The sequence below is a fragment of the Nonomuraea sp. NPDC052634 genome (genome assembly GCF_040678535.1).
In the GTDB taxonomy this organism is placed as follows: Bacteria; Actinomycetota; Actinomycetes; order Streptosporangiales; family Streptosporangiaceae; genus Nonomuraea; species Nonomuraea fastidiosa.
Genome location: NZ_JBFATY010000005.1, coordinates 396,776 through 451,036, shown reverse-complemented (window position 1 = coordinate 451,036; position 54,261 = coordinate 396,776). Strand labels below are relative to the sequence as shown.

Here is a 54,261-nt window from a genome sequence, read left to right as displayed (position 1 = left end):
AACGGCGGTCAGCGGCTGCTCCTCGTACCCGATGAGCGGCTCGTGGTGGCGATGACGGCGGGGGAGTACGACCGCGCGCACACCAGCGCGGAGGCCGCCCTGGACGCCGTGCTCGGCCGATAGACCGGCCGCCGCTCTCCGCGCGACCCGCCGGGTCAGAGCGGCAGGTGGGCGGTGGCGGTGCGGAAGGCGGTGACGGCCGCTCTGATGGCCGGGTGCTCGCCGTTCCCGCGTCTGAAGGCCGCGAGCGTGCGGCGGCCGAGCGGCAGAGGGGTGAGCCGGACGCCCTCCGGCGGCGCGGTGGCCGCGAGGTGCGGCACGAGCGCGACCCCCTGACCCGCGGCGGCGAAGGCGAGCACGGTGTCGAAGTCGTCGATGTGATGCCGGACGATCGGCTCGAACCCGGCCGCCTGGCAGGCCCTGATCGCCATCAGGTGACAGAGCGTGCCGGGCTTGCCGGTGATCCAGGGGTCGTCGCGGGCGGCGGCGATCGACGGCCGGTCGGTGAGGTACATCGGCTCGCTGAACAGCGGCTCCGTCTCGATGGACGCGTCGGTGACGGGCGGGACGAAGTCGTACTCGTGCACGAGCGCCACGTCCAGCTCCCCGGCCCGCAGCGCGGCCGAGACGTCGGCGGGGTCGATCTCCGACACCATCGGCTCAAGGCCCGGGTGCGAGCCGGTCAGGTCGGCGAGCGCGGGCGGCAGCAGCACACGGGCCGCCGTGGGGAACGCGCCGATGCGCAGCGGACCCAGGGGCCCGCCGCGGGCGGCGGCGAGCGCGGCGGAGGCGCGTTCGAGCTGCTCAAGCACGGCCTGCGCATGCTCGACCAGCAGGTGACCCGCGGGCGTCAGCGTCACCGTGCGCCCGGTGCGCTCGAGCAGCGGCACCCCCGCCTCCCGTTCGAGCGCGCTGAGCTGCTGGGAGACGGCCGACGGCGTGAACGTGACCGCCTCGGCGACGGCGGCGATCGTGCCGCGCCTGGCCAGCTCGCGGAGAAGGTGCAGCTTGCGAGGATCGAGCATAAGTTCAGCTTAAGCTCGAACGAAGAAATCCGTGCTGGACCTAACGTATGGCGGGGCGGCACGCTCGAAGCATGCTGACCGGAATCCACGTACCGCTGATCACTCCCTTCGACGCCGCCGGCGCGGTGGCCGTGGACGCCATCGAGAAGCTCGGCCGCCACGTGCTCGACGAGGGCGCGTCCGGGCTGGTCGCGCTCGGCACCACCGGTGAGGTCGCGGCGCTCGACCAGGACGAGCGGGCGCGGGTGATCGAGGCGTGCGCGCGGGTCTGCGCCGAGCGGGAGGTCCCGCTGACGGTGGGCGTCACCGGCAACGACACCCGCGGCACGGCGGCGGCCCTGCGCGTGCTGCCCTCCGGGGTGAGCGCGGCGCTGGTGACCGTGCCGTACTTCCTGCGGCCCGGCGAGCGCGGCGTCATCGCGCACTTCGAGGCGCTGGCCGAGGAGTCGCCGGTGCCGCTGGTGATCTACCACATCCCGTACCGGACCGGGCAGGCCGTGAGCGCGGCCACGCTGCGGCGGCTCGCCGCGCACCCGAACATCGCGGGGGTGAAGTACGCGACGGGCGGCGTCGATCAGGACGCCGTCGATCTGCTGGGCGACGTGCCCGAGGGCTTCGCCGTGCTGGGCGGCGACGACGCGGTCATCTCGCCGATGCTGGCGCTCGGCGCGGTGGGCGGCATCCTGGCCTCCGCGCACCTGGAGACCAGGAGCTTCGCCGACCTGGTGACCGCCTGGCACACCCGGGACGTGGCACGGGCCCGCGACCTCGGGCGGCGGCTGGCCCGGCTGTCGGCGGCGCTGTTCGCCGAGCCCAACCCGACCGTCATCAAGGGCGTGCTGCACGCCCGCGGGCTCATCCCGACGCCGGACGTCCGCCTCCCGCTCGTGCCCGCAAGCCAGGAGGCGGTCACCCGCGCCGCCTCCATCCGGCTCTGACCACCTCAGCCAGGGGGCGGCACAGGCTTTCCCTCCGGTTCTGGCCGCCTCCCACCAGGGGGAGGACATCCGGCGCTTCCCCCGGTTCGGGGGCGGCGGTCCTGCCACGCCGCCCCCGAACGCCGTACAGAGGTGAGGCCGTTCCGCCTGCCTGGCCGCGCGAAGCGCGAGGCCCCTCAGCGGTTCGAGCGCTCGATCGCCGAGCCGACCTCGCCCACACGGTCGGCGAGCAGGCCGAGCGCGCCGACCGCGCGCACCATCGGGTCGTCCTCGGCCCCGCCCAGCGCCTTGTCCCGCAGGTACGCGGCCTTGACCGCCGCCCAACGCTCCGCCTGAGCGGGGGTCAGCCGGCCGCGCAGCTCGGCCAGCTTGAGCAGGTTGGCCTCGGCGTCGGCGGTCAGCGTCTGCGCCTCGCCCAGATAGTGATCGTCGATCAGCGCTTCCAGCTCGGCATCGTTCATCGCGGGCACGATGCGCTCGGCCATCTTGTTCATGTTCCGGTACGACCCCTGCAGCCGATACGGCGGCTCCGTACGCGCCGAGTCCGCCTGGGCCGCCGAGGCGATGTAGGCCCGGTTGTTGGCCAGCACCACCTCCTGGACCCGGATCAGCTTGCCCAGCACGTCCAGGATCCGTTCCAGCTCGGGCTTGGTGTACGGGTGCTTGAGCTGGTCCGGCTGGACGGTGGTGTCGCCCTTGGCCAGGCGTACCAGCAGCTCGACGTCGGACCGGTCGCGGCCGGAGAGCGGCGTGAGCACCGGGTTGGAGGTCAGCGCGTTGTCGATGTAGCTGAGCGCGAACAGCTCCTCCCGCCCGGTCAGCACGTCGCCCAGGTTCCACACGTCGGCCCGGTTGGCGAGCATGTCGGGGATCTGGAAGCGCTTGCCCGACTCGGTGTACGGGTTGCCGGCCATGACCACCGCGAACCGCTTGCCGCGCAGGTCGTACGTCTTCGTGCGCCCGTTCCAGACGCCCTCGATGCGGCGCTGGGCGTCGCACAGCGAGATGAACTTCTGCAGCAGCTCGGGCGAGGTGTGCTGGATGTCGTCCAGGTAGAGCAGGGTGTTGTTGCCCGTCTCCAAGGCGAACGAGATCTTCTCGACCTCCTGCCTGGCCGTGGCGTCGGGCGCGTCGGCCGGGTCGAGCGAGGTCACCTCGTGGCCCAGCGCGGGGCCGTTGACCTTGACGAAGACCAGGCCGAGGCGGCTGGCCACGTACTCCATCAGCGTGGTCTTGCCGTAGCCGGGCGGCGAGATGAGCAGCAGCAGGCCGTTCTGGTCCGTACGTTTGCCCGCCCCGGCCGCCCCGAGCTGCTTGGCCAGGTTGTCGCCGATGAGCGGCAGGTAGACCTCGTCGAGCAGCCGGTTGCGGACGAAGGCGCTCATCACCTTCGGCTTGTACTCGTCGAGGCGCAGGCGGCGGCGCTCGGCCTCGACCAGCTCGCTCCTGCGCCGCTGGTAGGCGCGGAAGGCCGGCACCCGCTCGGCCGCGAACCGCCGCACGCGCGGCAGGATCTCGTCCAGCCGCAGGTCGAGCGAGCGGTCCTTGATGCGCGGGTGGGTGCCGAGCAGGCCGTGCACGGTCTCGGCCGTGGTGGCGCTGGAGTCGTGGCGGGGCAGGTCGCACAGCAGCACCGCGACCGCCTCGGGCAGCTCGGGCCCCTTGCGGTACGCGCTCAGCCAGGCGTCGGCGAGCTGGAGGCGTTCCGGCAGCGGAAGCGTCTTCAGATCGTCGTCGAACTCGCGGCTCTTGGCCGGGCCGAGCGCGTCACGGAACCCTTCGAGCAGGTCCCGCGCCGCCTTCCCGGTGACGAAGCCGGCGGGAGTGCCGCCCAGCTCCTCCACCAGGTACTCGCCCGCGAGCGGCGCGAGCCCGGACGGCCAGGAGGGGGCCGTCTGCTCGATGAAGCGGGCGATCGCCGCGCCCAGCTCCCCGGCCAGCTCGGCGACCGCCGCCGAGGGGCCGAACAGCTCCCTGGCGCGCACCAGCGACGCGGCCCGGGTGGCCAATGTTTTACGTGAAACCTCGTCCGTCCCGAAGGCCCAGAAGAGCTGCGCCGCCGCCCGTACGTCCGCCGGATAGCGCAGCAGCCCCGCCCCGTCGCGGAGCCGGACCAGCGTGTCGAGGATGAGCGTGGCGTCGTGGTCGTGGACGCCGCGCTCGTATCCCTCGTCGTAGCGCGACTCGGCGGCGCGCCTGACGACGTCGGCGAGCGGCGCGCCCGGCGTGACCTCGTCGAGCAGGGAGACCGCGAGGTACTCCGCCCGGTACACCTCCGGCGTCTCCGACACCAGCGTCTGCTCCCAGAACGGCCGGGTGTCGGCGAACGAGTCGGGCACCGGCGCCCGGTAGTCGGTGCCGGTGATCGCGAAGTGCATCGAGCCGTCGTGCGGCACGAGCGTCAGGTCGATCGGCTGGGTGTTGACCGCGAAGCGGTGGTGGCCGAGCCGCAGCGTCTCGCCGCCGTCGTCGTACAGGTCGAGGCGGTCGCGCAGGGCCCGGCCCGCCTCCTGCTGCGCGGCCTTGACCCGGCCCTCCAGCTCCTCGGCCCGTACGGCGTCGCCCAGCTCGCGCAGCTCGGCTGCGGCCGAGCGGACCTTGGCCACCATCGGGTCGGTGGCGAAGTAGGTGTTGACCTCGTCCAGCGAAGCGAGCGAGCCGAGCCGCCTGCTGACGCCCGACAGCACCCGCTCGGCGGAGGCGAAGACCCGGTCGGCGCGCCTGGCCAGCTCGTCGAGCTGGGTCTGCTTGCGCGCGGAGAACGCCTCGTAGACGTCCTCGCGCTTGGCGGCGAGCTGCGCGGCGAAGTCGTCGAACTCGCCGAAGCGCGTCTCCAGGTTCTCGATCTGCAGCATCAGCCGGCCGAGCTGCTCGTCGCACTTGGCGGGCGTGTCGGCCATCGCGAGCGCGCCGGTGACGGCCTGCCCGAGCAGCGCGAACTCGGCGGCGAACGCGGCCCTGCCCTCCGCGCCGAGCAGCTCGCGACGGCGGCCGTCGAGCACGGCCCTGGCCCGGTTCACGCCGCCGAGCACCTCGGCGATGCGGCTCAGGATCGAGGTGCGCACGGTCGCGTCGGCGATGTCCAGCGACCCGACGACCTCGGTGACGACCTCAAGCCCCTCGGCCTGCTCGGCGAGCCGGTCGGCGACGGGCGCGGCCTCGGCGGCGGTCTCGATGGCGGCGGCCTCGGCGGCCAGGCGTTCCACGGCGGCGTGGTACTCGGTGAAGGCGTCCTCACCGGACAGGAACGCGACGGCCCGCCGACCGGTGTCGTCCACCGCCTCGGCGACGGCCTCCGACAGCCGGTCGAGCGCGGCCAGGTCGATGTAACGGGTCTCGCGCAGCGTCACCAGGTGGCCCTGGGCGCGGCGCAGCGTGGCCAGCAGCGTCACCCAGGCGTCGGCGGTGGCCGGGTCGTCGGCCTGCGCGCGGCGGACGAGCCGGCCGGTCTCCTCCTCGGCCGCGGCCAGCGTGCGCGCGGCCTCGCGGGTGAGCTGCTCGACGTTCTCGTACTCGTCGAGCACCTGCTCGGCGGTGGCGCGGACGTCGGTGAGCGGCCCGAGCAGGCCGTGCTCGCCCAGCCAGTGGTAGGAGTCGAACGCCCGTGTGCAGGCCGCGATCAGCCCCTCGAACGTGCCGGCCGACGGCGCCATCTCCTCGACCATCCGCGCCACCGACAGGCAGTCGGAGATGCCGCGCACCAGCTCGGCGTTGCCGATGCGCTCCAGGGGGCCGGTGCCGGCGGGCTGGGCGGCGGCGTACGTGTCGGACACGTACGGCGTCTGCCACACCTGCATGGGGTGCACCCGCGTCGGCTCGTCGGAGGTGGCGCGGAAGACCACCATCGTGCCGTCGTCGAACAGCGAGTACCCGTGGCAGACGATGGGGGTGGCCACCTCCTTCCTGATCACGTTGTACGGCAGCAGCAGCGAGCGCCCGTCGCCCCTGGCGTGGAAGACGTACAGGACGTCCTCGCCGTTGGGTGAGCGCACCACGCGCTCGAACTCCAGGTCCGTGACGTCGGTGTCGAACGTCTTGCTGACCCCGGTGGCCAGGTAGTAGCCGCCGGGGAAGATCAGCCCCTGGTCCTCGGGCAGCCGCTGGCACGCCTGCCCGATGCCGTCGAGCCGCTCGACGGCCTTGGTGCGGGTGTTGAACACCAGGTAGCGCCAGTCGGGCTCCTTGTACGGCCGGATCCGCATGAGGATGAGCGGCCCGACGCGGGCGTACTCGACGTCGGCGTCGCCGAGGCTCTGCAGCGGCTCGGCCACGGGCTCGGCGTAGATGCCCGCCCCGGTCTCCGTGTTGTCCTCGATCTTGATGGTGAGGTCGCCGCCGACGGTCTCGACGAACACCTCGCCCTCGATCGAGATGTGCGGGTGGCGGCCGAGCACGTGGTCGTCGCGGGTGGTGGCGATCCACTCGAAGTCGTGGGACGGCGGGAACACGTGGTCCCGCTCGCCCCGGTTGTCCAGGTACTTCGGTACTCCGTGCTCGTCGACCGCCCAGCGCAGCACCCGCGTGTCGCCGGGTCCGGTCATGAACACCGCGAGCAGCTTGCCCTCGACCCGCCTGAGCTGCTGCAGCCGGGTCTCCTTGTAGTACCGGTACAGCTCGGCGAAGTCCTTCTTGAACGCCGGGTCCTCCAGCGCCGCCAGCCGGTCGGTGTCGAAGCGGAAGGCGTCGCCGTCCCTGGAGAAGCGGTGCACGGCGAACACGTCGGACACCGTCGTCTCCGGCTTGAGCCCGATGAACACGTTGTAGCCGAAGAGCATCACGTCGCCCAGGGAGACGATGTCCCTGGGGACGCAGTTGTGCTCCGTACGGATGCGCTCGGTGCCGAGCAGGCGCAGCTCCGTGCCGCCGAACACCTTCAGCCGCTCGTCGTTGAGCCTGGCCGCCGCCTCGGCGAGCGCCTTGGCCTGAGCCTGGAGGCGGTTCCTCAGCACCTCGTAGGTGCCCGCCTCCAGGCTCGTTTCGAGCGAGCTCACTTGGCGCCGGCCGGCACGGACACCGGCGAGGCGGCCGCCACCGAGACCGGCGAGTCCGCCACGCCCAGCCTGCGGGCGGTCTCCAGCAGCTCATGCAGGGCCGACGACTGCGGGCCACCGTTCTGGATGAGCCGCATGAGCAGGGCCGAGACGGTGACGTTCTTGAGGTCTTCCGTGCTCACGCCGCCGATCACGTTCGCCAGGTCCTGCGCGAAGCTCGCCTCGCCGTTGACGTACGGCGCGGCGATGGCGTCGGCCAGCTTGGAGTGGTTCACGAACCCGTCCACGGCCTTGCCCGCGGTGATCGAGCCGACCACCTTGTCGAAGAACATCGTGTCGCCGCCGACGATGTCGATGTTGGCCTTGGACAGCCCGGCCGCGAGCACGCTGGCCTGCGACTCGGCGACCTGCCGGGTGACGTCGATGTGCTTGAGCCGGATCTCCTTGTCGGCCTCCAGCCGCAGGCGGTACTCCTCGTGGGCGCGGCTCGCCTCGTCCAGCGCGGCCATCGCGGCGGCCTTCTCGGTCAGACCCTCGGCCTCGGCCTTCAGCTTCTCGCCCACGGCAGCGGCGGCGGCATGCGCCATCGCCTGCTCGCCCTCGGCCTGGGCCTTGAGCCGCTCGCCCTCGACCAGCGCCATCGCCCTGGCGCCCTCGGCCTCGGCGGCCAGCCGCTCCTTCAGCGCCAGCGCCTCGGCGCGGCCCACCTTCTCGATGGCCTCGGCGTCGCGCTCCTTGACCTGCACCTCGGCCAGGCCCGCCGCGGCGGCCTCGGCCTGCAGGCCCTCGGCCAGCCGGATCTTGGCGCGCGCCTCCAGGTCGGCGGCCTGCTGCCGGGCCTCGGCGAGCACCAGCTCCTCGCGGGCCTTGAACTTGGACGCGGCCTCGGCGGCTTCTGCGGCCTTGATGTCCTTGACCAGGTTCTCCTGGGCCTCGGCCTCGGCGGCGATGATGACCTGCTGGCGGGTGCGCTCGGCCTCCTCGACCACGCGCAGCCGCTTGATGGCCTCCTCCTGCTCGGCCACGGTCTTGTCCACCGCGATGCGCTCGCGCATGACCTCGGCGATCGAGCGCTTCTCGGTCTCGATCTCCTTGTCCTTGGCGATGCGCGACAGCTCGGTCTCCCGCTCGCGGGCGATGACCTCCAGCATGCGGTCCTTCTCGATGCGCTCGGACTCGATGGCGATGACCCGCTCGCGGTTCTTCTCGGCGACGGCGATCTCGCGGGCGCGGTTCTCGTTCGCGATGCCGAGCTGCTCGTCGGTCTTCAGGTGCGCGGTCTGGGCGCGCAGCCGCTCCTCGGCCTGGACGCGGGCGATCTCCGCCTCCTCGCGGGCCTTGACGGTCTCGATCTCCCTGCGCTGCTTCATCTCCGCGTCGGCCTGGCGGCGCTCCAGCTCCAGGATCGCCTCGCGGGCGTCCACGTTCTGGCGGGTGATCTCCTTCTCCTCGTTGCGCTGGTACTCGTTGGTCCGCACGTGCTCGATCGCCGTCAGCTCGGTGATCTTGCGGATGCCCTGCGCGTCGAGGATGTTGTTCTTGTCGAGCTGGTGCAGCGCGGTCTGCTCCAGGTAGTCGATCGCGGCGTCCTCAAGGCTGTAGCCGTTGAGGTCGGTGCCGATCAGCCGGACGATCTCGTCGCGGAACTCGTCGCGCTTGGTGTAGAGGTCGACGAAGTCGAGCTGCTTGCCCGCGGTCTTCAGCGCCTCGGAGAACTTCGCGTTGAACAGCTCCTGCAGCGTGGACTCGTCGCTGGCGCGGGCGGTGCCGATGGCCTGCGCGACCTTGATCACGTCTTCGGCGGTCTTGTTCACGCGTACGAAGAATGTGATCTTGATGTCGGCTCTGATGTTGTCGCGGCAGATCAGGCCCTCGCGGCCGGTGCGTTCGATCTCGATGGTCTTGACCGAAATGTCCATGACCTCGGCCTTATGGATGACCGGAAGGACCACCGCGCCGGTGAACGTCACATCGACCTTATTGATCTTCGACACGATGAGTGCCTTGCCCTGCTCGACCTTGCGGAAAAGGCGGCCGATCACGAGCAGCAGGCCGATCACGATGACGAGGATGACGGCGAGGAAAACGCCGAAACCGGTGGAGATGACGTCCATCAGTGCTCACTTTCGTACGGCATGACCAAGAAGAACTCGCCGTCTTTGTCGTAGTCGAAGATCAGTGCGTGCTCGCCGCGGGACAGGCGGTCGGCGCCGGTCGTGCGCACCTGCACGACCGCGGAAGAGCCGTCGGCGGCGGTGACGTCGGCCTGGCCGAAGTCCGGAGTGGCGGTGCCGGTGCGGATCACGCACATCTGGCCCACGAAGTCGCTGCGCGAGCGCGTCTCCCCTTGCGGGAAGAGCGCTCGCAAGGGTTTCAGCAGCGTACGTATGGCGAGCCAGGCCACGGCCAAGGCGGCGAAGGGAACGGCCACGAGCAGGCCGCCGCTCGTCACCGTGGCGCCGATCAAGCACAGCAGCCAGGCGAGCGCGACGAAGAGCGACAGCGCGACACCGGCGGGAACGCCCCCGAATCCCAGCCATGCGGCGTCGTCTTCAAGCTCGAAGAGACCGGTGATGACGGCCAGCCAATAGGCGATGACCACCACGAGAAGGAAAGTGAAAATGACAGTCGGAAAAGCCAGCGAGATGTGGATGAAGTCGGTCATGCAGCCTCGGTATCGCCCCGTCCCCCGTGTGTGTCCAGTCGGACTATATCTACATAAAGTACGAGTAAAGGGAAAAGTTCCCCACTCGAGATCGGGTTGACCTCAAGCGCTCTTGAGGTTGCAGCCTGGTCGGCATGAGCGAGGTCATGAGGGCGGCCGCCTTCAGCGAACCAGGCGGCCCGGAAGTGCTGAAGGTCATGGAGCTGCCCGCCCCGCAGGCGGGGCCGGGCGAGGTCAGGGTGCGTGTGCGGGCCGCCGGAGTGCAGCCGTTCGACACGGCCGTCCGGCAGGGGTTCCTGCCCGCGTACATGGAGTACGTTCCTTATCCGCGCATCCCCGGCAACGAGTTCGCCGGCGTGATCGACCAGGTGGGGACCGGGGTGACCGGCCTGTCGGCGGGTGACGAGGTGCTCGGGTTCAGCGCGTTGCGTTCTTACGCCGAGTACGTCGTGGTGCCGGCCGCCAACGTCGCCGCCAAGCCCGCCGAGGTGCCGTGGGAGGTGGCCGGCGGGCTCACCGCGGGCGTGCAGACGGCCGAGCTGGCGCTCGACGACATCGGGTTGGGCGCGGGAGACACGCTGCTGGTGCACGCCGCCGCCGGGGCCGTGGGCACCGCCGCCGTGCAGATCGCCAGGCGGCGCGGCGCCACCGTCATCGGCACCGCCCGCGAGGCCAACCACGACTACCTGCGCTCGCTGGGGGCCATCCCCGTCACGTACGGCGACGGCCTCGCCGACCGGGTGCGCGCGCTCGCGCCCGGCGGGGTGTCCGCCGCACTCGACGGGGCCGGCGGGCACGCTCTGGACGTCTCCCTAGAGCTGGTCGCCGACCGGCAGCGCATCGTCACGCTGGCCGAACACGGCAAGGCCGACGCGCTGGGGGTGCGGCTGGTGCGCGGCGAACGCTCAGCCGAGCGGCTCGGCCGGTACGCGCGCCTGTACGCGGCCGGGGAGTTCGCCTGGCCGGTGCGGCGGACGTACCGGCTGGAGGAGGCCGCGGAGGCGCACCGCGAGGTGGAGGGCCGCCACGGCGCCGGCAAGGTCGTCCTGACCATCTGACGCCCTCCCACGACTGCTCGCGAACCCGTGAGGCGGGTCTCGGACCGGCGGTCGGCGGGGCGGTTTCGGCCGGGTGCCTGCTTCTGGTCGCTCGCCGGTCACCAACGGGTGTGCACGGCTTCGGCGATCGTGAGCTGGACGTCGTCCAGTTCGCGCGCGCCTTCGCGGACCAGCCAGAGGCAGTTCTGCAGCACCCGGCCGAGCGTCCAGCCGGCCGCCCTGCGGCGGTCGAGGCCGAGCCCGTCGGTCATCAGGTCGAAGCGCCGCAGCACCGCCCGGCGCGCGTCGCCGGTGGCCACGGCCTCGTCCCAGCGGTTCCACAGGGCGGGCAGCAGCTCGAAGCCGGGGTCGCCGGCCAGCGGCTTCGGGTCGATGGCGAGCCACGGCTCCCGCTCGGCCGCCAGCACGTTCGCGTAGTGCAGGTCCCAGTGCAGGAGCCGGTCGCGGTGGCCGCCCGCCAGCTCGGGGATCAGCTCGGCGACCGCGGCGGCGCAACGACGCAGCCAGTGGCGGTCGCGCTCGCGCGGCAGCTCCGCCACGGCCCTGTCCGCCTCCGCGAGCATTCGCCGCGCGATGTCCTCCAGCCGCCGCAGCCCGTGGGGTGCGGGGTTCGCCACGCCCGCGCCGCTTCCAGAACCGGCCTCGTCGCCCTCGGACGGGGGAGGCGGGTCCGTGGGCATGGTGCTGCCGGACGCGGGCCGGCCGGGTACCGGGTGGCTGGGTGCGGGCTGGCCGGGCGCGGGACGGCCGGGTGCGGGGCGGCCTGGGCCGGGCGCGGGACGGCTGGGTGCGGGCTGTGGGGCGGGGTGGGCGGAGAGGCGGCGAAGGAGGGCGGTCAGGACCTCGAGGGCGGCCATGACGTCGGGGACGGCCTCCAGCGACCGGTCCGCCTCCAGGCGTTCGAGCAGCAGGGTGCCGGTGGCGGGGTCAGCGTCGAGCAGGCGTACGGAGCCGTCGCCCGCCCACGTGCGCAGCGCCAGCCCTTCGTGCGCGGTCTCCTCGGTGACAGGCTGGAGCTTGAGCGCCGCCCGCGTGCCGTCGGCCCGCACCACGGGCAGCACGAGCGCCACGATGCCGTGGCTCGGCTCACCGTCGGGCCGCAGCTCCCACTCGTCCAGGAAGCGCTCGGCGAGCGCGGGCAGCGCGGCGACCCAGGCCGGCCCCGCGTCCTCCGCGTGGCGCAGGTGAGAGGCGGTCAGGGCCGGGGGCACCGTGATCCTCATGGCCCCAGTCTGCCAAGAAGTCCGTCACGGCTGCGCGGCCTGCGCTCCTGTCTGCCAAGAAGCACGGGACGCCGCCTGGGCCGTGCCCTGGCGGCGCCAAAGCACCAGGGTCAGTAGTGCCAGGGGAAGGGGGACCAGTCGGGCCGGCGCTTCTCCAGGAACGCGTCGCGGCCTTCGGCCGCCTCCTCCGTCATGTACGCCAGCCGCGTCGCCTCACCGGCGAACACCTGCTGCCCCACGAGCCCGTCGTCGACGGCGTTGAAGGCGAACTTGAGCATGCGCTGCGCGGTCGGCGACTTGCCGTTGATCTTGCGGGCCCACTCCAGCGCGGTCGTCTCCAGCTCGGCGTGCGGCACGACGGCGTTGACCATGCCCATGCGGTGGGCGTCGGCCGCGGTGTAGGTCTCGCCGAGGAAGAAGATCTCGCGGGCGAACTTCTGCCCGACCTGCCGCGCCAGGTACGCCGAGCCGAACCCGCCGTCGAAGCTCGCCACGTCGGCGTCGGTCTGCTTGAAGCGGGCGTGTTCGGCGCTGGCGATGGTGAGGTCGGCGACGACGTGCAGGCTGTGCCCGCCGCCGGCGGCCCATCCGGGCACGACGCAGATGACGACCTTCGGCATGAACCTGATGAGCCGCTGCACTTCAAGGATGTGCAGGCGGCCGGTGGAGGGGGTGCCGTCGGCGTACTGGTAGCCGTCCTTGCCTCTGATGCGCTGGTCGCCGCCGGAGCAGAAGGCCCAGCCGCCGTCCTTGGGCGAGGGGCCGTTGCCGGTGAGCAGCACGCAGCCGACGTCGGTGGTCTGCCGGGCGTGGTCGAGCGCGCGGTAGAGCTCGTCGACGGTCTGCGGCCTGAAGGCGTTGCGGACCTCGGGGCGGTTGAACGCGACGCGCACGGTGCCCTGATCGACGGCCCGGTGGTAGGTGATGTCGGTGAAGTCGAATCCCTCGACCGGCTGCCACGCCTTGGGATCGAACAGCTCGGAGACCATGGCCGAGAGCCTAACCGATCTGCTTTTGCGCCCATTCGGCCCACTCCTGCTGGCTGCGGGCGAGGCGGTGGCCGTATTCGAGGACGAGGCGGCCGTACACGGAGAGGTTGTCGGTGCCGTTCTCGACGAGGCCGCGGATGCTCTCGATCTGTTCGAGCTGCTTGCGCGCGAGTTCGGCCTGGCCGCTCAGGTACGCCTTGGCCTCTTCGGGTGAGACGCGCCCGAGGAAGAAGACGCGCAGCAGCATGTCGCTGCGCAGCACCCGCGCCGGCGGGACCTCGGTGAGCCAGTGGCGCAGCTCGGCGAGACCCTTCTCGGTGATCGTGTACTCCTTGCGCCCGCGCGGGCCCTCGGCCGTGACGTCCACCAGGCCCGCTTCCGCCAGCTTGCCGAGCTCGGAGTAGAGCTGGCTCTGCGTGGCCGGCCAGACGTTGGCGAGCGACAGGTCGAACAGCTTCATCAGGTCGTATCCGCTCGCGGAACCCTCGGAGAGCAGCCCCAGCACGGCATGTCGAAGACTCATATTCCTATGTTGACATATCGGACTTGGAAGTTCTACTTTCGACATGTCACTCTTGGAACGTCATCGGGAGCATCACCCATGCGCGGACTGCTCGGTTTCCTGCCCTGGATCGTCTACGCGTTCGTCGCGACCGGCGACGAGTGGCGCTGGGGCGCCATCACCGGCCTCGTCATCGCCGTCGTCCTCGTGGTCATCGACCGGCGATCGGGCAAGGCATGGGATGAGATGGTGATCGAAAGCAGCGCGGTGGTCTTCTTCGCCTGCCTCACCGCGCTCTCGCTTGCGGACCCGCACTCCCCCCTCACGCCGTACGGGCCCGCGCTGGTCAATGTCTGGCTGGCCGGCACCGCCTGGGGCTCGCTGGCCATCCGCAAGCCGTTCACTTTGGGCATCGCGCGTACGAGGGCGCCCAGAGAGGTGTGGGACCACCCGCGCTTCTACCGGCTCAACGCGGTGCTCACCGCGGTCTGGGCGGTGGCCTTCACCGCCGCCGCCATCGCCCTGACCCTGGTGCTGCGCGCCTCCCTTCACGCGACGGCGCTGGTCATCGCCATCAAGGTGCTGTCGTTCGTGGTGCCCGCCGCCTTCACCGCGTGGTACCCCGGCCACGTGCGGCGGGCGTACGCCGAGTGATGCCTGCTAGGTGACCTCGGCGCGCAGCTCCGCAAGCAGCTCGCCCTGATCGGCCAGCATGTCGGTGAGGATGCGCCGCGCGGCGTTGAGCAGATCGGCGAGCTCGGGCGTGGCCAGCGTGTAGACCACCGTGCTGCCCTCGCGGATCGCGCTGACGATGCCGGCTCTGCGCAGGACCGCGAGCTGCTGCGACAGGCTTGAGGCCTCGATGTCGATCTGCGCCAGCAGATCCCTGACGGGTAGCGGCCCGTTCTGGAGTAGCTCCAACACTCGGATGCGAGCGGGGTGGCCGAGCGTCCGGAAGAAGTCGGCCTTGGCCTGGTAGACCTCCACGTGCATATTGCCAGACTAATCCAGCGCAGTTGCATAATTCTTCAAGTCGCTATGTTGTTGGATAGCATGACAGCGGGGACTAGGGAGGCGCCATGGGCCGAGGAAGAGCCAAGGCGAAGCAGACGAAGGTCGCTCGCCAGCTGAAGTACGCGCACCACAACATCGACTACGACCGGCTTCGCGAGGAGCTGGGCGCCGACACGCGACGCGAGGAGATCTACCCGCCTACGACGTCGGAGCAGGAGCCCGAGCGCGGGCGCTGACCGGGGCCGGCCTCGCGGGGCGCCGGGGCCCCCACGCTCCGGCGGGCCCCATGAGGGCCCCGTCCACCGGTCAGGTGGCGCAGGTGTCGTGCGTGGCGTCGAAGCCCTTGAGCGCTTCCGCGTCGTTCGCCCGCAGGGGCTTGAGCCCCTGCCAGTCGTCACCGATGACCAGCACCAGCCTGCTGGTACGCGCCGCCGCCAGCTCGCGCGGCCGGCTCTTCAGCAGGTCTTTCGTGAGCGTCGGCACTCGTGTCGCGCCGTTGGGCCCGTAGAGCACGGTGGTCGCCTGCTGCGGCTTGCGGGCGGTGTCGCCGATCTTGGCGATGTGATACCCGCGCTGTTCGAGTGCGGCGGCCACCTCGGTGGCCAGGCCCGTGCGCCAGGTGCCGTTGCGCAGCTCCACCTGGACCTTCGAGCGGGCCACCTTCTCCTGGCCGCCCTTGACGCCTTCGACGCTCTCGTCCTTGGCGACGATCTGGAACAACTTCCGCGCCTGGGGCTGCACCCACTCCACCCGGCCAGGGTGGGTCAATGAGTAGTGCCACGGCGTGGTGATGAAGCGGATCTTGCCGACGTCGATGCCTTGGAGGCTGGTGGCGAGATCCTTCATGACGCCGATGGTCAGGCCGCGGTCGGTGGTGACCGCCTTGGTGCCGGCGTCGAGGACGGAGAGCAGCCTGGCGGGGTTGCTGAGCGTGTCGCCGCTCAGCACCTTCTTCACCATCGACGCGATGAACATCTGCTGCCGCTGGATGCGCCCGATGTCGGAGCCGTCGCCGAGGCTGTAGCGGGCGCGCACGTAGCCGAGCGCCTTCTCGCCGTTGAGGGTCTGGCGGCCCGCGGGCAGGCGCAGCAGCGCCTTCTTGTCGTCGATCGGCTCGGGCAGGCACACCTCCACGCCGCCGACGGCGTCGACGATGCCCTTGAAGCCGGTGAAGTCGACCTTCACGAAGTGGTCGATGTGGATGTGGGTGAGCGACTCGATCGTCTTCCACGTGCAGCCGATGCCGCCGGAGTTGAACGACTCGTTGATCATGCCGATGTGCGCCCGCTGACCGGGGAAGGAGCCGGTGGCCCGGCAGTCGGGGAGCTGCACGAGCGAGTCGCGCGGGAAGCTGATCACCATCGCGTTGTCGCGCCGCGACGACACGTGGACCAGCATGATCGTGTCGGTGCGTTCGCCCGCGACGCGGCCGTACTTCGCGTTCTTGCCGTCGCGCTGGTCGGAGCCGACGACCAGGAGGTTCATCGCGGTCGTGGCGACCTTCGGCGGGCGGGTGGCGCCGAGGTCGTCGGCGGTGATGTCGGTGTGCTTGACGTTGCCGGTCAGCCGGGCGAACACGCCCACGGCGACGCCGACGACGAGGAGCACGACGACCACGGAGATGATGATCACCCAGCGCAGCCAGTGGCGGCGCGGCGGGAGGCGGTGGCCGGACGGCGGCGCGTCGGCAAGAGCCCTGCTCACGTGACTTCCCCCTACGACCGGGGCCGAGGGTGGCGCCCGTGGCCAAGAGCCTCGCCGTACAGATCTCGGCCGGTGAACAGAGCCAGAGTGTACTCAGTCGGGCACGCTCATGCGCAGGGAAACGGTGCCTCGCAGGTCGAGCCAGGCCGTGCCGGGGCCGCGTACCAGCCTGAGCATCACTTCGTCGCAGCCGGGGCAGCGGCCGACCAGCCCCGGGTCGGGGCCGTAGACGCGCAGCGAGGCGATCGGCCCTTCCAGGCCGCAGCTCGCGCAGCGGCCGGTGGCGGAGACCGCGTCCACCGCGAAGATCTCGCCGAGCGGGCCGGCCAGCGCGTTGCCGTCGAGGTGTTCCGCCGTCATGTCAGCCTCCGGTGGGACCGAATCGTTCGGTTCTGATGCGCTCGGGGGCGTGGCCGAGCGCGAGCAGCAGGTCGGCCGCCGTCTCCACGAACCCGGTCGGCCCGCACACGAAGCAGTCGGGCTCGAACGCGGCCGGCCAGCCGCCCTCGGCCAGGTCGTCCAGCATGATGCGGCGTGGCGGCCGGGACGAGCCGTCGGGGGCCGAGCGGGTGTAGAGGTAGGTGACGTCGAGCCCGGGGTCGGGGGTGCGCAGCTCGTCGGCGTAGTAGCGGCGGCCGGGCTCGCGCAGCGAGTACACCAGGCGGAACGGCACGCGGCTGCCCGCCTGCCGGCGCGCCCTGATCATCGCCATCAGCGGCACCACGCCCGCCCCGCCGCCGACCAGCAGCACCGGCGGCTTGCTGTCGGTACGCCAGACGAACCAGCCGCCCACCGGGCCGCGCACCTCGATCTGGTCCCCGACCTCCATGACCTCGGCCAGGTACGGCGACACCTCGCCGTCGGGCACGCTCTCCACCGTCAGCTCGATGACGTCGCCGTCGGCCGGTGCGGCCAGCGAGTAGCTGCGCTGGGCGGTGTAGCCGTCCTCGGCCGTCAGGCGCACGTCCACGTGCTGGCCCGCCAGGTGCCCTGGCCAGCCGGGCACCCGCAGGCGCAGCGTGCGCGCTGTGGGGGTCTCCTGCCTGGCGGCGACCAGTTCGGCCGGCCGCCAGGTGAGCCTGCGGCGCATCAGTCGCCCTCGTAGCGCTGCTCGCGCCAGGGGTTGCCGTAGTTGTGGTAGCCCGCGGTCTCCCAGAAGCCCGGCCAGTCCTCGTTGAGCAGGCGGATGCCGCGTACCCACTTGGCGGACTTCCAGAAGTACAGGTGCGGCACGAGCAGCCGGGCGGGCCCGCCGTGCTGGGGCGCCAGCTCCTCGCCGCCGTAGTGGTGCACGATCCACGCCTTGCCGTCGAGCAGGTCGTCGACCGGCAGGTTCGTGGTGTAGCCGCCGTAGGAGTAGACGAGGGCGTATTCGGCGGCCGACTCGACGTCCTCGAAGAGCACGTCCAGCGACACGCCCTGCCACTCGGTGTCCAGTTTCGACCACCGGGTGACGCAGTGGATGTCCGCGGTGGGCGTCTCCTGGGGGAGCGCCATGAACTCCGCCCAGGTCCAGCGGTGGGTCCGCCCGTCCTCGGTGTCGATGGCGAACTCCCACCGGTCGAGCGGGATCCGCGGTGTCGGGCCCGCCGACAGCACCGGGAAGTCCTCGACAAGGTACTGGCCCGGCGGCAGCCGATCGCTGTCGTTCCTGCGTCTGCCGGTGAAACCGCGCGAAATGATGGCCACGTCGCCTCCCTCGTCATTTCACCACGAACTACCCCGATAGCCACTGCCGACTCGCCCGTTCGTTCATGGCGGCGGGTCGGGCAGGCGGTCGGAGCGCGGCCAGACGTACGGGAGGTCGTCCGGCTCGTGGTCGCCGAAGACCGGGCGGTAGAAGCCGGGGTCCTTGCGCAGCAGCGCCGAGCGGTGGCTGAGGTGCAGCGCCTCGTCGCCGAGCCAGGGCGGCAGCTCGCCGGCCGCCGCGAGCTCGCTCTGATCGCGTACGCCCGGCCTGCCCAGATGTGCGGCCAGCTCCGTGGTCATCGTGCCCGCGCACGTGTCGGGGCGGTCCAGGGAGCACCAGCGCACGCACACCTCAAGGCCGTAGCGGACGAGGGCCTCCTCGTAACCGGCCCACATCTTGACGACGGGGTGGTGCCGCCAGCCGTACCCGGGGACGGTGAGGGCGCGCAGCACCTGGAGCGCCTCGACGCGCTGCTTGCCGAGACGGAGCGGGTCGAGGACCGCCGCCGATGCCGCGAAATCCGGATAAGGCAGGAATGTTTGCATCGGTCCGTCCCCCCGCTGACGTGCTCCTTCTCGCGGATCGTATAGACCGGCCGCCGCCCGGCGCTCACAATCAGGCCATGGGAGACGCCTATGTCGGCGCTCGGACGCCGCGACGGGAAGACGCCAGGCTACTGACAGGAAAGGGACGATACGTCGGCACGGTGCGCCTGCCCGGCACGCTCCACGCGTACGTGCTGCGCAGCCCCATCGCCCACGGCCGGTTCCTCGGCTGCGACGCCAAGGCGGTCAGGGCCGTCGAGGGGGTGATCGACGTCATCACCCCAGAAGAGGCCGCCGGCCTGCGCCTGCCCTGCGTCAGCGTGTCGCCGGGGCAGCGGCTCACCTCCTATCCGGTGCTCGACGACACGATCAGGTACGCGGGCCAGCCGCTCGCCGTCGTCGTCGCCCGCACGCCCGAGGCCGCGAGGGACGCGGCCGACCTGCTGGATCCGCACCTCGACGAGCTGCCCGCCGTCGTCGGCGTCGAACGCGCCATCGCCGAGGACGCGCCCGCGATCTATCCGGAGCTCGGCGGGAACGTGGCCGCCGACTTCACCGTGGGCGACGCGGACTGCGCGGCCGTCATCGACGGGGCCGAGCACGTGGTCGAGATGACGTTCAGGATGGGCAGGGTCTCGCCGTACCCGATGGAGCCGCGCGGCGTGGTGGCCTCCTACGACGGCGATGAGCTGACCGTCCACTGCTCGTCGCAGGCGCCCCACCACGTACGCGAGCACCTGGCCGACGCGTTCGGCATGGCACACGACCGGATCAGGGTGATCAGCCGCGACATCGGCGGCGGGTTCGGCGGCAAGGAGCACGTCTACCCCGACGAGGCGCTGATCTGCCTGGCCGCGATGCGCACCGGCCGCCCGGTGGCCTGGACGGAGCAGCCAGGCGACCGGGTGGTGGCCACGCTGCCCGCCCGGCAGGCCGTGCACCGGGCGCGGCTCGCGCTCGACGGCGACGGGCGCTTCCTCGCCATGGACGTGGACGTGCTCGGCGACCTCGGCGCCCACCCGTCGAACGTGGGCTGCTCGACGTTCGCGGTGACCGCCACGCTGCTGCCGGGCCCGTACCGGTTCGACCGGTTCGCCGTGCGGGTGCGCGGTGTCGTCACGACGACCACGCCCACCGGCTCCTACCGCGGCTTCGGCCAGCCCGAGGCCACCCTGACCAGGGAGCGGCTCATCGACGAGGCGGCGCGCAGGCTCGGCATCGACCGGATCGAGCTGCGGCTGCGCAACATGTACCGGCCGGAGGAGCTGCCCTGCACGACCCGGGTGTTCCAGGCGTACGACTCCGGCGACTACCCGCGCGCCCTGCGCACGCTCAAGGACATGGTCCGCCCGGTCGCCAAGGACGACGGGCGCAGGCGCGGCATCGGCTACTCCTGCCACGTCGAGTCCACCGGCATGGGGCCGTCGATGGACATGAAGGCGATCGGCATGCTGGCCGGCGGCTACGAGAGCGCCGTGCTGCGCATGGAGCAGGACGCCTCCGTGGTCGTCTCATCCGGTGTCGTCTCCATCGGCCAGGGCATCGAGACGACGCTCGCCCAGCTCGCCGCCGACCGTATGGGCGTGCCCATCGAGTCCGTACGCGTGGTGCTCGGCGACACGGCATCGACCCCGTACTCGTCGATCGGGTCGGTCGCCAGCCGCTCGCTGCCGGTCGGCGGCGGCGCGCTCACGCAGGCGGCCGACCGGCTGCGCGGCAAGCTGCTCGCCATCGCCGCGCACCGCCTGGAGGCGGCGGCCGAGGACCTGGAGATCGCCGACGGCTCGGTGCGGGTGAAGGGCGACCCGCGGGCATCGGTGCCGCTGAAGGAGCTGGCCACCTCGGCGTGGCGCGGCTGGGACCTGCCCGACGGCATGCAGCCCGGCCTGGAGGAGCGGGTCAGCTACGACCCGCCCGGCTACACGTTCGCGTACGGGGCGCACGCGGCGGCCGTGGCCGTCGATCCGGAGACCGGGGCCGTCGAGGTCGAGGGCTACTGGGTGGTCAACGACTCCGGCGTGCTGGTCAACCCCACCGTCGTCGAAGGGCAGCTGCGCGGCGCCGTGGCCCAGGGCATCGGGCAGGCGCTCACCGAGGAGATCGTCTACACCGACGAGGGCCAGCCGATCACCGAGTACCTGCTGCCGACCACGCGCGAGGTGCCCGACATCGAGATCACGATGCTGGAGACGCCCTCGCCGGTGACGCCGGGCGGCATGAAGGGCGCCGGAGAGGCGGGGACGATCGGGCCGCCCGCGGCCATCGCCAACGCGGTCGCCGACGCGCTCCCCGAGATCGCCGGGTCGGTCACGCAGGTGCCGCTCACCCCGCAGACCGTCTGGTCCCTGCTTCAGGACGCTCGCGGTACGTCCGAGTAGTGGGCGCGCGCCCGGGGGATGCGCTGCCGGCCCCGGGCGCGGCCTGGAATGTTAGCCGGGGCCGGGCACGGATGTCAGATCGGGGCCTGGCTTTGAGACGTCAGGCCAGGTCAGGCGTCGGTTGACAGACCGCGGCCGGGGTCGTGTGTCCCGTCCGGCCGAGCATGGATGTCAGGCCGGGGCCGGGGTCGTGTGTCCGGTCGGGCCGGGCTCAGGTGTCAGGCCGGGGCCGGGCCGCCGGTGAGGTCCTCCAGGGCCTTGCCCGACTCCGACAGCGCCTGCTCCAGCGCCTGCCGGCCGGCGGGCTTGTGCTCGGCCTCGGGCCGCTTGCGGCGCTTGGCGGCGTCGTTCTTGGGTGCGTTGCGGTCTGCACTGCTCATGCGGGTGTCCGTACCCGGCCGCGTACGGCCGTGCGCGGCGGCGGGCGAAACCCTGCCGAATTCTCCCCGAATCTTTGACCCGTTCGGGCCTTTCGTGCGTACAGGTTTCGACGGCCGTGTACGTCGACCCCTAGGCAGGTCCTCTTGTTGAGCGAAACGCGCCGCCCTTCAGCACCGGAAGGACCGGAAGGACCGGAAGCGCACAGACCGGAAAGACCGGAAAGAGACGCCATGACCAGGCTGCGATCGACTCGCCGGAGCCGTAAGCAGTACGCCTGGCCGCTGCCCGAGGACGCACGGACGGCAGGCCACGCCCGGGCTCTCATGCGAGAACGACTGACGGAACTCGCCCTCCCACCCGACCTGGTTGACGACGCCGTGCTCATGGTGAGCGAGCTGGTCACCAACGCCCTCATGTACGGAGACGACCCGTACGAGCTGCTGCTGCACGTGGACGCCAAGGAGATCATGTGCGCCGTCGTGGACGGCAGCCCGCTGCTGCCCGCCCAGGCCCCGCACGACCTCGCCGCCGAGCACGGTCGCGGCCTGCGCATCGTGGCCCGCCTCTCCGACGGCTTCTACGGCTGCCACCCCCAGCGTTACGCCACCCGGCCCGACCTGGTCGGCAAGGCCACCTGGTTCGCGATCCCGCGCGAGGGCACGGCGGGCAACGTCGTGCCGCTCAGAGCGGGCCTTTGACCCGCCTGCGTGATAATCGGGGGGTGTCGCGGCCTTCGAGGCGTTCGTTACTGCGGTTCGGCGGCGTGGCCGTGGCCGGGACGATCGGGGCGCTCGCGCCCGCGCGGGCGGCGTACACGCCGGACACCGCGTTCGTGCTGCTGCGCCGCCGCCGGCGGGAGGTGACGGCGGGGCCGCCCCACGACCCGGAGGCCCGCCCCTACCGCGCGCTGGGCCGGGCCGCCGCCCGCCACCTCGCCACCATGGACCCCCGCTCGTCCTCGCTCTGGGGTCCCCGGCGTGTGGCCGCGCTGTGGGGGGTGACGGCAGGGGCGGCAGCGGATGAGGGCGCGGGTGTGTGGCAGGAACTCGCATGATCCGTGACCAGGGCGCGCCTTACCATCGCGGGAGGGGCTGACGAGCGGAGCGTCCGATGGAGCCGTTGACCTTCGAAAGCCGTGATCTCGGCCAGACCGAGGAGTTCCTCAGCAGGGCGTACGCCAAGATGCGCATCGGATCCGACGTGGCCAGCCCGCGCACCCGCGTCTCGCGCCGCGTCATGGGGGCGGTGATCGCCGACCGCCTGGAGTTCGACTACGACATGAGCTACGCGGTGAACCCGCTCGGCAGGGTCTGCCTGCTCCTCGTCGAGTCGGGCAGCATCGTCAACCGGGTCGCGGGCGAAGACGAGGACGTCTTCGTGCCGGGCGACGCGGTGCTGCTCAGCCCCCCTGACCGGCCCTACAGCGGGCGGCTCCGCCGCGCCGGCTACAGCATCGTCATGTTCGACACCGGGCTGCTCCAGCAGGTGGCGGCCACGCTGCCCGGCCGCCGGGCCGAGCAGATCCGCCTGCTCGGGCACCGTCCCGTCTCGGCCTCGGCCGTGCGGCACCTGCGCCGCACGATCGCGTACGTACGCGACGACGTCCTGTCGGACCCCGACCTGGCCGCGGAGCCGCTCGTCGCCGCCGGTGCCGGGCAGTTACTCGCCGCCACCGTGCTCGCCGCCCTGCCCAGCAACGCCGCCCTGCCCGGCGACGAGGCCGCCGCCGATCGCCGCGACGCCCACACCCAGACGCTGCGCCGCGCCGTCGCGTTCATCGAGGAGCACGCCGACGCGCCGCTCGGCATCGCGGAGATCGCCGCCGCCGCCCGCGTCAGCCCGCGCGCCCTCCAGTACGCCTTCCGCCGCCACCTGAACACCACCCCGCTCGGCTACCTGCGCCGCGTGCGCCTCGCCAGGGCCCACGACGAGCTGCGCGCCGGCGACCCCGCCACCCTCACCGTCGCCGCGGTCGCCGCCCGCTGGGGCTTCTTCCACCCCGGCCGCTTCGCCTCCTCGTACCGGGCCGCGTACGGCTGCGCGCCCAGCGAGACCCTGAACGCCTGAGCTTTCGCTCCGTGACCCGCCCCGCTTCGCTCCATGTGCTGACCGGCCCCTGACTAGGGACGAAAGTGGACCGAAGACGCACCGCGCCGAGCACGCACGCCGACCACCACGGAGCTTGAGCTGGAACGCAACCCGCCCCGACACCATCGACCCCGGCCCGCCGCCTCGCCCCATGCCGCACCGCCATGTCGTCGCCCCTGAGCTACACCCGCCGCGACCTGCCCGGCGGCCTTCTCATCGCCGTGCGGGGCGAACTCGACTCCACCAACGAGCGCGGCCTTGAGTCGTACGTCCACGAGCACCTCCGCCCCGGCGACGACCTGATCCTGGACGTGGGCGGCGTGACCTTCATCGACAGCCATGGGCTCTACCTGCTGCTCCGGCTCGACGCCGCCGTCCGCGACCAGGGCGGCGCGCTCCGCTTGGCCGCCGTCCAGGCCGCGCCCGCGCGGGTGCTGCGCATCAGCGGCGTCGGCCAGGCGCTCGACATCCGCCCCGACGTTCAGGCGGCCGTCCAGGGCATGCGCGGCGAGCACGCGAACGGCCCCGCCGCCCGTGCCGACCGCCGCTCGACATGACATCTGTCATCCGGCTTCCATGATTGCGGCCTCTACCGTGCTGATCGGCCGCGCGGCCACGATGGTGACATGACGAAGGGCGACAAGACCTCCCCCAACTGGACGCTCGGACTGGCCACCGGCCTGACCATCGGCGTCGCCTTCGGCGCCACCGTTGACAACCCCTGGCTGGCGATCGCGATGTCGCTGTTCTTCTCGGTCGCGTTCGCACACGCCCTGGCCAGACCCGAGAGCGATTCCTGAGGACGTACGACGGGCCCCGGGGCCGAGGCGCTGAGACCACGCGCACAGGCGGCCGGCGGCTCAGGCGGTCCGCGGGCGCCGGTCTCCCACGGTGGTCCGTGGGCGTCGGAACAGGCGGCCAGCGGGCGTCGGCCTCCTGCGGTGGCCGTTCCCGGGGGCCAGGAATGCCCTCATAGCAGGTAATTTCTCGGGAAGGCCGCCCTGTCCCGGCACCGGGTGCGGGCGGCGGGCGGCCTAGCGTCGGCGACATGAAGATCGACGTGGTGCTGCCGTGCCTGAACGAGGCGGCGGCCCTCTCGTGGGTGCTCGGGCGCATGCCGGACGGCTTCCACCCGATCGTGGTGGACAACGGCTCGACCGACGGGTCCGCGCGGATCGCCGCCGAGCTGGGTGCGACGGTGGTGACCGAGCCCAGGCGCGGGTTCGGGGCCGCCTGCCACGCCGGGCTTGAGGCGGCGGCCTCCGACGTCGTGTGCTTCATGGACGCCGACGCCTCGCTCGACCCCGCCCAGCTACCCCGGGTGTCCGATCCGGTCACGGCGGGGGAGCGCGACCTGATGCTGGGCCGCCGCATCCTGGCGCCCGGCGCCTCCTGGCCACTGCACGCCCGGCTCGGCAACGCCGTGCTCGCCGGGGTGCTGCGCCGCCGTACCGGGGTTCCGCTGCGCGACCTGGGGCCGATGCGGGCGGCGCGGCGCGTACCGCTGCTCGGACTGGGACTGATCGACCGGCGCTTCGGCTACCCGCTGGAGATGGTGCTGCGCGCCGGGGCGGCGGGCTGGCGCATCGGCGAGATCGACGTCGACTACCTGCCGCGCCGGGGCAAATCCAAGGTGACCGGCACGGTACGCGGCACGCTGCGCGCGGTCGGCGACATGCGCCGCGTCATGACCCGCCAAGGCCGGGCCGCGTGACCGCCCCGCCGCTCCCCGCCGCACCCGGCGGGCAGGTGATCGTGATCGCCAAGGAGCCCGTTCCAGGCAGGGTGAAGACCCGGCTTGTGCCGCCGCTCACCCCCGAGGAGGCCGCCGCGCTGGCAGGCGCCGCGCTGGAGGACACGTTGCGGACCGTCGCCGAGGTGCCCGCCGCGGGGCGGGTGCTGGCGCTCGACGGCGCGCCGGGGCCGTGGCTGCCCGCCGGGTTCACCGTGCTGCCGCAGCGCGGGGACGGGCTGGACGAGCGGCTGGCGGCGGCGTTCGAGGACGCGCACCGGCTGCGGCCCGGCCCCATGGTGCTCATCGGCATGGACACCCCGCAGGTCGCTCCGGGCATGCTGGCCGACGCGCTGGCCCGGCTCGGCCGGTACGACGCGGTGTTCGGCCCCGCGACCGACGGCGGCTTCTGGCTGCTCGGGCTGCGCATCCCCGCCACCGCGCTGCTGCTCGGCGTACCGATGTCGGACCCCAGCACGGGCGAGATCCAGCTGCGCAGGCTGAAGGAGGCCGGGATGAGCGTCGCGCTGATGCCGTGCCTGACCGATGTGGACACCATGGCGGACGCGATCGAGGTGGCGAGGCTGGCCCCGGGCTCCCGCTACGCCGCCGCCCTCGCGGGAACGGGAGCACGACGATGACGGCGATCCTGGTGACCGGCTCGGCCGGGTTCATCGGCGGTCACGTGGTGGCGGCGCTGGAGGCGCGCGGCCACGAGGTGATCGGCTTCGACCTGCGTACGGGCGACGACGTGCGCGACGCCGCCAGGCTCGATCAGGTGCTGCCCGGCGTCGGCGCGGTCGTCCACCAGGCGGCCAAGGTGGGGCTCGGCGTGGACGTCGCCGACCTGCCCGACTACGCCTCGATCAACGTGTACGGCACGGCGGTCCTGCTCGCCGCGATGGCCAGGCACGGCGTGGAGCGGCTGGTGCTGGCCTCGTCGATGGTGGTCTACGGGGAGGGCGCCTACGACTGCGCCAGGCACGGCCGGGTACGCCCGGGCCCGCGCTCGGCCGACGATCTGGCGCGGGGGCTCTTCGAGCCGCGCTGCCCGGAGTGCGGCGATCAGGTGGTGCTCGCCGAGATCGGCGAGGACGCCCCGCTGGACCCGCGCAACGCGTACGCGACGACCAAGCTCGCCCAGGAGCACCTGGCCGCCAACTGGGCCCGCGAGACCGGCGGCACGGCGGTGGCCTTGCGGTACCACAACGTGTACGGGCCGGGGATGCCGCGCGACACGCCGTACTCGGGGGTGGCGGCGATCTTCCGGTCGGCGCTGGAGGCGGGTCGCGCGCCGCGCGTCTTCGAGGACGGCGGGCAGACGCGCGACTTCGTGCACGTACGGGACGTCGCCGACGCCAACGCCCTCGCGCTGGCCGCAGGGACGCCCGGCACGCTGGCCGCATACAACGTCGCGAGCGGCACCCCGCACACCGTCGGCGACCTGGCCGAGGCGCTCGCGGCCGAACGCGGCGGGCCCGCCCCGGTCGTCACCGGCGAGTACCGGCTGGGCGATGTCCGCCACATCGTGGCCAGCTCGCGCCGTGCGGCGGCCGAGCTGGGCTTCCAGGCGCGCATCGGCTTCGCGGAAGGCATCAAGGAGTTCGCCACCGCCTCCTTGGCCTGACCACCATGCTAACCCCCACCCCGCCGCGCGACGGAAACCGTCCGAAGCCGCCCGTCCACCGGCCGGGCCGGGTGTCCGGGTGTGCTGCCGTCGCGTGGGTGCTGCTGGCCGGCCTGGTCGGCGCGCTGGTGCTGACGGTCACGGCGGGGTCGCTCACCGGGGACTTCTCGGCGCTGATCCGCTGGTACGCGGTGTCGTGGGTGCTGTTCGGCGCCGCCGTGTGGGCGCTACGGCGGGTGCCGTACAGGCAGGCGGTGTTCCTGCTGCTCGCGGGAGCCGTCGCGGTGCCGGCGACCGGGCTGCTCGCGCCCCCGACGACCAGTACCGACTCCTATCGATACGTCTGGGACGGCCGGGTGCAGGCGGCGGGGGTCTCCCCGTACGAGCACGCCCCCGGCGATCCCGCGCTGGCGGGGCTGCGCGACCCCTGGCTGTTCCCGACCGGCGCGGCCTGCCATCACCCGTACCGGTACCCCGTCCACGACCCCGAGGGGTGCACGCGTATCAACCGCCCGGCCGTGCACACGATCTACCCGCCGCTGGCGGAGGCGTACTTCCTGGTCGTGCACCTGCTCTCGCCCGAAGAGAGCCGATACAAGCCGCTCCAGGTGGGTGGCGCGCTGCTGGCGCTGGCGACGTCGCTGGTGCTGCTGCGGGCGCTACGCCGCAGCAGGCGTGGCCCGGTCCTGGCGGCCTGCTGGGCGTGGTGCCCGGCGGTGCCGCTGGAAGCGGTCAGCAACGCCCACGCCGACGTCCTGGCCGTGCTGCTCGCCGTCCTCGGCCTGACGGTCGTCGCCCGGCGCAGGGCGGGCGGCGGGGCGCTGCTCGGCGCGGCGATCGCGGTCAAGTTCCTGCCCGCGCTCGCGGTGCCGGGCGCGCTGTCCGGCCTGCTCTCTCGCCGAGCGCCTATGCGGGATGCGGCGGCGGTGCTCGGGGCCGCCGCGCTGGTCGTCGGGATCGCCTATCTGCCGTACGCGCTCGCGACCGGCGCTGGCTCCGTGCTCGGCTACCTGTTCGGCTACCTCGACGAGGAGGGGTACGCCGCGTCCGGCGGCGGACGGTACGCGCTGCTGCGCCTGGCCGTGCCGGACGCGGCGGCCGGGCCGGTGGCGCTCGCGGCCGTCGCGGTCACGGCGCTGTTCGTGCTCCGCCGCGGCGACCCCGAACGGCCGTGGCGCGGGGCGCTGACGGTGACCGGGGCGGCGTTCCTTGCGTTCACGCCGGGCTACCCCTGGTACGCCCTGCTGCTGGTGGCGCTGGTCGCGCTCGACGGGCGGTGGGAGTGGCTGGGCGTCCCGGTCGCGAGCACGGCCGCGTACCTCGGGGTCGATGACGGTACGGCGGCGTACGCGGTGGCGGCGGGTGTGGCGTTGGCGGGGGCCGCCGTGCGTGCGGCCGGCAGGCGGTCATGAAGCAGCAGGTGGTCAGGACAGGGCCGCGAACCAGCGGCGTGCCACGCTCCACTGCTCCACGTGCGGAAACCCGCACCGCGTAGCAAGAGGCTCGATGTCGTCGGCGGAGACGGTGGCCCAGCTGAACCATTCACCGGTACGGCCGTCGTGGCGCAGCCGTACCCGGTCGATGGAGCTCTTGGTGCCGGGCGGGCACAGCTCGGTCAGTACGGTCCCGCCGGGCTTGACGAGTTGCCGCAGGCGGCGCAGCAGCGCGACGGGGTCGCCGCCGATGCCGATGTTGCCGTCGGTCAGCAGGGCTTCGGCCCAGCGTCCTGCACCCGGGATCGGGTCGAAGACGCAGCGTTGCAGGGCCAGGCCGCCGGCTCGCAGGGTGAGCTCGACGGCGAGCGGGGTGACGTCGATACCGAGCGCGAAGATGCCGCGCCGGGTGAGCGCCACGGTCAACCGGCCGGGCCCCGAGCCGACGTCGAGGGTGGGGCCGCCGCAGCGGGCCAGGATGCACTCGTCGCCTTCGATGGGCCGCAGCCACCGCTGGGCGGCGAGCGGCGTGACGCGGCCGTCGGCGTATTCGACCTCGACGTATCCGCCGCGCAGGCCCTGCTCGTAAAGGGCGCCGATCATGCCGGCACGCCCTTTCCACGGCCTCGCCGGCCGGCTGGTAGGGGTGCGCCGCTCGGTGATCCGGCAGTTCCGCGGTTCTCGCCCGTGGTCACGGTCTCGCGGTCTCGCCCGGCGGCCGGTAGCAGCCGACCGCTCAACGATCCGGCCGTCCCGCGGCCCGCCGCCGCACCACGTAGAGCAGCCCGGAGGCGGCGAAGAGCACCAGGGTGACGAGCAGCCACCGCATCAGGTAGGGGGCGGTGCTCAGCCCGGCGGCCGAGCGGTAGTTCGCCTCTGCCCCGCCCAGGATGAGCGGGAACCACACCAGCAGAAGCAGCAGCGACAGCGCGGCGGGCACCCGTACGTGGTTGATCCAGCGGCGGCCGCGCAGCACGCCGTCGGCGGCCGTGTAGAGCGGCCACATCACGAGGTCGTGCAGGACGATGGCGCCGACGAACCAGACGGCGAAGCCCAGCAGGATGCCCGCATCCACCACCCGCGTCAAGGCATAGCCCGCCACGGCGAAGCAGGCCGCGAGCCCCAGGAGGTGCCAGGGGCGCGCGCCGTACGCGCGCCGCCACAGGCCCGGCCCGCTCACCGCTGCTCCCGGAAGAAGTCGAGCCTGTGCACCCACTTGGTGGTGTGCACGCCGGGCAGGTTCGGCGCCATGATCCGGGCGGGGAAGCCGTGGTCGAGCGACAGGTCGGCGCCGTTGACCCGCAGCGCGAGCAGCGAGCGCGGGTCGGCCACCTGCCGGGCGTTGAGCGATGCCGCGCCGAAGTAGCCCACCCGCTGCACAGACGTGGCCGTGACCCCGACCGTGCCCGGCGCGTAGCCGGCCAGCGCGGCGAGGTCGGCCAGCCGTACGCCCGTCCACTCCTGCTCGGTGGACCAGCCCTCCACGCAGGCGATGGGCAGCGCGTACGTGTGCAGCGGCATCGCCAGCAGCTCGGCCCTGGTCAGCACCACCGTCCTGGGCCCGGCGACGGTCAGCCGCCACGCGTCACCGGTGTCGGCCGCGGTCACGCCGAGGCTGGCCGCCGTCTTGTTGATCTGGAAGTCGTTCGGGCCAGGACCGTAGTCGCGGCCGCGCGGGGCGAGCAGCGCGGTACGGCGCAGTGGCCCGTCCAGCGTCTGCCCCACCGACAGCCCGAACATCAGCGCCGAGCCGCCGCCGACGAAGGCGAGCAGGCCGCGCCGCGACATCGTGGGCGCGGCCGGGTGTGTGGCCACCAGACCGTCGGGGTCGGGCGGCTCAGGCCGCGTGCCGTCCAGTCCGGTACGCAGCTCGCGCAGGAAGTCCCTGGACCGCAGCGTCCGCACGGCCTTGGGCAGCTTCAGCGCGACGTGCACGGCGAGCGCCGCCAGGAAGATCCAGGCGCCGTAGAAGTGCGCCGGATAGAACGAGAACGGGAAGACGTAGAAGAGCTGGATGTTCAGGATCCCGGTGACGAACTGGAAGACCGCCCCGCCCACCAGCAGCACCAGGCTGAGCCGCTCCACGGCCTGCGCGACCGACCGCGCAGGCGGCCAGTCGAACAGCTTCGGGATCACCGACCAGAGCTTGGCCAGCAGCACCGGCACCAGCGTCAGCCCCAGAATGACGTGGGCGCCCTGGGTGACCCGGTAGAGCCAGGCGGGGTCCGCCGGCCACTCGAAGAGGTAGAAGCCCAGCAGCCCCTTGCCCGGCGTGGTGTCGTTGCCCGGCAGGCGGGGCTCGTACGCGGCGTACGACAGCAACCCGGTGATCGCGACGACGGCCAGGCCGACCAGCAGCACCATGCCGAAGACCGCTGTGAGCCACGGGCCGCGCAGCGGGCTGCGCCAGAAGCCGGGGCGGAACGGCCCGGGAGGGCCCGCCCGCCACCACCGCTCGAGCGTCTTTTTCCCGAAGGCGGGTCCAGGCGGCTTGTCAGGCACTGGTACCCCCCGGAAAAGCGTCGTCGCCTCGTGCTGGTGTCCTTACCGCGAGTAGCGTCTGTGATGCCCGGCCTCGGTAAACATTGCGGCAGGCTGTCCCTTTCACACCTTCCTGGTGACACGCTTGTTGACATAGTGCAACGTTCTGATTGCACACCGTAGACGGCTCGCGGAGTGCCGGACCCCGCCGGGTGGCCGTCTGAAAGCCTGCAACTGCCGGGCAACCCCGAGACGAACCGGCCGGAGGGCGACATGAACGAGGCCACCGCGCGTCTGCTGTTCGCGGCCGTGGAGCGGCTGGAGGCGGACATCGCGGCCCTGGAGTGCCCGGCCATGGTCGCCATCGAGGGCAGGGGCAGGCTGCTGCTGAGCGCCTACGACTACCTGCGCGACGTCCGTGCGGCGCAGGCGTTCGAGGTCATGGCGGCCGAGCGGGCGCTCGCGCTCGGTGCGGACCGCTGGGTGCTGACCGTGCCGCAGGTGTGGCTGTTCCAGCCGCCCGGCACGATCGCCGTCCGCCCGCTCGGCGGCGGCCCGCTGCGCGAGGGCGAGCATGAGGCCATCACGTGGATGAGCTTCGACCGCGCCGACGGCATCGACTACGGCAGGGTCGCGTACGTACGCCGCCCCAAGGGCGAGCCCGTCTTCGACGACCCGGAGATGTTCGACGTCGGGGTCACCCCCACCGGCACGATGCCCGGGTTCACGCTGCTCCAGCGCTATTTGGCGGCCGGATGAACCTGTCTTCGCGCGCTATCCGGCGGCCTGCCGGCCCCTGCTCCCAGTCCTAGGTAGAACGTTCGGTCTTGACGGTGCAGCACCCTTAGGTGCATGATGCAAAAGATAGAACGTTCGGTCTACCTCTGAAGGAACGTCATGAGCGAGACTCTGTACACCGGCATCGCCACCTCCACCGGCGACGGCAGGGCGGGAGGGCAGGCGAGGACCAGCGACGGCCTGCTCGACGTTTCCCTGGCCATCCCGAAGGAGATGGGCGGCCCCGGCGGCGCCACCAACCCCGAGCAGCTCTTCGCGGCCGGCTGGGCCTCCTGCTTCCACTCGGCGCTCAAGGCCGTCGCCGCCCAGCGCAAGACGCCCGTCACCGACTCGGCCGTCATCGCCGAGGTGCAGGTGCACCCCACCCCGGAGGGCGGATTCACGCTCAGCGCCGCCCTGCACGCCGAGCTGTCCGGCGTCTCACAGGAGGCGGCCGACGAGCTCGTCGAGGCCGCCCACGCCATCTGCCCTTACTCCAACGCCACGCGCGGCAACATCCCGGTCACGGTGGACGCGACCGTCGCATGAAGCCGACGGCCGGGCCGTCCATGGACCCTCGGCCCGGCCGCATCCCGCGCTGAAACACCATCTGAAAGGAACACCGTGACCACCGTCGACACCCCCACCACCCGCGGGATCGCGCAGGCGCTGCGCAGGCTCTACTTCGTGCGGTTCGCGTTCCAGCTCATCTGGGCCGGCCTGATCTTCGCCACCGCCGCGCAGCTCGGGCCGCTCGGCATCGCGCTCGTCGTCATCTACCCGCTGTTCGACGTCGCGGCGGCCATCGTGGACGCCCGCTCGTCCAAGGCCGGGGGCACTCCTTACGGCCTGTACGCCAACATCGCCATCAGCACCCTGGCCGCCATCGGCCTGGCCGTCGCGAGCGGCAACGGCGTCCCCGGCATCCTCGTCGTGTGGGGCGCCTGGGCCATCGTCGCCGGGCTCGTCCAGCTCGTCGTGGCCGTCGTACGGCGCAAGATGGGCGGCCAGTGGGCCATGATCCTCAGCGGCGGCATCTCCGTCCTGGCCGGCGGCTCGTTCATCATGGGCGCCTCCGCCCCGAACCCGATGCTGACCAACATCGCCGGCTACGCCGTGCTCGGCGGCATCTTCTTCCTCATCTCCGCCCTGCGGCTCGGCCGCGCCGCCAAGGGGGCGTGACGTGGACGCGTACGACGTCATCGTCATCGGCGCGGGACCCGTCGTACCCCACGGTCAGCGAGGTGTGGCTGCGGTTGCTCGAAGCCTATGGCCGCTGAACGTCCTCGCCCCGGCTCGGTGGAGGAGCCGGGGCAAGGACGCGGGGTGAGGATGCGGCTTGCTGCGGAACGAGCCGGGGCCAGGGCCGGGCGCCAGGACCAGCGCCAGGGCGCGGGTCAGGAGGCGGGCTGCGGCGCGACCCCGACCTCCCAGAGCCGGGCGAAGTTCGCCGCGTACGCCGCGACCACGCCCCGCTCGGAGAGCTCGACCATCGCCTCGTCGTTACGTCGCAGCGAGGTGGCGTTGAAGTTGTGGCTGCCGGTCATCACCCACCCCGTGCCCGAACCGGGCCCGGTCGAGTCGGTGACCACCATGTACTTCGAGTGGATCCGCCCGGCGGGCGTCGAGCCGTCCAGCGCCCGCCGCTCGATGCCGGCGGCGTCCAGCGCGGCCTTCACCGAGTCGTCGGCGAGGCCGTGCACCACGCGCACCTGGCAGCCCGCGGCCTTCAGCTTCGCCAGCTCGTCGACGATGGCGAGGCGGGTGCCGTCCCACTCGGACTGGCCGATCTCGACCCGGGTGCGTCCCTTGCTCTTGCAGCCGACCTCGGCGAGCCGCTGCGCGATCGGGTCGCGGTCGGCCACCGGGTAGAACTGCGCGGTGATCTTGCCCGCGGGCCCGCCGGCGACGACCGTGGTGTCGTAGTCGGGGTTCTGCACCTCGGCGGCGAGGTCGTCGAAGTACTTCGCGTAGCCCTGGAACAGCTCGCGGTTGCCGGGCAGCACGACCAGGTTGTTCCAGTAGCTGGTGGAGTTGACGTCGGTGATGTTGTTGGACGCCTGGACGACGACGTCGCGCTTGCCGCCGGTCTCCGAGAACAGCGTGAACTTGTTGTGCATGCCCTTGGTGCCCTGGCAGGAGGAGGTGTTCCCCTCCGGGCTCAGGTGGCTGCACACGTGCACCCACGACGTGGCCGACTTGTCGGTGCCGAGCGTGCCGATGAGCTGCTGGGCTGCGGGGTTGTCGATCTGGTAGCCGTCGATGACCATGCGCACCTCGACGCCGCGGCGGTAGGCGTCGAGCAGCACGGCCACGTAGTCGGCCCCGGCGTCGCCCGAGATGACGAACTCGGCGATCTCGATCGACGACCCGGAGGGAGCCTGCTTGATCAGCGAGCAGAGGCGCTCGACGACCGCGGTGGGGGTGCCCGCGACGGGGTCGTTGAAGGCGGCGCCGGTCTCGACCGGCACGGTCTCGGCGTTGCGGCAGGCGCTGCGGGCCGGCTCGGGCAGCGCGGCCTGCGCCGCCGGGCTGAGCAGCAACTGCCCGGACAGGGTCACCGCGGCGGCGAGCCCGGCGACCAGGGCGGGGTGCGGGGAACGGTTACGAGGCATGGAGTCTCTCCAATGCTGGGGGGTGGCTGGACGGGCGCAGGCGGGGTCGGCCCACGGACACCTGGGAGGATTCCGCCGGAACTCAGCCGACGGACGTCTGGGAGAAGTCCGGCGGTAGTCAATCGACGGACGTCTGGGAGAAGTCGGGCGGGAGTCGGCCGACGGGCGTCTGGGAGAAGTCGGGCGGGAGTCGGCCGACGGGCGTCTGGGAGAGATCCGGTGGGTCAGCCCACGGACACCTTCGAGAAGTCCGGACGTCCGCTGGCCGGCATCTCCAGTCCCTTGACGTCGTCGCGGACCGCGTAGTTGTTCTTGAGGTCCACCGGGTAGAGGCCGACCGCGTCATCCCAAATGATCTTGGCGGCCTGGGCGTACAGGTCCTTACGCTCGTTCTGGTCCAGCGACTCGCGGGCCTTGACGAGGATCTTGTCGAGGTCCTTGTTGCAGTAGCCCATCCGCTTGGCGTCGCAGTTGTAGAGGCGGTTGATCGTGAAGTCGGCGTCGCCGGTGCCGGTGGCGTTGGTCTGCAGGTTCATGTCCCAGTTGAGGGAGTTGAGGTCCTTCAGCCAGGTCGCCCGCTCCTTCTCCTGCGGCTGCACCTTGATGCCGACCTTCTCCCACGCCGAGATGAACGCCTGCGCCATGGGCCGGATGTTCGGCCCGCCCTCCAGCGGCCACTGGATCGTGGTGGTGATGCCCTGCGGGTAGCCGGCCTCGGCCAGCAGCTTCTTCGCCCGCTCAGGGTCGTACGCGTACGGCTCAAGCTGGGTCGCCCCGAAGACCGCCTGCGTGACCGGCGCCTGGCCGACCGTGCCGAGGTCGCCGAACAGGTCGCCGACGATGCTCTTGACGTCGATGGCGTGCAGCATGGCCTGGCGCACCTTGACGTCGTCGAACGGCTTGTTGTTCTGGTTGAACCACAGGAAGTAGTAGTTGTAGCTGGGGCCGGTGCCGTAGACGATGCCCGGCACGTCCTTCACCTCGGCCACCTGGTCCGGCGGGATCGAGGCCAGCACGTCCACCTCGTCGTTGTTGAGCGCGGTGATGCGGGCGGAGACCTCGGGCATGTTGAGGATCTCCAGCTTGTCCACCTTGGCCTTGTCGCCCCAGTACTGGTCGTTGCGGGTCAGCACCACCTTGTCGTCGGGGCTGAACGACTCGAACATGAACGGCCCGGTGCCGATCGGCTTCTGCCAGTACGCGTCGTCGTTGACCTTGTCGCCCTTGCCGATGAAGACCAGCGACAGCGTGCTCGGCAGCGTGCCGAGCGGCGACGAGGTGCGGAACGTCACTGTGTGGTCGTCGGTGGCCTCGATCTCCTCGATGCCGGTGAGCAGCGGGGCGAGCGACCCCTTGAGGCCGATCAGCCGCTCCACCGACCCCTTGACGTCCTTGGCGGTGAACGGCGTCCCGTCGGTGAACGTCACGCCCTCGCGCAGGTGGAACACCCAGGTCTTGTCGTCGGGGCTCTCCCACGACGTGGCCAGCTTCGGCTGCGGCTGACCGTCCACCATGACGGTGAGCGTCTCAAGGCTCTGCTGGACGGTGGTCTGCACCGCCTCCTCGGCCGGGTACTGCTGTACGTCCAGCGAGACGGGGAAGAGCTGCGGCGCGTAGCGCAGCACCTTCTCCCCGCCGCCGGAGTCACCGGATCCGCCGGAGCCGCCGCAGGCCGTGAGGCCCAGCACCAGAGCGGCTGCGACGAGACAGCCCATGGCCCGGGATCGTGAGATCATGCCTCTCTCCTTCATTCGTTCTTGCTGGTGCCGCGGCTGCTCACGCCGTCGCGGGGGGGGTGTCAAAGTGAAGGTCGCCGCCACGGGCTTGTGATCGGACGGCGCGTTCCCCGCCGAGAAGAACTCGACGACCTCGCTGGCCCGGGTGACGACGGGGCCGCGGGAGAAGATCCAGTCGATGGCCTTCGACGGCGACATGAGCGGGGAGAGACGCGTTCCGCGTTCGGCGGTGAACGGCAGCGGCGACACGGGGTGGGTGACCGGCGAGGTGCGCCCGAGCGCGGTGAACGAGTCGAGGAAGCCGCCGTTGCCGAGCGCCCACAGCGGCTGCCCGATGTCGTTGATGTCCACCGTGAACAGGCAGGCCGCGTCACCGGCGATCTCGTTCAGCGCCTCCACCACCCGCTCGGCCTGCCCGGCGCGCAGGTTGCGGCGGTCGGCCCGCTCCTGCGGGTGGCCCGGCCAGGTCAGGTGCGCGGTGGAGAACACCAGCGGCTGCGCGCCGCCGGTCCTCGGCCGCAGCCGCACCCAGAACAGCCCGGCGTGCTCGGCGAGGATGCCGACGTCGCGGAAGCCGTACTCGACGAGCTCGAACAGCTCCTCACGCCACCACAGGTTGCTCTGCGTGCCCCACCCGGGAAAGTCGTCGTGCACGCGCGCGTGCCCCGGCAGCATCTCGTCCACCACGGCGCGCGAGCGGGGGCGCAGCTCCTGCGTGGCCAGCAGGTCGGGCGGCCGGGTGGCGAACAGGTCGCGGATCGCCGGTTCTCGCTGCTCCAGGTGCGCGTCGCCCCACAGGTTGTAGGTCATCGCAACGAAGGTGAACGATCCGGTCAGCATGCTGAGAGGTCCTTCCGATTCAGTCGGTACGCGTGGCGTCCGCCGCCCACGCGGTCGGCGCGTTGTACTCGACCACCGCGTTGCCCCGCTCGCCCCGGTAGTCGATCACCGTTACGGAGGTGTTCACCGGCGGGGAGAAGGCGAGGTGGCCTGGCTCGGGCAGGCCGAGCGCGGCGGCCGCGGCCACCCGGATCGGCCCGCCGTGGCAGAACACCATGACGCTCTTGCCGGGACCCGCCTGCTCTGCGATGTCGACGAGCGCGGCCCACACGCGCCTGCGCATGTCGGTGAACGTCTCGCCGCCGCCGCGCCGCGGATCGCCGCCCCGCGCGGCCTCGGCGAGCACGTCGGGGTACGCCGCGGCGATCTCCGTGAACGTGCGGCCGACCCAGTCGCCGATGTCGGCCTCGCGCAGCCGGGGATCCCGCTCGGCCGCGCCGCCGGCGAGGCGCAGGAACGCCTGCGCGGTGTCCCAGGCGCGCGGCAGGTCGCTGGAGACGACCAGGTCGGGCCTGCCGAAGCGGGCCTTGAGCACTTTCGCCGCCGTCTCGGCCTGCTCGATCCCGGTGGCGGTGAGCCCCGAGTCGGCCTGTCCCTGGTAGCGCTCCTCGACGTTCCACAGCGACTCGCCGTGCCGGACGAGGATCAGCCTGGTCGCGCCGCTCATCGGGCACCCGCCGGGGTCGCGGGCAGCTCGGGGAAGTGGCAGGCCGAGACGTGCTCGCCCAGCCGGTTGGTGAGCGCCGGCTCCTCCGTGGCGCAGCGGTCCTGCGCCTTCCAGCACCGCGTACGGAAGCGGCACCCGGACGGCGGCGACACCGGCGACGGGATGTCGCCCTTGAGGATGATCTGCTCGCGCGGTGGCCCCGCCCACGGCCGGGTCACCGGCACCGCCGACAGCAGCGCCTGCGTGTACGGGTGCTCGGGCGCCTCGAAGATCTGCTCCGTGGTGCCCTGCTCCACCACCTTGCCGAGGTACATCACCGCGACCTCGTCGCTGATGTGCCGCACCACCGACAGGTCGTGGGCGATGAACAGGTAGCTCAGCCCCATCTCCTCCTGCAGGTCGACGAGCAGGTTGAGCACCTGCGCCTGCACCGAGACGTCCAGCGCCGACACCGCCTCGTCGCAGATCACCAGGCGGGGCCGCAGCGCGAGCGCCCGCGCGATGCCGACCCGCTGGCGCTGGCCGCCGGAGAACTGGTGCGGGTAGCGGTCGGCGTGGTCGGGGTTCAGCCCGACCCTGGCCAGCAGCTCCCGCGCCTCGGACGCCCACTTCTCGCGGGGCAGCACACCGGGGTTGACCAGCCACGCCTCGCTGATGATCTGCTCGACCGTGAGCCGGGGGTTCAGCGACGCGTACGGATCCTGGAAGATCATCTGGATCTGCCTGCGCACCTGCCGCAGCTCGTCGCCCGGCAGCTTCAGCAGGTCCTGGCCGTCGAAGAGCACCTGGCCCGACTCGGCGGGCGCGAGCCCGATGATCGTGCGCGCCAGCGTCGTCTTGCCCGAGCCCGACTCGCCGACCAGGCCGAGCGTGCGGCCCTTGGGCAGGTCGAACGAGACGCCCGACACCGCGTGCACGGCGCCGATCTTGCGGCGCAGCAGCGCGGAGCGTACGGGGAAGCTGGTGTGCAGGTCTTTGACCGACAGCAGAGGCTCAGCCGGTGACGACATCGGTGACGACCTCCTTCGCGTGGTGGCAGGCGGCCCGGTGAGAGGCGGGACGCTCGGGCAGCGGCAGCAGCTCGGGACGTTCGGCGGCGCAGACGTCGGTGGCGTACCGGCAGCGGGGGCGGAACGGGCAGCCCGACGGCAGCCGGGTGAGGTCGGGCGGCGACCCCTTGATGGGCGTCAGGCGCTCGCGCGGGCCGTTCAGCTCGGGGATCGAGGCCATCAGGCCCTGCGTGTACGGATGCCCGGTGCGCTCGTAGACCTCCCGCAGGTCGCCGGTCTCCACCACCCGCCCGGCGTACATGAGCTGCACCCGGTCGGCGACGCCGGCCACCACGCCGAGGTCGTGGCTGATGAGGATCATCGCCATCCTGTGCTCGGCCTTCAGCTCGGCGAGCAGCGCCATGACCTGCGCCTGGACGGTGACGTCGAGAGCGGTGGTGGGCTCGTCGGCGATGAGCACGCGCGGCTTCAGCGCGATCGCCATCGCGATCATCACGCGCTGCCGCATGCCGCCGGAGAACTGGTGCGGGTAGTCGTCCACCCTGCGGTCGGCGGCCGGGATGCCCACCCGGTCCATCAGCTCGATCGCCTTGCGCCGCGCCTCGGCGCGGGACAGGCCCTGGCGGCGACGGAACAGCTCGCCGATCTGCGCGCCGACGCGGAAGACCGGGTTGAGCGAGCTCAGCGGGTCCTGGAACACCATGGCCAGGTCGGTGCCGTTGAGCTTGCGGGTCTCCGAGCGCGGCAGCGCCAGCAGGTCGCGGCCCTTGTACAGGATGCGGCCTCCGGCGATCTGGCCGGCGGGGCGCGGCACGAGACCCATCAACGCCTGGGCGGTGACGCTCTTGCCGCTGCCGGTCTCGCCCAGGATGGCCAGCGTCTCGCCCTCGGCGAGGTCGAAGCTGACCTTGTCGACGGCGGTGATCGTGCCCGCCCGGGTGCGGAAGCGTACGGTCAGGTCCTGCACCGACAGCAATGGGTCGGCCATCACATGCTCCTCAGCCGCGGGTCGAACCGGTCGCGCAGGGCGTCGCCGAGCACACCGAAGCTGATCACCAGGGCGGCGAGGGCGATGCCGGGGATCGTGGAGATCCACCACGCGTTGGACAGGTAGTCCCGGCCGTTGGCGATGGTCATGCCCCAGCTCGGCGTGCTGGCCGGGGTGCCGAGGCCGAGGAAGCTCAGTGACGCCTCGGCCAGGATCACGTGGCCGAGCTCCACGGTCGCGACCACCAGGATCGGCGCGATCATGGACGGCAGGATGCTGCGCGTCAGCAGGTGCCAGGTGCGCGCGCCGAGCGTGCGGGTGGCGTCGACGAAGTCCCTGTTCTTCAGCCCGAGCACCTGGCTTCTTGTCACCCGGGCGAACGTCACCCAGTTGGAGATGGACAACACGATCACGACGTTCACCACGCTCGGCCCGAGTATCGCCGCGATGAAGATGGCGAGCAGGATCGACGGGAACGTGAGCTGGATGTCGGCCAGCCGCATGAGCACCATGTCCAGCCAGCCGCCGAAATAGCCCGCGGCGATGCCGGCGGCCACGCCGATGAGCCCGGCCAGCACCAGCGTCGCCACGCCGACGGTGATCGACACCCGCGCGCCCTGCATCATCTGGGCGAGGATGTCCTGGCCGACCTGGTCGGTGCCGAAGACGGCGACCTGCCCGTTCGCCAGCGTGGTGCCCGGCGGTTTCAGCCGGGAGCCGAGGTCGGTGGCCACCGCGTCGTACTTCAGCAGGATCGGGCCGAAGATGGCGGCGAGCACGTAGAGGCCGATCACCGACAGCGAGACGATGATGCGCAGCCGCCCGATCTTCACCCGGGTCTTGCTCTGCTTCGGTTCGCCGCCGGCCGGCTCGGCCGGGTCCATCACGGTCACCGCCTCGCCTGGCAGCACCTGGTCCATTGGCCTGTCCATGGTCACCGTCCCAGCCGGATGCGCGGGTCGAGGTAGCCGTACAGGACGTCCACGATCAGGTTGATCAGGACGAACCCGCCGGCGATCAGCAGGATCGCGGCCTGCACGACGTTGTAGTCGCGGGCCGAGATGGAGTCGATGAGCAGCCGCCCGACGCCGGGCCAGGAGAACACCGTCTCGACGATCACCGCGCCGCCGAGCAGCTTGCCGAACTCCAGGCCGGCCACGGTCACGATCGGGATGATCGCGTTGCGGATGGCGTGCAGGAAGATGACCACTCGCTCCGGCAGGCCCTTGGCCCGCGCGGTCTGGATGTAGTTCTCGTGCACGACGTCGAGCAGGCCGCTGCGGGTCAGCCGGATCTGGATCGCGATCAGCGGCAGCGCGAGCGTGACGCCCGGCATGATCAGCCGGTCGAACCCGCCGTGGCCGCCGCTTGCGAAGATGTGCAGCTGCCGTGCGAAGACCAGGATGAACATGATGCCGATCCAGAACGACGGCATCGACTGCGCGAGCAGCGCGAACACCGAGACGATGCGGTCGGCCAGGCGGTTGACCCGCAGCGCGCCGACCACGCCGAGCGCGATGCCCAGCACCAGGCCGATCACCATCGCGACGACGGCGAGCTGCAGGGTGAGCGGGAACCGGTCGAGCACCAGGCCCATCGCGTCGGCGTGGTAGCGGTAGGAGTCGCCGAAGTCGAACCGCACCACGTCGGCCAAGTAGATCCCGTACTGCACGAGCAGCGGCTGGTTGAGCCCCATCTGCTCGCGCAGCTGCTCGATCTCGTCGGGGGTGGCGTCGGAGCCGAGGATGAGCAGGGCCGGGTCGCCGGGAACCAACCGCAGCACCAGGAACACGATGGTCACGGCGCCCCACAGCACGAACGCGGCGAACAGCGAGCGCCGGATGAGGTACGCGGTCATGGCCGGCCCGCTCGCTGTCGGTGGGCTTCCCGTTTCAGCATCGACAGGCAACTCCAGATAGAGCCATGACGCCGTCGGCGCATGGCGGGATTTTCGGGGGCTTGAGGGGATCGGCCGGCGGGCGGCCGGCCGATCTTGAGAGAGGGACGAATACGGGGGGAGGGGGCGGCGGGGCACCGGCCGGCGGTGTGGCCGGAGTGTTTCCTGCCGGGAACATTAACGTTAATGCGATTGCTGGCTGATGCTAGGATGGCCGGCCCCGACCGTCAAGGGTCCGTCCCCCGTCTTCTGCCGCTCCAGCGCTCGCGTACGGCCTCTGGCGATGCATACTACCTGCGCAAACGTGCGGTGGTAACAGTTCGTCACCGCTACGCTGTGAGGGTCTCGGGCCACGTGGGGTGGCCACCCAAGGGTTGACCGCCGCGCAACATTAACGTTAACGTCCTACTGCGACCGCATGACTCACTCCGGTCGATCGGTCGGGCGTAGGCATTCGCGACTCTTTTGTGCCAAGACCTTTTCAGGAGCATTCGGCGATGACCACGACGGAGCGGCCCGACCTGGCCGCAGAACTTCGTACTGCCATTTTGTCGGCAGACCCGAGACTGTCGAAGTTTTCCCCGCTTCGACGCATTCTCGCGTACGACGACTTCAATTCGGGGACCCACGGCTGGACCGAGTTGCTGGGCAACTACAACGGCAACGGCGACCTGTCCACCGTGGACGACCACATGCGGGACTTCCGGCCCCCGCAGCTGTCCAACTGCACGTTCTTCGACATCGGCAGCCACGGCGCGATGACCGGCTCGTACGCGCTGAAGCTGGCCACCCGGCCGTACACGGGGCACACCGCCACCGCCATCAGGCGGCTCACCATGAGCGGGCGCGGCCTGCTGCAAATCGAGGCGTACTTCACGTACAAGGCCGAGGCCACCATCGACGGCAGCGCGAGCGACGAGTTCGGCGACGTCACCTGGGACGGCAACCTGCACCCGTCGGAGGCGCAGTTCGGCTGCTTCACCGTGGCCACCGACCTGTGCGGCGACGGCGGCCTGCGCTATCACACGGTGGCCCGCTACATGAACACGTCGCTGGACAACAAGCTCAAGCGCCAGTGGATGTATCCGATCGTGCCGGAGCCGACGCCGCGCGAGCACCTCGAAGGAAAGATCAAGCTGGAGTACGGCGCCGACTTCACCGCGCCCAACCCCGAAGACTGGCATCCGTTCGGTGAACCGCAGGAGCTCTGCTACAACGAGGTGCCGACGAAGGTCAACTGGCATTACCTGCGCTGGGTCATCGACACCGAAGCACGACGTAACGTCGAGTTGCAGGTCAACGATCGCATCATGGACATGTCGGACGTTCCGGTGCCGCCGTACAAGGAGCGCTACGACTCCCTGGAGAACCTGCTGAATTTCTACTTCTCAGTACGGACCCACTCGACGGTCCGCAACTTCCTCTTCCTTGACTCGGTACTCATTTCCACGGAGTGGTGACGTAATGCGGCAGGTGCAGACGGCGGTCCTCGAACGGGACACGACGTTCGATTCCGACTTCGCCACGGAGCCGTACGAAGTGGCCTGGGCCGGCGAGGCGCGGTTCTTCATCCACACGCTCGCCACCTCCGGCCAGGACACCGAGGTGCGGCTGGTCACCCAGATCTCGCCGGACGGCCTGACCTGGTGCGACCTCGACGGCAAGGAACATGTCATCAACGGACCCGGTTTGGTGACATGGCCGGTAGATCATTTCGGACAATGGTTGCGGTTGCGCGGCACGGTGACGGGCACCGACCCGTCCGCCAAACTGCGCATCTATCTCACGGTCAAGAGCTGAGAGCGACCGCGGAAACCGACCAGAGGGGGCATGCGAATGGCTGGGGCTCGACGTCATACCTTGCGGGACATCGCCGCGACGTTGAACCTTTCCGTCAACACCGTCTCGCGTGCCCTCTCCGGCAAGGACGGCATAGGTGAGGAGACCAGGGCCCGGGTACGGGCCGAGGCCGAGCGGGTCGGCTACGTCCCCAACTCCATGGCGCGCTCGCTCGTCCTGGGCTCGGCGATGACCTTCGGCCTCGCCATCACCAACCCGTCCAACCCCTTCTACGCGCAGCTCATCTCCACCATCGAGACCCGCGCCCGCTCCCACGGCTACTCGCTGCTGCTCACGGTCACCGAGGAGTCGGAAGAGCACGAGATGCGCGCCGCCGAGTCGCTGCTGCGCTCGTCGGTGAGCGGCTCGATCGTCGTGCCCGTGCAGTCCGGGACCGAGGCGTGGCGGCGGCTCGGCTCCGTGGGCGTGCCGACCGTGCTGATCAACCGTGATCTGCCCGACCTCGGCTACCGCTTCGTCGGCACCGACAACGAGCTCGGCGGCTACCGCGCCACCTCCCACGCGATCGAACGCGGCGCCCGCTCGATCGTGGTGCTGGAAGAAGATCTGCCGATCACCACGATCGACCACCGCATCGCCGGCTTCCGCCGCGCCATGGCCGAGGCCGGGCTGCCGGTGCCGCGCGGCAGCATCATGCGGGTCCCCACCCGCCGCCACGAGCAGGCCGCGCTGCCGTGGCAGCCGCAGCAGGCGTACCAGGTGGCCCGCCGCATGCTGCGCAGGACCCGGCTGCCCGACGCGGTCGTGGCCGGCAACGACTACTTCGCACTCGGCCTCTACCGGGCGCTGGAAGAGCACGGGCTGAAGGTGCCCGACGACATGATGGTGATCGGGTTCGGCGACCACCCGTTCTCCGCCTTCCTGTCGCCGCCGCTGACCACGGTGCGGCTGCCCGCAGAGGAGATCGGCACCATCGCGGTGGACCTGCTGCTCGAGGAGATCTCGGGTACGCCCATCGCCCGCCCGCTCAAGCAGCTCATCGCCCCCACGCTGGTGGAACGCGGCTCGACCCAGCGGAGCTGACGGCCGTCTCGGGCCGGTGAGGCGCTGCGCTCGCTGGGGACGTCAGGCGGCGCTGGGAGCCGTCCTCGCTCAGCGAGGCTCAGGCAGTCCAGCTCGATGACGCCCAGTCGGGGGTGGACGAGCCGCTTGCGGTCGGAACGGCGCGGAGATCGTCGCCGACCGCACCGTCCCGCTGGCGGATGCCGCGTCGGCGTACGATCACGTCGCCCGGGGCCACGCGAAGGGCAAGGTCATCGTCCGGCCGTAACGCGGGAGCCGAGGCTGGTGCTGCTCGCCGTTCTGCTCACTGTGCTCGGTCTGTACGGCCTGCGCCGCCGCGACCTGGGCGCATCCTGAGCGCGACGATCACCGCGAGGACGGCGATCGCGGCCATGGCCAGGAAGGCATCGGAGTAGGCGGCGGCCGCGTCCCCGGCGTGCAGCGGGTTGAGCGCGTCCGCACCGGCCTGCTGCCGCGCCGTCACCAGCACGCCGAGAACGGCGGGACCCGCGCCCGCGCCGAGGAACTGGGCTCCCTGCAGGATCCCGAGGCCGGCTCCGGCCTGCTCGGGCGGCAGCGCCCGCGCGGCCGCGCTGATCATCGGGGTCAGCACGAAGAAGAAGCCGACGCTGAGCCCGAGTATCCCGACCCCGGCGGGCACCATCACCACGGCCCCCGCACCCGGCTGGAGACCCTTCACATCGACCACGAGCAGCGGCCATCGTCGATCCCGGAGAATTTGATCATGAAGCTTCCCTTACCGCCGCGAACGCTCTCAGCCGCCCTCCTGGTCGTCGTCGCAGCTTGCTCGACCGAGCCGGCGCCTCCTCAAGAGCGCCGGGTGACGAGCGCGAAGGACCTCGTCCTCCCGCTGGACGCCTACGACCTGAACGCGGTCGAGCGTTCGGTCGTCCAAACCGCGCGTTACCACCTGATCGAGCGCTGCCTGTCGCGCTACGGCCTGCCGTTCAAACCCCACGACACCCGGCCGGTCACCTATCCCAAGAACGCCTCCTACCTCGGCTGGCTCGGCGCGAAGCAGGTCGGCACGTACGGCTACAGCGGCCCGCGCGGTCAGCTCGCGGAGGTCGCGGCGGCCGTGGACGGAATCCGCGGCTACCTGATCCCGCCGAGCCAGGACGCGGTGCAGACCGGAACGGTGAAGAGATTCCGCGGCAAGCCCGTGCCGCCCGAGGGGTGCGACGGGGAGGCGCAGCGCAGGCTCAACGGCGACGCCCCGGGCCCCGACGGCGTCGCGCCCGCCAAGCCGCACATCTACAAGCAGCTCTACGTCTACATGGACGACGCAGCGGAGATCGCGTACCAGGACGAACGCATCAAGGCCGCGAACGCCGCGTGGAGCGCCTGCATGCGCGAGGCCGGCCACCGCTACGCCATGCCCGCCGAAGCGGAGGCGGACCCGCGCTGGGCGAGCAGGCGTGACACCGAGCCGCCGACGAAGGACGAGCTCAGCACGGCCGTCGCCGACGAGCGCTGCCGCCTTCAGGTGAATTACAGCGGCGCCCGGCTCGCCGCGTACGCCGACGCCCAGCGGGCGGTCATCGCGCGGCACAAGCAGGAGGTCGAACGCCTGGCGACCCTCCAGCGCACCCGGTACGCCAATGCCCAGAAGGTGCTGGACTCCGCGTGACGCGGGTCAGGCGTACTGCAGGTCGGCCTTGACGATGCGCCCGCCGCCGACGGTGAAGTCGTAGTGGGCGCGCCAGCCGTCCGAGCCCGCCGGAGCCCAGTACACGAGCAGCTTCTGACCGTCGGCCCGCTGCTCGGCGACCTCGATGACCCGCAGCGACCCGCCGATCACCTCGCGGTCGGCCCATGCGCGGATGGCGTCGTGGCCCTTGATGCTGCGGGAGACGTCCACGATCTCGCCGTCCGGCGCGAAGGACGCGACGAGGGCGGCCAGGTCCTTGGCGTTAACGGCGTCCACGTACGCCTGCGCCTCCGGCACCACCTGCCCAGAGGCGGACGTGGCGACGGTGGGGGATGGCTCGATGGCCGCGCCGGCACCGCAGGCGGCGACCATCAGAAGAGGTACGCAAACCAGCAGCACCGCCCACCACCTGAGTGCCGGAAAAGAGGGTATCGGTCGGGCGATCATGGCCCCGATGATGCGACCGCACACTCGCACACGTCCAAGACCTGTAGCCATAACCAAGAGCTATGGCGTCGGGCACTTGCGGCCACAGCCGCCTGCGGGCCGGATAACCCGAGGACACGAGCTGCGCCCTTCTGCCGGGGAGATCCGGTCCGGTTCATCCTGCATCCCTTGGCGATCTCTCCGCAGCAGCGGTGGCCTCTTCATCGGCCTCGGGGCGGGAGTTATCGTGAAGGCGGTGCAAAGCCAGGTGTGGCGGTGACAGCCCGCCGGTTTCTCCCGTCGGAGGAACGATCCGGTGTGATTCCGGAGCCATGCGGTGATACCCCGCCCCCTTCTCGGACTCCGATGATCGGGTCCCTGACGCCATCGGGCCGCGAGCGCGGCCGGACACCAGCGTGAAAGGGGAAGGGCATGTTCACCGGCAGAATCCACGAGATCGGCGTGATCGAGTCCGTCGGCGCGAACGACGTCGTCATCAGGGCGCCCAAGTGCGCGGGACGGCTGGCGCCCGGCGGGTCGCTGAGCGTGGCGGGGATCCGCCTGACCGCCGAGCACGTCGAGGGCGAGCTGATCAGGATGTCGGTCAGCACCGAGACCCGCCGCCGCACGACGTTCGACGAGATGCCGGAGCCCGGGCGGCGGGTGAACCTGGAGACGCCGCTGACCGTCGGCGACCCGCTGGACGGGCATCTGGTGCAGGGGCACGTCGACGGCGTCGGCAAGGTCGTACGCGCCGACGAGGATCCCGGGCTGGGGCGGCGGCTGTGGATCCGGCCGCCGGACCGGTTCATGGCCAAGGTCATGGCGAAGGGCTCGATCGCGGTGGACGGCGTGAGCCTGACCGTGGCCGAGGTCGTCAAGGACCGCTTCTCGGTGGCGCTGATCCCGTCCACGCTCGCCGGGACGACGCTGGCCGAGCTGTCCGTGGGCGACCGGGTCAACCTGGAGTCGGACATGGTGGGCAGGCTGGCGGCCGCGCCCGCCACGGCGAGCGCGCACGTCGCCAAGGCGGTCGCCGCGCTGGGCTGGGCCGGGCACCTGTCGGGCCGGGTCGGGGTGGAGAAGGCGGTACGCCAGATCGCCGCGGGCGGCGCGGTCATGGTGTGGGACCCCGCCCGCGAGGCCGAGGGCGACGTGATCTTCGCGGGGGCGGGCCTGCGCCCGGCGGCGTTCACGTTCCTGCTGACCGAGGTGTACGGCTACCCGTGCGTGCCCTGCGCGCCGGAGGTGCTGGAACGGCTGGAGATCCCGGCGCTGGACGGCCCGGGTGACCGCCACGGCACGGCCTTCCACGCGCCGGTGGACCTGGCCGCCTCCACCGGCACCGGGGTCAGCGCCGCCGAGCGCGCCGCGACCGTACGGCAGCTCGCCCGCCCCGACGCCACGCCCGCCGACTTCGTCACGCCGGGCCACGTCATCCCGATCGCGTCCAGGCCGGGCCTGCTGCGCGAGCGCGCCGGGCACACCGAGTCGACCGTCGCCCTGTGCCTGGCCGCGGGCCTGCCGCCGGTGGGCGTGTGCTGCGAGGTGATGCGCCCGGACGGCGTCATGGCCGGGGCGGCGGACCTGGAGGCGTCCGCGCTGCGCTGGGGCCTGCCGCTCGTCGACATCGACGACCTCCGCACGTGGCTGTGAGGCGGTCCGCGAGGCAAGGCGGTGGCCAAATCCTGTTGGGGTGGAGCGGGCGTTCGGAACGCAAGCCCCGATTCCCGCCCGGATGGATCACCAAGAACCGCTAAGTGAGGACTGCACCTAGGGGAGTGGCTCACCTACTTGTCCCAGGTCGGCGTGGCTATACCGAGAAGAGTCACATACGACCAGGGGAAGCAAGGGGGCCACTCCCGTGGAGGCGAACGACATCGACGCCGTGCCCGGTTTCCGGGCCGCGCTGGCGGTGGCGGACTCCGTCCTGTACGAGGGCTACCTGCTCTATCCCTATCGCCGTTCATCGCCGAAGAACCAGGTCAGGTGGCAGTTCGGCGTGCTGCTGCCGGAGTCGTGGGCGAGGGCGCACGACCTTGAGGGCGGCGGTGTGGCGGGTTCGGCGGAGTCGTGGTGGCAGCAGACGGAGTGCCTGCTCGTCGCGCCCGCCGGCGCCACCGTACGGGGCCGGCTCCGGTTCCTGCAGCTGCGCCGCCGCACGCCCGAGGAGCGGCTGCCGGGCGGCGGCCACCGGGCGGCCGACCGGGTCGGCGACGTGCTGGGCTTCGACGAGGGGGTGCCGCGCGAGCTCGACGTCGCGGCGTCCGTGGCGGAGCTGCTGGCCGGCGAGAAGCTGCTCAACCTCAAGATTCCGGGCTCGGAGACGGTCAGCCCGCTGCCCGGCGGCGAAGGGCGTACGCGGTGGCGCGAGTGGCCGCTGAGCACCCGGGTGACGCTCTCGCTGACGCCGTGCAAGGTGACCGCGGACGCGCCGCTGCGCGCGGGGGAGAGCCTGTTCAAGCTCCGCGTACGCACCGAGAACGCCACCCTGGGCCCGCCGCGGGACGCGCCCAGGGACGAGGCGCTGCCGCACGCCCTGATCGCCTGCCACACGCTGCTCACCGTGCCGGGCGGCCGGTTCGTCTCGCTGCTCGACCCGCCCGGCTGGGCGTGCGAGGCGGCCGGCAAGTGCGTGAACGCGCAGACGTACCCGGTGCTGAGCGGCGAGCAGGTGGTGCTGTCGTCGCCGATCCTGCTCTACGACAACCCGCGCGTCGCCCCGGAGAGCCCCGGCGACCTGCACGACGCGACCGAGATCGACGAGATCCTGTCGCTGCGCACGCTGACGCTCACCGACGCCGAGAAGCGGGAGGCGCGCGCCACCGACCCGCGCGCCGCCGCCATCATCGACCGGGTCGAGGCGATGACCCCGGAGGACCTGGCCCGCCTGCACGGCACGATCAGGGACCCGCAGAGCCCCGCGCCCTCGTGGCACCCGGAGGCGCACAGCGACACCGTCGAAGTGGCGGGCAAGATCGTGCGCAGGGGCAGCAGGGTGCGGCTGCGGCCCAGGCTGCGCGGCTCTGATCCGCAGGACATGTTCCTCGACGGCAGGACCGCCCTGGTGGAGGCGGTGCTGCAGGACGTCGATGGCGCCCCCCACCTCGCGGTGACGCTGGAGGACGACCCGGCGGCCGAGCTGAACCAGTGGTACGGCCGCTACCGCTACTTCTCGCCCGACGAGACCGAGCCGCTGGACGGTGAGCCCGCATGAACCGGGTGCTGGTGGCCGGGATCGGCAACGTCTTCCTTGGCGACGACGGGTTCGGCGTCGAGGTGGTCCGGCGCATGGACCCCATGGCCGTGCCGGCGTCGGTACGGGTGGCCGACTACGGCATCCGCGGCGTCCACCTGGCCTACGAGCTGCTCGGCGGCGCGTACGACACGCTGATCATGGTGGACGCGGTCGAGATCGACGGACCGCCCGGCACCGTGGCCGTCCTGGAGATCGACGACGAGCCCGTCCCCGAAACGTCGCCGCCCGTGAACGGGCACGGCATGCATCCCCAGGCGGTGCTCGACCTGCTCGCCAGGCTGGGCGGCCGGGTGCCCAGAGTGCTGCTGGTGGGCTGCCGCCCCCAGACCATCGACGAGGTCATGGGCCTGTCGGAGCCCGTCGCCGCCGCCGTCGAAGGCGCGGTCGCGGCGGTGACGGCACTGGCGTGTGACGAAGCCCACCGACGAGCCGACCCACCAGCCGACCCACCAGCCGACCCAGAAGCCGACCCAGCAGCCGACCCAGCAGCCGACAGGGAGCGCGCCGATGCATGAGACGGGAATGTGCGACGAGATCGTCCAGGCGCTGCTGCGCAGGGCGGAGGGACGGCGGGTGGCCGCGGCACGCGTCCGCGTCTCGTTCGCCGGGCACCGCGCCGACCCGGAGGTGGTCGAGCAGGGCTTCCGCGTGGCCGCGGCCGGTACGCCGGCCGAGGACGCGCGGATCGAGCTGATCACCGAGCCGCCCGCGGTGAGCTGCGGCGGCTGCGGCGCGCGTACGCCCGCGACCGACGCGCTCGCGCTCGTCGCCTGCCCGCGCTGCGGCGGCGTGGACGTCGAGCTCGCGGCCGACGCCGGGGTCGTCGTCGAGTCGATCACCTACCAGCAGGACGCCAGCGAGGTGCGCGCATGACACAGACGCAGCAGCAGGGCGGCACGACCGCCGGCTACGACGAGATGCACATCCTGTGGATATCCGAGGGCATGAGCTGCGACGGTGACACCGTCTCGATCACCGCGGCGACGCAGCCCGCGATCGAGGACGTGGTCAACGGCAACATTCCCGGCCTGCCCAAGGTCCACCTGCACAACAAGGTGCTGTCGCCGAGCCTCGGCGGCGAGGACTACCTGGCGCCGTTCAGGGCCGCCGCGCGCGGCGAGCTGGAGCCGTTCATCCTCGTCATCGAGGGCTCGGTGCCCAACGAGAAGATCAACGGCGACGGCTACTGGACGTCGTTCGGCAACGACCCGGAGACCGGCCAGCCGCTCACCCTGAACACCTGGATCGACCGGCTCGCCCCGCGCGCGTGGGCGGTGGTCGCCATCGGCACCTGCGCCACGTACGGCGGCATCCACGCGATGGCCGGCAACCCGACGGGCTGCATGGGCCTGGCCGACTACCTCGGCTGGGACTTCCGCTCGACCGGCGGGCTGCCGATCGTGAACGTCCCCGGCTGCCCGGTTCAGCCGGACAACTTCATGGAGACCCTGACCTGGGTGCTCTACCACGCCGCGGGCAGCGCGCCGCCGCCCCCGCTCGACGAGATGCTGCGGCCCCAGTGGCTGTTCGGCAAGACCGTCCACGAGGGCTGCGACCGGGCCGCCTACTACGAGCAGGCCGACTTCGCCCGCGACTACAACTCGCCCAAGTGCCAGGTGAAGATCGGCTGCTGGGGCCCGGTGGTCAACTGCAACGTGCCCAAGCGCGGGTGGATGCGGGGGATCGGCGGCTGCCCGAACGTGGGCGGCATCTGCATCGCCTGCACCATGCCGGGCTTCCCGGACAAGTTCATGCCGTTCATGGACGAGCCGCCCGGCGGCCACCTGTCGTCGGTCCTGATCAAGCCGTACGGGGCGTTCGTCCGCAGGATGCGCGGCCTCACCAACCACACCGTCAACAGAGAGCCCCGGTGGCGGCACAACCGTGAGGCGCTGACCAGCGGATACAACCCGCGCTGGCGCCCGTAGAGCCGCCGGCGAGCACGAGGAAGGAAAGCACGGCCGATGGCCATCGAGCAGCAGGAGAAAGCAGCGCACAAGCCGGGGACGCTCGTCGACATGTCCTGGGACCCGATCACCAGGATCATCGGCAACCTCGGCATCTACACCAAGATCGACTTCGAGAACCAGCGCGTGGTGGAGTGCCACAGCACGTCCTCGCTGTTCCGCGGCTACTCGGTGTTCATGAAGGGCAAGGACCCGCGGGACGCCGGGTTCATCACCAGCCGCATCTGCGGCATCTGCGGCGACAACCACACGACGTGCTCGGTCTACGCGCAGAACATGGCGTACGGGATCAAGACCCCGAAACTCGCCGAGTGGATCATCAACCTCGGCGAGGCCGCCGAGTACATGTTCGACCACACGCTCTTCCAGGACAACCTGGTCTTCGTCGACTTCTGCGAGGCGATGGTCAAGGGCACCAACCCGAGCGTGCTGCAGCGGGCCGAGACCACCGACGCGCCGAACGCCGGCATCCACGGCAGGCGCACGATCGCCGACATCATGCGGGCGTTCAACCCGTTCGAGGGCGAGGCGTACAAGGAGGCGCTGACCGTCAGCCGCGTCACGCGCGAGATGTTCTGCCTGATGGAGGGCAGGCACGTGCACCCGTCGACGGTCTATCCGGGCGGCGTCGGCACGATGCCGTCGCCGTCGGTCTTCACCGACTACCTGTCGCGGCTGATGAACATCATCGACTTCATCAAGAAGGCCGTGGCGCTCAACGACGACGTCTTCGACTTCTTCTACCAGGCGCTGCCCGGCTACGAGGAGGTCGGCCGGCGCCGGGTGCTGCTCGGCTGCTGGGGCGCCTTCCAGGACCCCGACGTGGTCGACTACCGCTACGAGACGATGAACGAGTGGGGCAAGGCGATGTACGTCACCCCCGGCATCGTCGTGGACGGCGAGCTCATCACGACCAACCTCGTCGACATCAACCTCGGCATCCGCATCCTGCTCGGCAGCTCCTACTACGAGGACTGGGTGAACGAGGAGCCGTTCGTCACCCACGACCCGCTCGGCAACCCGGTGGACATGCGCCACCCGTGGAACCAGACCACGCTGCCCGCCCCGCAGAAGCGGGACTTCGACGGCAAGTACAGCTGGGTGATGAGCCCGCGCTGGTTCGACCAGCGCACCGGCGACCACCTGGCGCTGGACACCGGCGGCGGGCCGTTCGCGCGGCTCTACACCACCGCGCTGGCCGGGCTGGTGGACACGCCGTATGTGAAGTCGACCGGCTCCAGCGTGCAGATCAACCTGCCGAAGGGGCCCGAGCTGCCCGAGGTCACGCTGGAGTGGCGGATCCCGCAGTGGTCCAACGCCATCGAGCGCAACCGCGCCCGCGTCTATTTCGTCGCGTACGCCGCCGCCATGGCCGTGTACTTCATCGAGCGGGCGATGCAGCGGGTGCGCAGCGGCGACACCAAGGTGTTCCAGGACTTCGACGTGCCGGACCAGGCCATCGGCGTGGGCTTCCACGAGGCGGTGCGCGGCGTGCTCTCGCACCACCTGGTGATCGAGAAGGGCAAGATCGCCAACTATCACCCGTACCCGCCGACGCCGTGGAACGGCAGCCCGCGCGACCACTACGGCACGCCGGGCCCGTACGAGGACGCCGTCCAGGACATGCCGATCTTCGAGGAGAACGGGCCCGAGAACTTCAAGGGCGTGGACATCATGCGGGCGGTGCGCAGCTTCGACCCGTGCCTGCCCTGCGGTGTCCACATGTACCTCGGCAAGGGGCGTACGGTGCGCAAGCTGCACTCGCCGATGTTCGGCGGCGGGCATGACTGAGCAGCGGCCGGAGAGGCTGGACGAGCGGGCCGTCGCCGGGCGGCTGGAGCTGCTCGAGGAGCTGCTGAACGAGCTGGAGTCGGCCCAGGGGCCCACCGCCGAGCTGGCGCTCGACGCGATCGCCACGCTCGCCGGGGTGTACGGGGAGGCGCTCGCCCGCGTCGTGGACCGGGTCACCGCGGCCTCGCCCGAGCTGGGCGCGTCGCTGGCTGATGACGTGCTGCTCGCGCACCTGTTCGTGCTGCACGGGGTGACCGTGGGTCAGGGTTCTGCGGGGGAGCGGGAGACGGCGTTCATCCCGCTCGACGCGCTCGCCCGCCGCCCCGCCGCCTCTGAGACAGGCCCGCTCGCCCGCCACCCCGCCGCCTCCTCAGGGACGGCCCCATGAGCGGTCCCGCTCCCGGCCTCACGCCCGGCGTAGCGCCCGGCCTCCAATCCGGCTGCACGTCCGGTCCCGCGACCGCGCTCGGGCGGGTGATGGAGCGGCCGGTCGCCCGCAGGCGGGCCGCCGAGCCATGCGAGCTGTGCGGCGAGCCGCTGCCCGGCGAGCACGCCCACCTGCTGGAGGAGCGTAAGGACCTGCTGCTGTGCGCCTGCCGCGCCTGCGCGCTGCTGTTCGAGCATGGAGAGGGCGCGCCGGGGCGGTTCCTGCTGGTGCCCGATCGGCGGGTGCGCCTGGCCGGGCCGTCGCCGTCCGAGCTGGGCGTGCCCGTGGGCCTGGCGTTCTTCGTCCGCGGCTCCGGCGGCACGGTGGTCGCGCACTACCCGAGCCCGGCCGGCGCCACCCGCTGGGAGGTGGAGGCCGACGCCTGGGACCGGCTCGCGAGCCGCCACGCGGAGCTGGCGTCGATGCGCCCGGCGGTGGAGGCGTTCCTGGTCGCGATGGTGCGCGGCATGGACGAGCGCTGGCTGGTGCCGATCGACGACTGCCACCGGCTCGTCGCGCTGGTCCGCCGCGAGTGGACGGGCATGTCCGGCGGGCAGCGCCTCTGGGACCGCATCGCGGCCTTCTTCGCGGAACTCGATGAAGCCGTACCCGACCGATGAGGAGGACGACATGGCACGCATTCGCGTAGGCGAGCCCGACGTGCAGCCCGACACGCCCTCGCACGTCAAAGGCGTGCGGCAGGGCAACGCGACGGGCAACTACCGCCGCCAGCGCGGCCACCGCAAGGACGGCACCGCCGACGCGCGGCGCTCCACGGGCGTACGCCCACGCAAGGAGAACCCGATCGTGTCGGGCATGCCGAACCTCTCACCCAGCTAGCGCGAGAGGAGGTGAAAGGCCGA

Annotated in this window: 58 protein-coding genes (1 of these 58 running past the window's edge); 32 read left to right on the top strand and 26 right to left on the bottom strand. The window is 71.5% G+C overall.

What is annotated here, in order from left to right; translation table 11 throughout:
• On the top strand, positions 1-55 hold the end of the coding sequence (locus AB0K67_RS24560) for a hypothetical protein (RefSeq protein ID WP_364064390.1). Its footprint begins 110 nt before the window's first position; 55 of the gene's 165 nt are visible here — the last part of the coding sequence; the start codon falls outside the window, past its left edge; the stop codon is at positions 53-55.
• A 100-nt stretch (positions 56-155) separates the two neighbouring features.
• Here the strand turns inward: AB0K67_RS24560 and AB0K67_RS24555 are convergent, their stop codons facing one another.
• Positions 156-1,025 carry a LysR family transcriptional regulator gene (locus AB0K67_RS24555; protein ID WP_364064387.1) on the bottom strand — a complete coding sequence of 290 codons (870 nt, stop codon included), beginning with the start codon at positions 1,023-1,025 and terminating at the stop codon, positions 156-158.
• A gap of 71 nt (positions 1,026-1,096) precedes the next feature.
• On the opposite strand from AB0K67_RS24555, the gene dapA reads away from it, so the two are divergent.
• Entirely contained in the window at positions 1,097-1,963 is an 867-nt protein-coding gene (dapA, locus tag AB0K67_RS24550) for a 4-hydroxy-tetrahydrodipicolinate synthase (RefSeq protein ID WP_364064385.1), read from the top strand.
• Positions 1,964-2,139: 176 nt separating this feature from the next.
• Here the strand turns inward: dapA and AB0K67_RS24545 are convergent, their stop codons facing one another.
• Genes AB0K67_RS24545 through AB0K67_RS24535 form a run of 3 tightly spaced genes read right to left on the bottom strand, consistent with a single transcriptional unit; the run spans position 2,140 to position 9,619 of the window.
• A complete protein-coding gene (locus AB0K67_RS24545; RefSeq protein WP_364064382.1) occupies positions 2,140-6,954 on the bottom strand; it encodes a DNA repair ATPase in 4,815 nt (1,604 codons plus the stop codon).
• Entirely contained in the window at positions 6,951-9,068 is a 2,118-nt protein-coding gene (locus AB0K67_RS24540; RefSeq protein ID WP_364064380.1) for a flotillin family protein, read from the bottom strand. The genes AB0K67_RS24545 and AB0K67_RS24540 overlap by 4 nt, the downstream gene beginning before the upstream one ends.
• Positions 9,068-9,619 (bottom strand): hypothetical protein, encoded by a 552-nt coding sequence (locus AB0K67_RS24535; protein WP_364064377.1) that lies wholly within the window; start codon positions 9,617-9,619, stop codon positions 9,068-9,070. Before AB0K67_RS24535 ends, AB0K67_RS24540 begins: the two co-directional genes overlap by 1 nt.
• A gap of 134 nt (positions 9,620-9,753) precedes the next feature.
• Between AB0K67_RS24535 and AB0K67_RS24530 the strand changes: the two genes are divergently transcribed.
• Complete coding sequence (locus tag AB0K67_RS24530; RefSeq protein ID WP_364064375.1) at positions 9,754-10,677, top strand: NADP-dependent oxidoreductase; 924 nt, start codon at positions 9,754-9,756, stop codon at positions 10,675-10,677.
• Positions 10,678-10,775: 98 nt separating this feature from the next.
• Here the strand turns inward: AB0K67_RS24530 and AB0K67_RS24525 are convergent, their stop codons facing one another.
• From AB0K67_RS24525 to AB0K67_RS24515, 3 genes are all read right to left on the bottom strand, one after another.
• Positions 10,776-11,900, bottom strand: a complete 1,125-nt coding sequence (locus AB0K67_RS24525; protein WP_364064372.1) for an aminoglycoside phosphotransferase family protein — start codon at positions 11,898-11,900, stop codon at positions 10,776-10,778.
• Between the two features lie 110 nt (positions 11,901-12,010).
• Complete coding sequence (locus AB0K67_RS24520) at positions 12,011-12,889, bottom strand: 1,4-dihydroxy-2-naphthoyl-CoA synthase (RefSeq protein WP_364064369.1); 879 nt, start codon at positions 12,887-12,889, stop codon at positions 12,011-12,013.
• A 10-nt stretch (positions 12,890-12,899) separates the two neighbouring features.
• Positions 12,900-13,412, bottom strand: a complete 513-nt coding sequence (locus AB0K67_RS24515) for a PadR family transcriptional regulator (protein WP_364064366.1) — start codon at positions 13,410-13,412, stop codon at positions 12,900-12,902.
• Between the two features lie 78 nt (positions 13,413-13,490).
• Here AB0K67_RS24515 and AB0K67_RS24510 point away from each other — a divergent pair, with 78 nt between their 5' ends.
• Positions 13,491-14,045, top strand: a complete 555-nt coding sequence (locus AB0K67_RS24510; protein ID WP_364064363.1) for a hypothetical protein — start codon at positions 13,491-13,493, stop codon at positions 14,043-14,045.
• A gap of 6 nt (positions 14,046-14,051) precedes the next feature.
• Here the strand turns inward: AB0K67_RS24510 and AB0K67_RS24505 are convergent, their stop codons facing one another.
• Positions 14,052-14,384, bottom strand: a complete 333-nt coding sequence (locus AB0K67_RS24505; RefSeq protein WP_364064360.1) for a metalloregulator ArsR/SmtB family transcription factor — start codon at positions 14,382-14,384, stop codon at positions 14,052-14,054.
• A gap of 86 nt (positions 14,385-14,470) precedes the next feature.
• On the opposite strand from AB0K67_RS24505, the gene AB0K67_RS24500 reads away from it, so the two are divergent.
• Positions 14,471-14,641, top strand: coding sequence for a DUF3073 domain-containing protein (locus tag AB0K67_RS24500; RefSeq protein WP_364064357.1), 171 nt, complete (start codon positions 14,471-14,473; stop codon positions 14,639-14,641).
• A gap of 70 nt (positions 14,642-14,711) precedes the next feature.
• Here the strand turns inward: AB0K67_RS24500 and AB0K67_RS24495 are convergent, their stop codons facing one another.
• From AB0K67_RS24495 to AB0K67_RS24475, 5 genes are all read right to left on the bottom strand, one after another.
• Entirely contained in the window at positions 14,712-16,109 is a 1,398-nt protein-coding gene (locus tag AB0K67_RS24495) for an LCP family protein (RefSeq protein ID WP_364064354.1), read from the bottom strand.
• A 93-nt stretch (positions 16,110-16,202) separates the two neighbouring features.
• Positions 16,203-16,469 carry a DUF6510 family protein gene (locus AB0K67_RS24490; RefSeq protein WP_364064352.1) on the bottom strand — a complete coding sequence of 89 codons (267 nt, stop codon included), beginning with the start codon at positions 16,467-16,469 and terminating at the stop codon, positions 16,203-16,205.
• Position 16,470: 1 nt separating this feature from the next.
• Positions 16,471-17,199, bottom strand: coding sequence for a ferredoxin reductase (locus AB0K67_RS24485; RefSeq protein ID WP_364064349.1), 729 nt, complete (start codon positions 17,197-17,199; stop codon positions 16,471-16,473).
• Positions 17,199-17,798, bottom strand: coding sequence for a sulfite oxidase-like oxidoreductase (locus tag AB0K67_RS24480; protein WP_364064346.1), 600 nt, complete (start codon positions 17,796-17,798; stop codon positions 17,199-17,201). Before AB0K67_RS24480 ends, AB0K67_RS24485 begins: the two co-directional genes overlap by 1 nt.
• A 63-nt stretch (positions 17,799-17,861) precedes the next feature.
• A complete protein-coding gene (locus AB0K67_RS24475) occupies positions 17,862-18,344 on the bottom strand; it encodes an MSMEG_6728 family protein (RefSeq protein ID WP_364064344.1) in 483 nt (160 codons plus the stop codon).
• A gap of 77 nt (positions 18,345-18,421) precedes the next feature.
• Here AB0K67_RS24475 and AB0K67_RS24470 point away from each other — a divergent pair, with 77 nt between their 5' ends.
• On the top strand, positions 18,422-20,722 hold the full coding sequence (locus AB0K67_RS24470) for a xanthine dehydrogenase family protein molybdopterin-binding subunit (protein ID WP_364064341.1): 2,301 nt from the start codon (positions 18,422-18,424) through the stop codon (positions 20,720-20,722).
• 218 nt (positions 20,723-20,940) lie between these two features.
• Here AB0K67_RS24470 and AB0K67_RS24465 read toward each other — a convergent pair whose 3' ends face one another.
• Positions 20,941-21,102, bottom strand: a complete 162-nt coding sequence (locus AB0K67_RS24465; RefSeq protein ID WP_364064338.1) for a hypothetical protein — start codon at positions 21,100-21,102, stop codon at positions 20,941-20,943.
• Between the two features lie 231 nt (positions 21,103-21,333).
• Between AB0K67_RS24465 and AB0K67_RS24460 the strand changes: the two genes are divergently transcribed.
• The 9 genes from AB0K67_RS24460 to AB0K67_RS24420 all read left to right on the top strand — a co-directional run bounded on the left by AB0K67_RS24460 (position 21,334) and on the right by AB0K67_RS24420 (position 27,962).
• Positions 21,334-21,801, top strand: a complete 468-nt coding sequence (locus tag AB0K67_RS24460) for an ATP-binding protein (RefSeq protein ID WP_364064335.1) — start codon at positions 21,334-21,336, stop codon at positions 21,799-21,801.
• 23 nt (positions 21,802-21,824) lie between these two features.
• A complete protein-coding gene (locus AB0K67_RS24455) occupies positions 21,825-22,157 on the top strand; it encodes a hypothetical protein (protein WP_364064332.1) in 333 nt (110 codons plus the stop codon).
• Positions 22,158-22,213: 56 nt separating this feature from the next.
• Positions 22,214-23,170, top strand: coding sequence for a helix-turn-helix transcriptional regulator (locus AB0K67_RS24450; RefSeq protein WP_364064329.1), 957 nt, complete (start codon positions 22,214-22,216; stop codon positions 23,168-23,170).
• Between the two features lie 185 nt (positions 23,171-23,355).
• Entirely contained in the window at positions 23,356-23,748 is a 393-nt protein-coding gene (locus AB0K67_RS24445; RefSeq protein WP_364064326.1) for an STAS domain-containing protein, read from the top strand.
• A gap of 69 nt (positions 23,749-23,817) precedes the next feature.
• The gene (locus AB0K67_RS24440) at positions 23,818-23,991 is read left to right on the top strand and encodes a hypothetical protein (RefSeq protein ID WP_364064323.1); all 174 of its coding nucleotides are present in this window, start codon (positions 23,818-23,820) and stop codon (positions 23,989-23,991) included.
• Between the two features lie 248 nt (positions 23,992-24,239).
• Entirely contained in the window at positions 24,240-24,905 is a 666-nt protein-coding gene (locus AB0K67_RS24435; protein WP_364064320.1) for a glycosyltransferase family 2 protein, read from the top strand.
• Positions 24,902-25,564 carry a TIGR04282 family arsenosugar biosynthesis glycosyltransferase gene (locus AB0K67_RS24430; protein ID WP_364064317.1) on the top strand — a complete coding sequence of 221 codons (663 nt, stop codon included), beginning with the start codon at positions 24,902-24,904 and terminating at the stop codon, positions 25,562-25,564. Before AB0K67_RS24435 ends, AB0K67_RS24430 begins: the two co-directional genes overlap by 4 nt.
• Positions 25,561-26,550 carry an NAD-dependent epimerase/dehydratase family protein gene (locus AB0K67_RS24425; protein WP_364064314.1) on the top strand — a complete coding sequence of 330 codons (990 nt, stop codon included), beginning with the start codon at positions 25,561-25,563 and terminating at the stop codon, positions 26,548-26,550. Before AB0K67_RS24430 ends, AB0K67_RS24425 begins: the two co-directional genes overlap by 4 nt.
• A 5-nt stretch (positions 26,551-26,555) precedes the next feature.
• Entirely contained in the window at positions 26,556-27,962 is a 1,407-nt protein-coding gene (locus AB0K67_RS24420) for a glycosyltransferase 87 family protein (protein WP_364064311.1), read from the top strand.
• Positions 27,963-27,974: 12 nt separating this feature from the next.
• Here the strand turns inward: AB0K67_RS24420 and AB0K67_RS24415 are convergent, their stop codons facing one another.
• The 3 genes from AB0K67_RS24415 to AB0K67_RS24405 all read right to left on the bottom strand — a co-directional run bounded on the left by AB0K67_RS24415 (position 27,975) and on the right by AB0K67_RS24405 (position 30,485).
• Positions 27,975-28,586, bottom strand: coding sequence for an SAM-dependent methyltransferase (locus AB0K67_RS24415; RefSeq protein WP_364064308.1), 612 nt, complete (start codon positions 28,584-28,586; stop codon positions 27,975-27,977).
• A gap of 133 nt (positions 28,587-28,719) precedes the next feature.
• On the bottom strand, positions 28,720-29,163 hold the full coding sequence (locus AB0K67_RS24410) for a hypothetical protein (RefSeq protein ID WP_364064305.1): 444 nt from the start codon (positions 29,161-29,163) through the stop codon (positions 28,720-28,722).
• Complete coding sequence (locus AB0K67_RS24405) at positions 29,160-30,485, bottom strand: molybdopterin-dependent oxidoreductase (RefSeq protein ID WP_364064302.1); 1,326 nt, start codon at positions 30,483-30,485, stop codon at positions 29,160-29,162. The genes AB0K67_RS24410 and AB0K67_RS24405 overlap by 4 nt, the downstream gene beginning before the upstream one ends.
• 252 nt (positions 30,486-30,737) lie before the next feature.
• On the opposite strand from AB0K67_RS24405, the gene AB0K67_RS24400 reads away from it, so the two are divergent.
• The 3 genes from AB0K67_RS24400 to AB0K67_RS24390 all read left to right on the top strand — a co-directional run bounded on the left by AB0K67_RS24400 (position 30,738) and on the right by AB0K67_RS24390 (position 32,423).
• Positions 30,738-31,223 (top strand): hypothetical protein, encoded by a 486-nt coding sequence (locus tag AB0K67_RS24400; RefSeq protein ID WP_364064299.1) that lies wholly within the window; start codon positions 30,738-30,740, stop codon positions 31,221-31,223.
• A gap of 138 nt (positions 31,224-31,361) precedes the next feature.
• Positions 31,362-31,790, top strand: coding sequence for an organic hydroperoxide resistance protein (locus AB0K67_RS24395; RefSeq protein WP_364064296.1), 429 nt, complete (start codon positions 31,362-31,364; stop codon positions 31,788-31,790).
• Positions 31,791-31,865: 75 nt separating this feature from the next.
• Positions 31,866-32,423, top strand: a complete 558-nt coding sequence (locus AB0K67_RS24390) for a hypothetical protein (protein WP_364064293.1) — start codon at positions 31,866-31,868, stop codon at positions 32,421-32,423.
• Positions 32,424-32,638: 215 nt separating this feature from the next.
• Here the strand turns inward: AB0K67_RS24390 and AB0K67_RS24385 are convergent, their stop codons facing one another.
• From AB0K67_RS24385 to nikB, 7 genes are all read right to left on the bottom strand, one after another.
• Positions 32,639-33,856, bottom strand: coding sequence for a phospholipase D-like domain-containing protein (locus AB0K67_RS24385; protein WP_364064290.1), 1,218 nt, complete (start codon positions 33,854-33,856; stop codon positions 32,639-32,641).
• 224 nt (positions 33,857-34,080) lie between these two features.
• Positions 34,081-36,432, bottom strand: a complete 2,352-nt coding sequence (locus AB0K67_RS24380; RefSeq protein ID WP_364064287.1) for an ABC transporter substrate-binding protein — start codon at positions 36,430-36,432, stop codon at positions 34,081-34,083.
• Positions 36,433-36,451: 19 nt separating this feature from the next.
• Positions 36,452-37,099 carry a histidine phosphatase family protein gene (locus AB0K67_RS24375; protein WP_364064284.1) on the bottom strand — a complete coding sequence of 216 codons (648 nt, stop codon included), beginning with the start codon at positions 37,097-37,099 and terminating at the stop codon, positions 36,452-36,454.
• Entirely contained in the window at positions 37,096-38,109 is a 1,014-nt protein-coding gene (locus AB0K67_RS24370) for a dipeptide ABC transporter ATP-binding protein (RefSeq protein ID WP_364064281.1), read from the bottom strand. Before AB0K67_RS24370 ends, AB0K67_RS24375 begins: the two co-directional genes overlap by 4 nt.
• A complete protein-coding gene (locus AB0K67_RS24365) occupies positions 38,093-39,097 on the bottom strand; it encodes an ABC transporter ATP-binding protein (protein ID WP_364064278.1) in 1,005 nt (334 codons plus the stop codon). The genes AB0K67_RS24370 and AB0K67_RS24365 overlap by 17 nt, the downstream gene beginning before the upstream one ends.
• Positions 39,097-40,029, bottom strand: coding sequence for an ABC transporter permease (locus tag AB0K67_RS24360; RefSeq protein ID WP_364064275.1), 933 nt, complete (start codon positions 40,027-40,029; stop codon positions 39,097-39,099). Before AB0K67_RS24360 ends, AB0K67_RS24365 begins: the two co-directional genes overlap by 1 nt.
• A 2-nt stretch (positions 40,030-40,031) precedes the next feature.
• On the bottom strand, positions 40,032-40,955 hold the full coding sequence (nikB, locus tag AB0K67_RS24355) for a nickel ABC transporter permease (RefSeq protein WP_364064272.1): 924 nt from the start codon (positions 40,953-40,955) through the stop codon (positions 40,032-40,034).
• Between the two features lie 536 nt (positions 40,956-41,491).
• Between nikB and AB0K67_RS24350 the strand changes: the two genes are divergently transcribed.
• The 4 genes from AB0K67_RS24350 (at position 41,492) to AB0K67_RS24335 (ending at position 44,124) form a co-directional block, all read left to right on the top strand.
• Positions 41,492-42,454, top strand: a complete 963-nt coding sequence (locus tag AB0K67_RS24350; RefSeq protein ID WP_364064269.1) for a DUF6772 family protein — start codon at positions 41,492-41,494, stop codon at positions 42,452-42,454.
• Positions 42,455-42,458: 4 nt separating this feature from the next.
• Positions 42,459-42,794, top strand: a complete 336-nt coding sequence (locus tag AB0K67_RS24345) for a hypothetical protein (RefSeq protein ID WP_364064267.1) — start codon at positions 42,459-42,461, stop codon at positions 42,792-42,794.
• Positions 42,795-42,824: 30 nt separating this feature from the next.
• Entirely contained in the window at positions 42,825-43,877 is a 1,053-nt protein-coding gene (locus tag AB0K67_RS24340; protein ID WP_364064264.1) for a LacI family DNA-binding transcriptional regulator, read from the top strand.
• A 148-nt stretch (positions 43,878-44,025) separates the two neighbouring features.
• Positions 44,026-44,124 carry a zinc-binding dehydrogenase gene (locus AB0K67_RS24335; RefSeq protein WP_364064753.1) on the top strand — a complete coding sequence of 33 codons (99 nt, stop codon included), beginning with the start codon at positions 44,026-44,028 and terminating at the stop codon, positions 44,122-44,124.
• Between the two features lie 36 nt (positions 44,125-44,160).
• Here AB0K67_RS24335 and AB0K67_RS24330 read toward each other — a convergent pair whose 3' ends face one another.
• Entirely contained in the window at positions 44,161-44,565 is a 405-nt protein-coding gene (locus AB0K67_RS24330) for a hypothetical protein (protein WP_364064261.1), read from the bottom strand.
• Between the two features lie 132 nt (positions 44,566-44,697).
• Here AB0K67_RS24330 and AB0K67_RS24325 point away from each other — a divergent pair, with 132 nt between their 5' ends.
• Positions 44,698-45,507 (top strand): hypothetical protein, encoded by an 810-nt coding sequence (locus AB0K67_RS24325; protein ID WP_364064259.1) that lies wholly within the window; start codon positions 44,698-44,700, stop codon positions 45,505-45,507.
• Between the two features lie 6 nt (positions 45,508-45,513).
• Here AB0K67_RS24325 and AB0K67_RS24320 read toward each other — a convergent pair whose 3' ends face one another.
• Positions 45,514-45,927 carry a nuclear transport factor 2 family protein gene (locus AB0K67_RS24320; RefSeq protein WP_364064257.1) on the bottom strand — a complete coding sequence of 138 codons (414 nt, stop codon included), beginning with the start codon at positions 45,925-45,927 and terminating at the stop codon, positions 45,514-45,516.
• Between the two features lie 459 nt (positions 45,928-46,386).
• Between AB0K67_RS24320 and AB0K67_RS24315 the strand changes: the two genes are divergently transcribed.
• From AB0K67_RS24315 to AB0K67_RS24275, 9 genes are all read left to right on the top strand, one after another.
• Positions 46,387-47,610, top strand: a complete 1,224-nt coding sequence (locus tag AB0K67_RS24315; RefSeq protein ID WP_364064254.1) for a riboflavin synthase — start codon at positions 46,387-46,389, stop codon at positions 47,608-47,610.
• Positions 47,611-47,818: 208 nt separating this feature from the next.
• A complete protein-coding gene (locus tag AB0K67_RS24310) occupies positions 47,819-49,171 on the top strand; it encodes a hypothetical protein (RefSeq protein WP_364064251.1) in 1,353 nt (450 codons plus the stop codon).
• Positions 49,168-49,728: a hydrogenase maturation protease gene (locus AB0K67_RS24305; RefSeq protein ID WP_364064249.1), complete on the top strand. Its 561-nt coding sequence runs from the start codon at positions 49,168-49,170 to the stop codon at positions 49,726-49,728. Before AB0K67_RS24310 ends, AB0K67_RS24305 begins: the two co-directional genes overlap by 4 nt.
• On the top strand, positions 49,622-50,086 hold the full coding sequence (locus AB0K67_RS24300; protein WP_364064246.1) for a hydrogenase maturation nickel metallochaperone HypA: 465 nt from the start codon (positions 49,622-49,624) through the stop codon (positions 50,084-50,086). Before AB0K67_RS24305 ends, AB0K67_RS24300 begins: the two co-directional genes overlap by 107 nt.
• Entirely contained in the window at positions 50,083-51,141 is a 1,059-nt protein-coding gene (locus AB0K67_RS24295) for a hydrogenase expression protein HypE (RefSeq protein WP_364064243.1), read from the top strand. Before AB0K67_RS24300 ends, AB0K67_RS24295 begins: the two co-directional genes overlap by 4 nt.
• 36 nt (positions 51,142-51,177) lie before the next feature.
• Positions 51,178-52,971, top strand: a complete 1,794-nt coding sequence (locus AB0K67_RS24290; RefSeq protein WP_364064240.1) for a nickel-dependent hydrogenase large subunit — start codon at positions 51,178-51,180, stop codon at positions 52,969-52,971.
• The gene (locus tag AB0K67_RS24285) at positions 52,964-53,359 is read left to right on the top strand and encodes a hypothetical protein (protein ID WP_364064237.1); all 396 of its coding nucleotides are present in this window, start codon (positions 52,964-52,966) and stop codon (positions 53,357-53,359) included. Before AB0K67_RS24290 ends, AB0K67_RS24285 begins: the two co-directional genes overlap by 8 nt.
• A complete protein-coding gene (locus AB0K67_RS24280; protein WP_364064234.1) occupies positions 53,356-54,018 on the top strand; it encodes a DUF5947 family protein in 663 nt (220 codons plus the stop codon). The genes AB0K67_RS24285 and AB0K67_RS24280 overlap by 4 nt, the downstream gene beginning before the upstream one ends.
• 10 nt (positions 54,019-54,028) lie before the next feature.
• Complete coding sequence (locus AB0K67_RS24275; RefSeq protein WP_364064231.1) at positions 54,029-54,238, top strand: hypothetical protein; 210 nt, start codon at positions 54,029-54,031, stop codon at positions 54,236-54,238.
• The last annotated feature ends 23 nt before the right edge of the window (positions 54,239-54,261 follow it).

Bases quoted from the DNA above. Each gene is read 5' to 3' on its own strand.
- AB0K67_RS24555 (WP_364064387.1), bottom strand. From the start codon at position 1,025: ATGCTCGATCCTCGCAAGCTGCACCTTCTCCGCGAGCTGGCCAGGCGC.
- dapA (WP_364064385.1), top strand. From the start codon at position 1,097: ATGCTGACCGGAATCCACGTACCGCTGATCACTCCCTTCGACGCCGCC.
- AB0K67_RS24540 (WP_364064380.1), bottom strand. From the start codon at position 9,068: ATGGACGTCATCTCCACCGGTTTCGGCGTTTTCCTCGCCGTCATCCTC.
- AB0K67_RS24535 (WP_364064377.1), bottom strand. From the start codon at position 9,619: ATGACCGACTTCATCCACATCTCGCTGGCTTTTCCGACTGTCATTTTC.
- AB0K67_RS24530 (WP_364064375.1), top strand. From the start codon at position 9,754: ATGAGCGAGGTCATGAGGGCGGCCGCCTTCAGCGAACCAGGCGGCCCG.
- AB0K67_RS24525 (WP_364064372.1), bottom strand. From the start codon at position 11,900: ATGAGGATCACGGTGCCCCCGGCCCTGACCGCCTCTCACCTGCGCCAC.
- AB0K67_RS24520 (WP_364064369.1), bottom strand. From the start codon at position 12,889: ATGGTCTCCGAGCTGTTCGATCCCAAGGCGTGGCAGCCGGTCGAGGGA.
- AB0K67_RS24515 (WP_364064366.1), bottom strand. From the start codon at position 13,412: ATGAGTCTTCGACATGCCGTGCTGGGGCTGCTCTCCGAGGGTTCCGCG.
- AB0K67_RS24510 (WP_364064363.1), top strand. From the start codon at position 13,491: ATGCGCGGACTGCTCGGTTTCCTGCCCTGGATCGTCTACGCGTTCGTC.
- AB0K67_RS24505 (WP_364064360.1), bottom strand. From the start codon at position 14,384: ATGCACGTGGAGGTCTACCAGGCCAAGGCCGACTTCTTCCGGACGCTC.
- AB0K67_RS24500 (WP_364064357.1), top strand. From the start codon at position 14,471: ATGGGCCGAGGAAGAGCCAAGGCGAAGCAGACGAAGGTCGCTCGCCAG.
- AB0K67_RS24490 (WP_364064352.1), bottom strand. From the start codon at position 16,469: ATGACGGCGGAACACCTCGACGGCAACGCGCTGGCCGGCCCGCTCGGC.
- AB0K67_RS24485 (WP_364064349.1), bottom strand. From the start codon at position 17,199: ATGCGCCGCAGGCTCACCTGGCGGCCGGCCGAACTGGTCGCCGCCAGG.
- AB0K67_RS24475 (WP_364064344.1), bottom strand. From the start codon at position 18,344: ATGCAAACATTCCTGCCTTATCCGGATTTCGCGGCATCGGCGGCGGTC.
- AB0K67_RS24470 (WP_364064341.1), top strand. From the start codon at position 18,422: ATGGGAGACGCCTATGTCGGCGCTCGGACGCCGCGACGGGAAGACGCC.
- AB0K67_RS24465 (WP_364064338.1), bottom strand. From the start codon at position 21,102: ATGAGCAGTGCAGACCGCAACGCACCCAAGAACGACGCCGCCAAGCGC.
- AB0K67_RS24460 (WP_364064335.1), top strand. From the start codon at position 21,334: ATGACCAGGCTGCGATCGACTCGCCGGAGCCGTAAGCAGTACGCCTGG.
- AB0K67_RS24450 (WP_364064329.1), top strand. From the start codon at position 22,214: ATGGAGCCGTTGACCTTCGAAAGCCGTGATCTCGGCCAGACCGAGGAG.
- AB0K67_RS24445 (WP_364064326.1), top strand. From the start codon at position 23,356: ATGTCGTCGCCCCTGAGCTACACCCGCCGCGACCTGCCCGGCGGCCTT.
- AB0K67_RS24440 (WP_364064323.1), top strand. From the start codon at position 23,818: ATGACGAAGGGCGACAAGACCTCCCCCAACTGGACGCTCGGACTGGCC.
- AB0K67_RS24435 (WP_364064320.1), top strand. From the start codon at position 24,240: ATGAAGATCGACGTGGTGCTGCCGTGCCTGAACGAGGCGGCGGCCCTC.
- AB0K67_RS24425 (WP_364064314.1), top strand. From the start codon at position 25,561: ATGACGGCGATCCTGGTGACCGGCTCGGCCGGGTTCATCGGCGGTCAC.
- AB0K67_RS24420 (WP_364064311.1), top strand. From the start codon at position 26,556: ATGCTAACCCCCACCCCGCCGCGCGACGGAAACCGTCCGAAGCCGCCC.
- AB0K67_RS24415 (WP_364064308.1), bottom strand. From the start codon at position 28,586: ATGATCGGCGCCCTTTACGAGCAGGGCCTGCGCGGCGGATACGTCGAG.
- AB0K67_RS24400 (WP_364064299.1), top strand. From the start codon at position 30,738: ATGAACGAGGCCACCGCGCGTCTGCTGTTCGCGGCCGTGGAGCGGCTG.
- AB0K67_RS24395 (WP_364064296.1), top strand. From the start codon at position 31,362: ATGAGCGAGACTCTGTACACCGGCATCGCCACCTCCACCGGCGACGGC.
- AB0K67_RS24385 (WP_364064290.1), bottom strand. From the start codon at position 33,856: ATGCCTCGTAACCGTTCCCCGCACCCCGCCCTGGTCGCCGGGCTCGCC.
- AB0K67_RS24380 (WP_364064287.1), bottom strand. From the start codon at position 36,432: ATGCTGACCGGATCGTTCACCTTCGTTGCGATGACCTACAACCTGTGG.
- AB0K67_RS24375 (WP_364064284.1), bottom strand. From the start codon at position 37,099: ATGAGCGGCGCGACCAGGCTGATCCTCGTCCGGCACGGCGAGTCGCTG.
- AB0K67_RS24370 (WP_364064281.1), bottom strand. From the start codon at position 38,109: ATGTCGTCACCGGCTGAGCCTCTGCTGTCGGTCAAAGACCTGCACACC.
- AB0K67_RS24365 (WP_364064278.1), bottom strand. From the start codon at position 39,097: ATGGCCGACCCATTGCTGTCGGTGCAGGACCTGACCGTACGCTTCCGC.
- AB0K67_RS24360 (WP_364064275.1), bottom strand. From the start codon at position 40,029: ATGGACAGGCCAATGGACCAGGTGCTGCCAGGCGAGGCGGTGACCGTG.
- nikB (WP_364064272.1), bottom strand. From the start codon at position 40,955: ATGACCGCGTACCTCATCCGGCGCTCGCTGTTCGCCGCGTTCGTGCTG.
- AB0K67_RS24350 (WP_364064269.1), top strand. From the start codon at position 41,492: ATGACCACGACGGAGCGGCCCGACCTGGCCGCAGAACTTCGTACTGCC.
- AB0K67_RS24345 (WP_364064267.1), top strand. From the start codon at position 42,459: ATGCGGCAGGTGCAGACGGCGGTCCTCGAACGGGACACGACGTTCGAT.
- AB0K67_RS24340 (WP_364064264.1), top strand. From the start codon at position 42,825: ATGCGAATGGCTGGGGCTCGACGTCATACCTTGCGGGACATCGCCGCG.
- AB0K67_RS24315 (WP_364064254.1), top strand. From the start codon at position 46,387: ATGTTCACCGGCAGAATCCACGAGATCGGCGTGATCGAGTCCGTCGGC.
- AB0K67_RS24305 (WP_364064249.1), top strand. From the start codon at position 49,168: ATGAACCGGGTGCTGGTGGCCGGGATCGGCAACGTCTTCCTTGGCGAC.
- AB0K67_RS24295 (WP_364064243.1), top strand. From the start codon at position 50,083: ATGACACAGACGCAGCAGCAGGGCGGCACGACCGCCGGCTACGACGAG.
- AB0K67_RS24290 (WP_364064240.1), top strand. From the start codon at position 51,178: ATGGCCATCGAGCAGCAGGAGAAAGCAGCGCACAAGCCGGGGACGCTC.
- AB0K67_RS24285 (WP_364064237.1), top strand. From the start codon at position 52,964: ATGACTGAGCAGCGGCCGGAGAGGCTGGACGAGCGGGCCGTCGCCGGG.
- AB0K67_RS24280 (WP_364064234.1), top strand. From the start codon at position 53,356: ATGAGCGGTCCCGCTCCCGGCCTCACGCCCGGCGTAGCGCCCGGCCTC.
- AB0K67_RS24275 (WP_364064231.1), top strand. From the start codon at position 54,029: ATGGCACGCATTCGCGTAGGCGAGCCCGACGTGCAGCCCGACACGCCC.